At 64.8% G+C, this 54,997-nt stretch carries 57 protein-coding genes and 1 pseudogene (2 of these 58 running past the window's edge); 22 read left to right on the top strand and 36 right to left on the bottom strand.

Going from position 1 to position 54,997, the window contains the following annotated elements:
* The 3 genes from ACVIGB_RS36140 to ACVIGB_RS36130 form a co-directional block, all read left to right on the top strand.
* On the top strand, positions 1 to 255 hold the 3' portion of the coding sequence (locus ACVIGB_RS36140) for an MBL fold metallo-hydrolase (protein WP_456719089.1). It extends 810 nt beyond the left edge of the window; only the last 255 of its 1,065 coding nucleotides appear in the window; its start codon lies off the left edge, out of view; the stop codon is at positions 253 to 255.
* Between the two features lie 183 nt (positions 256 to 438).
* Positions 439 to 1,668: a 5-aminolevulinate synthase gene (gene hemA / locus ACVIGB_RS36135; protein ID WP_456719090.1), complete on the top strand. Its 1,230-nt coding sequence runs from the start codon at positions 439 to 441 to the stop codon at positions 1,666 to 1,668.
* Between the two features lie 114 nt (positions 1,669 to 1,782).
* Entirely contained in the window at positions 1,783 to 5,292 is a 3,510-nt protein-coding gene (locus tag ACVIGB_RS36130) for a PAS domain-containing hybrid sensor histidine kinase/response regulator (RefSeq protein ID WP_456719091.1), read from the top strand.
* Positions 5,293 to 5,362: 70 nt separating this feature from the next.
* Here the strand turns inward: ACVIGB_RS36130 and ACVIGB_RS36125 are convergent, their stop codons facing one another.
* Both ACVIGB_RS36125 and ACVIGB_RS36120 read right to left on the bottom strand, forming a co-directional pair.
* The gene (locus tag ACVIGB_RS36125) at positions 5,363 to 5,899 is read right to left on the bottom strand and encodes an REP-associated tyrosine transposase (RefSeq protein WP_456719092.1); all 537 of its coding nucleotides are present in this window, start codon (positions 5,897 to 5,899) and stop codon (positions 5,363 to 5,365) included.
* Positions 5,900 to 5,964: 65 nt separating this feature from the next.
* Positions 5,965 to 6,639: a response regulator gene (locus ACVIGB_RS36120; protein ID WP_456719093.1), complete on the bottom strand. Its 675-nt coding sequence runs from the start codon at positions 6,637 to 6,639 to the stop codon at positions 5,965 to 5,967.
* A gap of 314 nt (positions 6,640 to 6,953) precedes the next feature.
* Between ACVIGB_RS36120 and ACVIGB_RS36115 the strand changes: the two genes are divergently transcribed.
* Entirely contained in the window at positions 6,954 to 8,618 is a 1,665-nt protein-coding gene (locus ACVIGB_RS36115; RefSeq protein WP_456719094.1) for an MFS transporter, read from the top strand.
* A 94-nt stretch (positions 8,619 to 8,712) separates the two neighbouring features.
* On the opposite strand, the gene ACVIGB_RS36110 is transcribed toward ACVIGB_RS36115, so the two are convergent.
* The 3 genes from ACVIGB_RS36110 to ACVIGB_RS36100 all read right to left on the bottom strand — a co-directional run bounded on the left by ACVIGB_RS36110 (position 8,713) and on the right by ACVIGB_RS36100 (position 10,502).
* Positions 8,713 to 9,186, bottom strand: a complete 474-nt coding sequence (locus ACVIGB_RS36110) for a secondary thiamine-phosphate synthase enzyme YjbQ (RefSeq protein WP_456719095.1) — start codon at positions 9,184 to 9,186, stop codon at positions 8,713 to 8,715.
* A 151-nt stretch (positions 9,187 to 9,337) separates the two neighbouring features.
* Positions 9,338 to 9,847 carry a hypothetical protein gene (locus ACVIGB_RS36105; protein WP_456719096.1) on the bottom strand — a complete coding sequence of 170 codons (510 nt, stop codon included), beginning with the start codon at positions 9,845 to 9,847 and terminating at the stop codon, positions 9,338 to 9,340.
* A 31-nt stretch (positions 9,848 to 9,878) separates the two neighbouring features.
* Positions 9,879 to 10,502 (bottom strand): DsbA family protein, encoded by a 624-nt coding sequence (locus ACVIGB_RS36100; protein WP_456719097.1) that lies wholly within the window; start codon positions 10,500 to 10,502, stop codon positions 9,879 to 9,881.
* A gap of 276 nt (positions 10,503 to 10,778) precedes the next feature.
* Here ACVIGB_RS36100 and ACVIGB_RS36095 point away from each other — a divergent pair, with 276 nt between their 5' ends.
* The 5 genes from ACVIGB_RS36095 (at position 10,779) to ACVIGB_RS36075 (ending at position 13,422) form a co-directional block, all read left to right on the top strand.
* Positions 10,779 to 11,150, top strand: a complete 372-nt coding sequence (locus ACVIGB_RS36095) for an AtpZ/AtpI family protein (RefSeq protein ID WP_092123093.1) — start codon at positions 10,779 to 10,781, stop codon at positions 11,148 to 11,150.
* Positions 11,151 to 11,222: 72 nt separating this feature from the next.
* The gene (locus ACVIGB_RS36090; protein ID WP_342726139.1) at positions 11,223 to 11,972 is read left to right on the top strand and encodes a F0F1 ATP synthase subunit A; all 750 of its coding nucleotides are present in this window, start codon (positions 11,223 to 11,225) and stop codon (positions 11,970 to 11,972) included.
* A gap of 55 nt (positions 11,973 to 12,027) precedes the next feature.
* Positions 12,028 to 12,258 carry a F0F1 ATP synthase subunit C gene (locus ACVIGB_RS36085; protein WP_016847054.1) on the top strand — a complete coding sequence of 77 codons (231 nt, stop codon included), beginning with the start codon at positions 12,028 to 12,030 and terminating at the stop codon, positions 12,256 to 12,258.
* Between the two features lie 108 nt (positions 12,259 to 12,366).
* Positions 12,367 to 12,933, top strand: coding sequence for a F0F1 ATP synthase subunit B (locus tag ACVIGB_RS36080; protein WP_092123089.1), 567 nt, complete (start codon positions 12,367 to 12,369; stop codon positions 12,931 to 12,933).
* A gap of 3 nt (positions 12,934 to 12,936) precedes the next feature.
* Positions 12,937 to 13,422 (top strand): F0F1 ATP synthase subunit B family protein, encoded by a 486-nt coding sequence (locus ACVIGB_RS36075; RefSeq protein WP_456719098.1) that lies wholly within the window; start codon positions 12,937 to 12,939, stop codon positions 13,420 to 13,422.
* A 107-nt stretch (positions 13,423 to 13,529) separates the two neighbouring features.
* Here ACVIGB_RS36075 and ACVIGB_RS36070 read toward each other — a convergent pair whose 3' ends face one another.
* The 6 genes from ACVIGB_RS36070 to ACVIGB_RS36045 all read right to left on the bottom strand — a co-directional run bounded on the left by ACVIGB_RS36070 (position 13,530) and on the right by ACVIGB_RS36045 (position 19,867).
* Entirely contained in the window at positions 13,530 to 14,177 is a 648-nt protein-coding gene (locus ACVIGB_RS36070; protein WP_456719099.1) for a hypothetical protein, read from the bottom strand.
* A gap of 165 nt (positions 14,178 to 14,342) precedes the next feature.
* A complete protein-coding gene (locus ACVIGB_RS36065; RefSeq protein WP_092123083.1) occupies positions 14,343 to 14,930 on the bottom strand; it encodes a GNAT family N-acetyltransferase in 588 nt (195 codons plus the stop codon).
* A gap of 217 nt (positions 14,931 to 15,147) precedes the next feature.
* Entirely contained in the window at positions 15,148 to 16,437 is a 1,290-nt protein-coding gene (locus ACVIGB_RS36060; protein ID WP_176533914.1) for a M16 family metallopeptidase, read from the bottom strand.
* On the bottom strand, positions 16,437 to 17,852 hold the full coding sequence (thrC, locus tag ACVIGB_RS36055; protein ID WP_456719100.1) for a threonine synthase: 1,416 nt from the start codon (positions 17,850 to 17,852) through the stop codon (positions 16,437 to 16,439). The genes ACVIGB_RS36060 and thrC overlap by 1 nt, the downstream gene beginning before the upstream one ends.
* 398 nt (positions 17,853 to 18,250) lie before the next feature.
* Positions 18,251 to 18,877, bottom strand: coding sequence for a glutathione S-transferase family protein (locus ACVIGB_RS36050; protein ID WP_456724990.1), 627 nt, complete (start codon positions 18,875 to 18,877; stop codon positions 18,251 to 18,253).
* 396 nt (positions 18,878 to 19,273) lie between these two features.
* Positions 19,274 to 19,867, bottom strand: coding sequence for a GNAT family N-acetyltransferase (locus ACVIGB_RS36045; RefSeq protein ID WP_456719101.1), 594 nt, complete (start codon positions 19,865 to 19,867; stop codon positions 19,274 to 19,276).
* Positions 19,868 to 20,017: 150 nt separating this feature from the next.
* On the opposite strand from ACVIGB_RS36045, the gene ACVIGB_RS36040 reads away from it, so the two are divergent.
* Complete coding sequence (locus tag ACVIGB_RS36040; protein ID WP_456719102.1) at positions 20,018 to 20,299, top strand: hypothetical protein; 282 nt, start codon at positions 20,018 to 20,020, stop codon at positions 20,297 to 20,299.
* 185 nt (positions 20,300 to 20,484) lie between these two features.
* Here the strand turns inward: ACVIGB_RS36040 and ACVIGB_RS36035 are convergent, their stop codons facing one another.
* From ACVIGB_RS36035 to ACVIGB_RS36015, 5 genes and pseudogenes are all read right to left on the bottom strand, one after another.
* A complete protein-coding gene (locus ACVIGB_RS36035; RefSeq protein WP_456719103.1) occupies positions 20,485 to 22,929 on the bottom strand; it encodes a penicillin acylase family protein in 2,445 nt (814 codons plus the stop codon).
* 217 nt (positions 22,930 to 23,146) lie between these two features.
* Complete coding sequence (gene glpK, locus ACVIGB_RS36030) at positions 23,147 to 24,649, bottom strand: glycerol kinase GlpK (RefSeq protein WP_456719104.1); 1,503 nt, start codon at positions 24,647 to 24,649, stop codon at positions 23,147 to 23,149.
* Positions 24,650 to 24,907: 258 nt separating this feature from the next.
* Positions 24,908 to 25,921, bottom strand: coding sequence for an SGNH/GDSL hydrolase family protein (locus tag ACVIGB_RS36025; protein WP_456719105.1), 1,014 nt, complete (start codon positions 25,919 to 25,921; stop codon positions 24,908 to 24,910).
* 14 nt (positions 25,922 to 25,935) lie between these two features.
* Entirely contained in the window at positions 25,936 to 26,688 is a 753-nt protein-coding gene (locus ACVIGB_RS36020) for an SGNH/GDSL hydrolase family protein (protein WP_456749390.1), read from the bottom strand.
* Between the two features lie 14 nt (positions 26,689 to 26,702).
* Positions 26,703 to 27,963, bottom strand: a pseudogene (locus ACVIGB_RS36015) (OpgC domain-containing protein).
* Between the two features lie 272 nt (positions 27,964 to 28,235).
* Here ACVIGB_RS36015 and apaG point away from each other — a divergent pair.
* Together apaG and ACVIGB_RS36005 are read left to right on the top strand one after the other, a co-directional pair.
* Positions 28,236 to 28,634 (top strand): Co2+/Mg2+ efflux protein ApaG, encoded by a 399-nt coding sequence (apaG, locus tag ACVIGB_RS36010; RefSeq protein WP_092123063.1) that lies wholly within the window; start codon positions 28,236 to 28,238, stop codon positions 28,632 to 28,634.
* 268 nt (positions 28,635 to 28,902) lie between these two features.
* Positions 28,903 to 29,226, top strand: a complete 324-nt coding sequence (locus tag ACVIGB_RS36005) for a hypothetical protein (protein ID WP_092123061.1) — start codon at positions 28,903 to 28,905, stop codon at positions 29,224 to 29,226.
* 323 nt (positions 29,227 to 29,549) lie between these two features.
* On the opposite strand, the gene ACVIGB_RS36000 is transcribed toward ACVIGB_RS36005, so the two are convergent.
* Positions 29,550 to 29,810: a DUF1488 family protein gene (locus tag ACVIGB_RS36000; protein ID WP_092123059.1), complete on the bottom strand. Its 261-nt coding sequence runs from the start codon at positions 29,808 to 29,810 to the stop codon at positions 29,550 to 29,552.
* Between the two features lie 304 nt (positions 29,811 to 30,114).
* Here ACVIGB_RS36000 and ACVIGB_RS35995 point away from each other — a divergent pair, with 304 nt between their 5' ends.
* The 5 genes from ACVIGB_RS35995 (at position 30,115) to ACVIGB_RS35975 (ending at position 32,728) form a co-directional block, all read left to right on the top strand.
* The gene (locus tag ACVIGB_RS35995; RefSeq protein ID WP_456724991.1) at positions 30,115 to 30,894 is read left to right on the top strand and encodes a sensor histidine kinase; all 780 of its coding nucleotides are present in this window, start codon (positions 30,115 to 30,117) and stop codon (positions 30,892 to 30,894) included.
* 166 nt (positions 30,895 to 31,060) lie between these two features.
* A complete protein-coding gene (locus tag ACVIGB_RS35990; protein ID WP_210189257.1) occupies positions 31,061 to 31,261 on the top strand; it encodes a hypothetical protein in 201 nt (66 codons plus the stop codon).
* Positions 31,262 to 31,579: 318 nt separating this feature from the next.
* On the top strand, positions 31,580 to 32,074 hold the full coding sequence (locus ACVIGB_RS35985; RefSeq protein ID WP_092123056.1) for a hypothetical protein: 495 nt from the start codon (positions 31,580 to 31,582) through the stop codon (positions 32,072 to 32,074).
* A 27-nt stretch (positions 32,075 to 32,101) separates the two neighbouring features.
* Positions 32,102 to 32,473: a signal transduction histidine kinase gene (locus ACVIGB_RS35980; RefSeq protein ID WP_092123054.1), complete on the top strand. Its 372-nt coding sequence runs from the start codon at positions 32,102 to 32,104 to the stop codon at positions 32,471 to 32,473.
* 21 nt (positions 32,474 to 32,494) lie between these two features.
* Positions 32,495 to 32,728: a hypothetical protein gene (locus tag ACVIGB_RS35975; protein WP_092123053.1), complete on the top strand. Its 234-nt coding sequence runs from the start codon at positions 32,495 to 32,497 to the stop codon at positions 32,726 to 32,728.
* Positions 32,729 to 32,765: 37 nt separating this feature from the next.
* Here ACVIGB_RS35975 and ACVIGB_RS35970 read toward each other — a convergent pair whose 3' ends face one another.
* The 3 genes from ACVIGB_RS35970 to ACVIGB_RS35960 all read right to left on the bottom strand — a co-directional run bounded on the left by ACVIGB_RS35970 (position 32,766) and on the right by ACVIGB_RS35960 (position 36,113).
* Complete coding sequence (locus tag ACVIGB_RS35970; protein WP_456719107.1) at positions 32,766 to 33,767, bottom strand: Hsp33 family molecular chaperone; 1,002 nt, start codon at positions 33,765 to 33,767, stop codon at positions 32,766 to 32,768.
* A gap of 214 nt (positions 33,768 to 33,981) precedes the next feature.
* The gene (argF, locus tag ACVIGB_RS35965) at positions 33,982 to 34,908 is read right to left on the bottom strand and encodes an ornithine carbamoyltransferase (RefSeq protein ID WP_092123050.1); all 927 of its coding nucleotides are present in this window, start codon (positions 34,906 to 34,908) and stop codon (positions 33,982 to 33,984) included.
* The gene (locus ACVIGB_RS35960; protein WP_171947973.1) at positions 34,908 to 36,113 is read right to left on the bottom strand and encodes an aspartate aminotransferase family protein; all 1,206 of its coding nucleotides are present in this window, start codon (positions 36,111 to 36,113) and stop codon (positions 34,908 to 34,910) included. Before ACVIGB_RS35960 ends, argF begins: the two co-directional genes overlap by 1 nt.
* A gap of 496 nt (positions 36,114 to 36,609) precedes the next feature.
* Here ACVIGB_RS35960 and ACVIGB_RS35955 point away from each other — a divergent pair, with 496 nt between their 5' ends.
* The gene (locus ACVIGB_RS35955; RefSeq protein ID WP_092123046.1) at positions 36,610 to 37,122 is read left to right on the top strand and encodes a GcrA family cell cycle regulator; all 513 of its coding nucleotides are present in this window, start codon (positions 36,610 to 36,612) and stop codon (positions 37,120 to 37,122) included.
* Between the two features lie 302 nt (positions 37,123 to 37,424).
* On the opposite strand, the gene phoB is transcribed toward ACVIGB_RS35955, so the two are convergent.
* The 13 genes from phoB to ACVIGB_RS35890 all read right to left on the bottom strand — a co-directional run bounded on the left by phoB (position 37,425) and on the right by ACVIGB_RS35890 (position 49,467).
* A complete protein-coding gene (phoB, locus tag ACVIGB_RS35950) occupies positions 37,425 to 38,135 on the bottom strand; it encodes a phosphate regulon transcriptional regulator PhoB (RefSeq protein WP_016844067.1) in 711 nt (236 codons plus the stop codon).
* Positions 38,136 to 38,265: 130 nt separating this feature from the next.
* A complete protein-coding gene (phoU, locus tag ACVIGB_RS35945) occupies positions 38,266 to 38,982 on the bottom strand; it encodes a phosphate signaling complex protein PhoU (protein ID WP_050403109.1) in 717 nt (238 codons plus the stop codon).
* Between the two features lie 97 nt (positions 38,983 to 39,079).
* A complete protein-coding gene (gene pstB, locus ACVIGB_RS35940) occupies positions 39,080 to 39,898 on the bottom strand; it encodes a phosphate ABC transporter ATP-binding protein PstB (RefSeq protein WP_029079896.1) in 819 nt (272 codons plus the stop codon).
* Positions 39,895 to 40,740, bottom strand: a complete 846-nt coding sequence (gene pstA, locus ACVIGB_RS35935) for a phosphate ABC transporter permease PstA (RefSeq protein WP_092123044.1) — start codon at positions 40,738 to 40,740, stop codon at positions 39,895 to 39,897. The genes pstB and pstA overlap by 4 nt, the downstream gene beginning before the upstream one ends.
* A 4-nt stretch (positions 40,741 to 40,744) precedes the next feature.
* Complete coding sequence (gene pstC / locus ACVIGB_RS35930) at positions 40,745 to 41,734, bottom strand: phosphate ABC transporter permease subunit PstC (RefSeq protein ID WP_171947972.1); 990 nt, start codon at positions 41,732 to 41,734, stop codon at positions 40,745 to 40,747.
* A 228-nt stretch (positions 41,735 to 41,962) separates the two neighbouring features.
* Positions 41,963 to 42,973 (bottom strand): phosphate ABC transporter substrate-binding protein PstS, encoded by a 1,011-nt coding sequence (pstS, locus tag ACVIGB_RS35925; RefSeq protein ID WP_456719108.1) that lies wholly within the window; start codon positions 42,971 to 42,973, stop codon positions 41,963 to 41,965.
* A 136-nt stretch (positions 42,974 to 43,109) separates the two neighbouring features.
* A complete protein-coding gene (locus tag ACVIGB_RS35920) occupies positions 43,110 to 44,423 on the bottom strand; it encodes an ATP-binding protein (RefSeq protein WP_456719109.1) in 1,314 nt (437 codons plus the stop codon).
* Between the two features lie 84 nt (positions 44,424 to 44,507).
* Complete coding sequence (locus ACVIGB_RS35915) at positions 44,508 to 45,563, bottom strand: UPF0104 family protein (protein ID WP_456719110.1); 1,056 nt, start codon at positions 45,561 to 45,563, stop codon at positions 44,508 to 44,510.
* Between the two features lie 354 nt (positions 45,564 to 45,917).
* Positions 45,918 to 46,145 carry a SelT/SelW/SelH family protein gene (locus ACVIGB_RS35910; protein WP_456719111.1) on the bottom strand — a complete coding sequence of 76 codons (228 nt, stop codon included), beginning with the start codon at positions 46,143 to 46,145 and terminating at the stop codon, positions 45,918 to 45,920.
* A 19-nt stretch (positions 46,146 to 46,164) separates the two neighbouring features.
* Positions 46,165 to 47,073: a haloalkane dehalogenase gene (locus tag ACVIGB_RS35905; RefSeq protein ID WP_456719112.1), complete on the bottom strand. Its 909-nt coding sequence runs from the start codon at positions 47,071 to 47,073 to the stop codon at positions 46,165 to 46,167.
* The gene (locus ACVIGB_RS35900; RefSeq protein WP_456719113.1) at positions 47,070 to 47,660 is read right to left on the bottom strand and encodes a TetR family transcriptional regulator C-terminal domain-containing protein; all 591 of its coding nucleotides are present in this window, start codon (positions 47,658 to 47,660) and stop codon (positions 47,070 to 47,072) included. The genes ACVIGB_RS35905 and ACVIGB_RS35900 overlap by 4 nt, the downstream gene beginning before the upstream one ends.
* Positions 47,661 to 47,773: 113 nt before the next feature.
* Entirely contained in the window at positions 47,774 to 48,070 is a 297-nt protein-coding gene (locus ACVIGB_RS35895; protein ID WP_456719114.1) for a hypothetical protein, read from the bottom strand.
* Positions 48,071 to 48,072: 2 nt separating this feature from the next.
* Entirely contained in the window at positions 48,073 to 49,467 is a 1,395-nt protein-coding gene (locus ACVIGB_RS35890) for an OmpA family protein (RefSeq protein WP_456719115.1), read from the bottom strand.
* 169 nt (positions 49,468 to 49,636) lie between these two features.
* On the opposite strand from ACVIGB_RS35890, the gene ACVIGB_RS35885 reads away from it, so the two are divergent.
* Entirely contained in the window at positions 49,637 to 50,695 is a 1,059-nt protein-coding gene (locus tag ACVIGB_RS35885; RefSeq protein WP_456719116.1) for a polysaccharide deacetylase family protein, read from the top strand.
* Between the two features lie 166 nt (positions 50,696 to 50,861).
* Positions 50,862 to 51,662 carry an SDR family NAD(P)-dependent oxidoreductase gene (locus ACVIGB_RS35880; protein ID WP_456719117.1) on the top strand — a complete coding sequence of 267 codons (801 nt, stop codon included), beginning with the start codon at positions 50,862 to 50,864 and terminating at the stop codon, positions 51,660 to 51,662.
* Between the two features lie 169 nt (positions 51,663 to 51,831).
* Here ACVIGB_RS35880 and ACVIGB_RS35875 read toward each other — a convergent pair whose 3' ends face one another.
* Positions 51,832 to 52,242, bottom strand: coding sequence for a winged helix-turn-helix transcriptional regulator (locus tag ACVIGB_RS35875; RefSeq protein ID WP_456719118.1), 411 nt, complete (start codon positions 52,240 to 52,242; stop codon positions 51,832 to 51,834).
* A gap of 116 nt (positions 52,243 to 52,358) precedes the next feature.
* Here ACVIGB_RS35875 and ACVIGB_RS35870 point away from each other — a divergent pair, with 116 nt between their 5' ends.
* Complete coding sequence (locus tag ACVIGB_RS35870) at positions 52,359 to 53,231, top strand: NmrA family NAD(P)-binding protein (protein WP_456719119.1); 873 nt, start codon at positions 52,359 to 52,361, stop codon at positions 53,229 to 53,231.
* A gap of 122 nt (positions 53,232 to 53,353) precedes the next feature.
* Positions 53,354 to 53,713, top strand: a complete 360-nt coding sequence (locus tag ACVIGB_RS35865; RefSeq protein ID WP_456719120.1) for a DoxX family protein — start codon at positions 53,354 to 53,356, stop codon at positions 53,711 to 53,713.
* Positions 53,714 to 53,840: 127 nt separating this feature from the next.
* Here ACVIGB_RS35865 and ACVIGB_RS35860 read toward each other — a convergent pair whose 3' ends face one another.
* Together ACVIGB_RS35860 and boxB are read right to left on the bottom strand one after the other, a co-directional pair.
* Entirely contained in the window at positions 53,841 to 54,680 is an 840-nt protein-coding gene (locus ACVIGB_RS35860) for an alpha/beta fold hydrolase (protein ID WP_456719121.1), read from the bottom strand.
* Between the two features lie 232 nt (positions 54,681 to 54,912).
* Positions 54,913 to 54,997, bottom strand: partial view of a benzoyl-CoA 2,3-epoxidase subunit BoxB gene (gene boxB, locus ACVIGB_RS35855; protein WP_092126577.1) — the final stretch only. The gene runs 1,352 nt beyond the window's last position; the window shows 85 of its 1,437 coding nt (coding positions 1,353–1,437); its start codon lies beyond the right edge, outside the window; its stop codon occupies positions 54,913 to 54,915.

The raw sequence follows: 54,997 nt of genomic DNA, 5'->3' as shown, positions 1-54,997 counted from the left end.
GGGCTGAAGACCCGGATCAAGCAACTCGCCGATCACCATGAGGAGCGCTGCCGGCTGATCGCCGAGGCCTGCCGCGAGGTGCCGCAGACCTCCAAGGAACTGGTGCCGGTGGTGTTCCACAAGCACGTGCTGGACGAGCACCAGATGGGCTTCGCCGCCGGCGAGCTGGTCGCCCACGTCAACTACATGCTGGTCGAGGGCCGCCTGACCGCCGAGATGCACGACGACGGCATGCTGCGCTTCAAGACGACCTGAGCGCCGGGCGGGCAAGGCACCGCCCGCCGATTTGACCGAAATCAAGCCGAATAGTCCCCAGCTAGGGCAATTTGCCCAACTGCGGCGCATGCCCGGATGTGAGCCAATGCATGGACATTAGAGCTGGAAAAGCTCTAAGAAGAGGCAGGTTTTCCGGTCAGGTTCCGCTTTCTGGGTTCGCCGATGAATTACAGCCAGTTTTTCCAAACCGCCCTCAACCGCCTGCATGACGAGCGGCGCTACCGGGTGTTCGCCGACCTCGAACGGATCGCGGGACGCTTCCCGCACGCGACCTGGCACTCGCCGAAGGGCAGCCGCAACGTCGTGATCTGGTGCTCCAACGACTATCTCGGCATGGGCCAGCACCCCAAGGTGGTCGGCGCCATGGTCGAGACCGCGACCCGCGTCGGCACCGGCGCCGGCGGCACCCGCAACATCGCGGGCACCCATCATCCGCTGGTGCAGCTCGAGGCGGAGCTCGCCGACCTCCACGGCAAGGAAGCCTCGCTGCTGTTCACCTCGGGCTATGTCTCGAACCAGACCGGCATCTCGACGCTCGCCAAGCTGATTCCGAACTGCCTGATCCTGTCGGACGCGCTGAACCACAATTCGATGATCGAGGGCGTGCGCCAGGCCGGCTGCGAGCGCCAGATCTTCCGCCACAACGACGTCGCGCATCTCGAAGAGCTGCTGATCGCCGCCGGCCCCGACCGGCCGAAGCTGATCCTCTGCGAGAGCCTTTACTCGATGGACGGCGACGTCGCGCCGCTCGCCAGGATCTGCGATCTCGCCGAGAAGTACGGCGCCATGACCTATGTCGACGAGGTGCATGCGGTCGGCATGTACGGCCTTCGCGGCGGCGGCATTGCCGAGCGCGACGGCGTGATGCACAGGATCGACGTGCTCGAAGGCACGCTTGCGAAAGCGTTCGGCTGCCTCGGCGGCTATATCGCGGGCCGCGCCGAGATCATCGACGCGGTGCGCTCCTACGCGCCGGGCTTCATCTTCACCACCGCGCTGCCGCCGGCGATCTGCTCGGCCGCGACCGCTGCGATCCGCCATCTGAAGACCTCGAACTGGGAGCGCGAGCGCCACCAGGACCGTGCCGCCCGCACCAAGGCGATCCTGACCGCCGCCGGGCTGCCTGTGATGTCGAGTGACACCCATATCGTGCCGCTGTTCGTCGGCGACCCCGAGAAGTGCAAGCGCGCCTCCGACCTGCTGCTGGAGGACCACGGCATCTACATCCAGCCGATCAACTATCCGACGGTCGCCAAGGGCACCGAGCGGCTGCGCATCACGCCCTCGCCCTACCATGACGACGGCCTGATCGACGCGCTGGCTGAGGCCCTGCTGCAGGTCTGGGACCGGCTCGGCCTGCCGCTGCACCAGAAGTCGCTGGCCGCCGAGTAACCCTATCCGCGTCCACCCCCGAATTTGGGCCGGCCGTGCATCGCACCGCCGGCCCTTTGCGTTATAATCCTGACACCCGGCCCTCCCAGCGGCCGGGACAGGAGATGAGCAGCGATGCTGCACGACTGGGGCGTCATCGCCACGGCGTTCGCCTACATCGGACTGTTGTTCTTCATTGCCAGCCGCGGCGACCGCAGGTCGGCGGGTGCGCGCGGCCGTGCCAGCCAGTGGATCTATCCGCTGTCGCTCGCGATCTACTGCACCTCCTGGACCTTCTTCGGCTCGGTCGGCTTCGCCACCCGCACCAGCGTCGACTTCCTCGCGATCTATGTCGGCCCGATCGTGATGATCGGGCTGTGCACCCCGCTGCTGCGCCGCGTCATCGCGCTCGCCAAGTCGCAGAACATCACCTCGATCGCCGACTTCATCGCCGCGCGCTACGGCAAGAGCCAGGCGGTCGCGGCCACCGTGGCGCTGATCGCGATCATCGGCTCGGTGCCCTACATCGCGCTGCAGCTCAAGGCGATGGCCTCGTCGCTGGAAACCATCCTGAGCGAGGATCAGGCGTTCTCGAAGATCCCGATCATCGGCGACATCGCGCTGATGGTGACGCTGGCGATGGCGGTGTTCGCGGTGCTGTTCGGCACCCGCCACACCGACGCGACCGAGCATCAGCACGGGCTGATCCTGGCGATCGCCGCCGAGTCCATCGTCAAGCTGGTCGCCTTCATCGCCGCCGGCGCCTTCGTCACCTTCTGGATGTTCTCCCCGGTCGAGCTCTACGAGCGCGCCCTGAAGACGCCGGAGGCGGTACGCGCGATCGAATATGTGCCGTCGATCGGCAACTTCCTGATCATGACGCTGCTGTCGTTCTGTGCGGTGATGCTGCTGCCGCGCCAGTTCCATGTCAGCGTGGTCGAGAACTCGACCGGCGCCGAGGTCACCCGGGCGCGGTGGCTGTTCCCGCTCTACCTCGTCGTCATCAATATCTTCGTGATTCCGATCGCGATCGCGGGCCTCGTCATCTTCCCGTTCGGCGCTGTCGATGCCGACATGTTCGTGCTGGCGCTGCCGATCGAGGGCAATTCGCAACTGCTCAGCCTCGCGGTGTTCGTCGGCGGCCTGTCGGCGGCAACCGCGATGGTGATCGTCGAATGCGTCGCGCTGTCGATCATGGTCTCCAACGACATCGTGCTGCCGCTGGTGCTGCCGCGCAGCGATGACGCCCGCGCCGGTCAGAAGGACTTTGGCGACTTCCTCCTGAAGGCGCGCCGCTTCTCGATCTTCGCCATCATGGTGATGGCGTATTTCTACTATCGCGCGCTCGGCAACACCCAGCTGGTCGCGATCGGCCTGCTGTCCTTTGCCGCGATCACCCAGCTCGCGCCGGCGTTCTTCGGCGGGCTGTTCTGGCGCCGCGCGACCGCACGCGGCGCCATGGCGGGCATGCTGGTCGGCTTCGCGATGTGGCTCTACACGCTGTTCATCCCGAGCTTCCTGGAAAACTCGACCACCGGCCTGATGCTGCTGCAGCATGGGCCGTTCGGGATCGAGGCGCTGCGGCCGCAGGCGCTGTTCGGCGCCGACCTGCCGCCGCTGCTGCACGGCGTGCTGTGGAGCCTTGCGCTCAACATCCTCACTTACGTCGTGTTCTCGCTGGCGCGCGCGCCGTCCGCGATCGAGCTGTTGCAGGCCGACGTGTTCGTGCCCAATGCACTGGCCCCGATCGCGCCGAGCTTCCGGCGCTGGCGCACCACGGTGACGGTGCAGGACATCGAGAGCACGGTGACGCAATATCTCGGCCCCGACCGCACCCGCGAGGCGTTCGCCTCGTTCGCCGTCGACCGCAACGTCGTGCTGCTGGCCTCGGCACCGGCCGATTTCGAGTTGCTGCAGCACGCCGAGCGCCTGATCGCGTCCTCGATCGGGGCGGCGTCCTCGCGCCTCGTGATGTCGCTGCTGCTGCAGCGGCGGACGGTGTCGGCCAAGGCCGCGCTGAAGCTGCTCGACGACTCGCACGCCGCGCTGCATTTCAACCGCGAGATCCTGCAGACCGCGCTCAATCACGTGCGCCAGGGCATCGCGGTGTTCGACGCCGATTTGCAGCTGATCTGCTCCAATCGCCAGTTCTCCGAATTGCTCGCGCTGCCGCCGCATTTGGTGCAGCTCGGCATACCCTTGCCCGAGATCCTCGAATTCATGGGCGCGATCAGTCCGCCGCCGGCCGGTGACAGCGACAACCTGCTGCAACTGCGGCTGCGCGCCTACACCACCGAGGGCGAGCCCTATCTGGAACGCTTCACCGACCGCCATCTGGTGATCGAGGTCCGCGCCAACCGCATGCCGGGTGGCGGGCTCGTCATCACCTTCTCCGACGTCACGCCGAGCTTCGAGGCCGCGGAGGCGCTGGAGCGCGCCAATGCGACGCTGGAAAAGCGCGTCCGCGACCGCACCGAGGAGCTGACGCGGCTGAACTCGGAGCTCGCGCTCGCCAAGGGCATCGCGGAGGACGCCAACGCCTCCAAGACGCGTTTCCTGGCGGCGGCCAGCCACGACATCCTGCAACCGCTCAATGCGGCGCGCCTCTACGTCACGAGCCTCGTCGAGCGCCAGAACGGCGGCGAGGATTCGCGCCTGGTCGAGAACATCGACGACTCGCTCGAGGCGATCGAGGACATCCTGGGCGCGCTGCTCGACATATCGAGGCTCGATGCAGGCGCCATGACGCCGGCGATCACGAGCTTCCGGATGGCCGATTTGATGCGCTCGCTGGAGATCGAGTTCATGCCGATCGCCCGCGACAAGGGCCTCGATCTGCGCTTCGTGGCCTGCTCGCTGCCGGTCGAATCCGACCGCTCGCTGCTGCGCCGGCTGCTGCAGAACTTCATCTCCAACGCGATCAAATATACCCCGCGCGGCCGCGTGCTGATCGGCTGCCGCCGCCGCGGCGACACGCTCCAGATCAGCATCTTCGACACCGGCGTCGGCATCCCCGTGCAGAAGCGCGGCGAGATATTCAAGGAATTCCATCGCCTCGAACAGGGCGCCCGGATCGCCCGCGGCCTCGGCCTTGGCCTGTCGATCGTCGAGCGGCTGGCGCGCGTGCTCAACCACCGCATCGCGATTTCGGCCAACGTGAGCGGCGGCTCGGCGTTCTCGGTCACCGTGCCGGTCGCGACCGCCGTCAACCATACCGCGGCCGTCACCACCGCCACGCCACTGTCGAAGACGCCGATGAGCGGCTCACTGATCGTCTGCATCGAGAACGATCCCGCCATTCTCGACGGCATGAAGACGCTGCTGACGGCGTGGGACGCCGAGGTGATCGCGGTGCTCGATGCCGACGGCGCGATCAGCGCGATCGAGGCCGCCGGCGGCCGCGTCACCGGCGTGCTGGTCGACTATCATCTCGACCGCGGCAACGGCGTCGCCGCGATCCGCGAGATCCGCCGCCGCTTCGGCGACGGCATTCCGGCGATCCTGATCACCGCCGACCGCAGCCCCGCGGTGCGCTTGGCCGCGCGCGAGGAAAACATCGCGGTGCTGAACAAGCCGGTCAAACCGGCCTCGTTGCGCGCGCTGCTCGGACAATGGCGCACCCAGCAGATGGTGGCGGCGGAGTAGGGGGTGGCAATGAATACCGTAGACTGTAGGATGGGTGGAGCGCAGCGATACCCATCACTTCCCCGCTTGCTCAGCGCCTCTCGCCAAACTCCCCATTGAGGCTAGCAAGGTCCCCCGCCCAATCTTCCGGATAGACGCCGTGGCTCGCCATGCGGTGAAACGACGAATACAGCCAATCGCTTACGCGCGTGACGAGACCATGCTTCACGGGATTGATGTGAACGTAATCGACGTGGCGCGCAAAATCGTTCTCGTCGCGGATCGTATGCTCCCAGTAACGGCGCTGCCAGATACCGCGTTCTCCTTTGCTGGCGCGACTGGTCGAGATTGGTTCGCTGCCGACGAGTCGTCGGGAGAATGACGTCTTAATCAGTCGCCACCGGGTAGAGAAATCAGTCTCTCCATCCGGCAAGGTCCAGACAGTATGCAGATGGTCGGGCAGCACAACAATGGCATCGATTGAGAATGGATGGCGTTGCTGGGTCTCACGGATCGCCGCCCGCAATGCATCGATATTTTCGGTCAACAATCGACGTCGGCGATCCGCCAGATTGACTGTGAAAAAGAAGCAGCCGCCAGCGGCGATATTACGCCGGTAGCCGGTCATGCGTGCGCACTTGGCTGGCGAATTGATGGGTATCGCTGCGCTCCACCCATCCTACGAGTTCCCTGTCAGCTCGACGGCGTACCCTGGCGCCACTGGCCGCCGGCGATCTTGGCGGCGGCGATCACGGCCTGGGTGCGGCTTTCGACGCCGAGCTTCTGCAGGATGGCCGAGACATGGGCCTTGATGGTCGCCTCGGAGACGCCGAGCTCGTAGGCGATCTGCTTGTTGAGCAGCCCCTCGGACAGCATCATCAGCACCCGCACCTGCTGCGGGGTCAGCGTCACCAGACGGTCGCGCAGCCGCGTCATGTCGGGATCGCCGGCCGCCGACAGATCGGTGTCCGGCGGAACCCAGACGTCGCCCTCCATCACCTTCATGATGGCGTCACGCAACGTCTCGACGCCGAAGCGCTTAGGGATGAAACCGGAGGCGCCGAAATCGAGCGAACGGCGGATGGTTCCGGCATCGTCACTGGCAGAGACGATGACCACCGGAATCGCCGGATACTGCGCCCGCAGATAGATCAGGCCGGAAAAGCCGCTGATCCCCGGCATGCTCAGGTCGAGCAGGATCAGGTCGACCTCGGAGTCCCGTTCCAACAGCGCGGTCAGGTCCTCGAACGATCCGGCCTCGCTGATCGTGGCCGAACTCACGACGCCGGACACCGCCTGACGTAACGCATCGCGGAACAGCGGATGGTCGTCGGCGATGACAAGATGAGTATTGGCAGCAGCAGTCATCTCAGTCCCACAAGCGGGCTTTGGCAAGCCCGCGCCGTTCGGTTGTCGCCCGCGTGGCAGTATCACGCAAGCCCTTGATAATACCAGATGCCAACGCAGTTAACCCGCCGAGCTTGTGCGCCGCAACAGACGCACACGGGGACGTTCCATTCCATTCTTTGCCCTCGAAGATAAGTTCAAGCGTGCAAAAGCCAAAAGTCTTATTGGGACGGGTTTCACTGCGATGTTACCCTCGAATGAAGCCCAGGCTCATTCGAGCCTAGTCAGCCAGGCGGGGCTCGCATGGCAGCAATAATTCGGGGGGAGCAATCCAGATGTCCACAATGACTGCAACTTCGGCGCGGCCCGCCGGCATGACGAAGGATGAGCGTTTCGTCATCCTGGCGTCGTCGCTCGGCACCGTGTTCGAGTGGTACGACTTCTATCTCTACGGTTCACTGGCCGGCATCATCGGTGCGCAGTTCTTCTCCGACTATCCGCCGGCGACACGCGACATCTTCGCGTTGCTGGCCTTTGCCGCGGGCTTCCTGGTGCGTCCGTTCGGCGCCATCGTGTTCGGCCGGGTCGGCGACATCGTCGGCCGCAAATACACCTTCCTCGTCACCATCCTGATCATGGGCCTGTCGACCTTCATCGTCGGCCTGTTGCCCAGCGCCAAGACCATCGGCATCGCGGCGCCGATCATCCTGATCTCGCTGCGCCTGTTGCAGGGCCTCGCGCTCGGCGGTGAGTATGGCGGTGCGGCGACCTACGTCGCCGAGCATGCGCCACAGGGCAAGCGCGGCTACTACACCTCGTTCATCCAGACCACGGCAACGCTCGGACTGTTCCTGTCGCTGCTGGTGATCCTGTTCACACGCAGCATCATCGGCGAAAAGGACTTCGCGGATTGGGGCTGGCGTGTTCCGTTCCTGGTGTCGGTGCTGCTGCTCGGCATCTCGGTCTGGATCCGCCTGCGGTTGAATGAATCGCCGGTGTTCCAGCGCATGAAGGACGAGGGCAAGGCTTCCAAGGCACCGCTGACCGAAGCCTTCGCGACCTGGAGCAACGCCAAGATCGTGATCCTCGCCTTGTTCGGCCTGACCATGGGCCAGGCGGTGATCTGGTACACGGGCCAGTTCTACGCGCTGTTCTTCCTGCAATCGATCCTCAAGGTCGACGGCTACACCGCCAACCTGCTGATCGCCTGGTCGCTGTTGCTCGGCACCGGCTTCTTCTTGGTGTTCGGCGCGCTGTCGGACAAGATCGGCCGCAAGCCGATTATTCTGGCAGGCTGCCTGATCGGCGCACTCACCCTGTTCCCGATCTTCCGCATGATCACGACCAACGCCAACCCGGCGCTGGAAAAGGCCTATGAGACGGTCAAGGTGCAGGTCGTGGCGGACCCCGCCGGCTGCGGCGATCTGTTCAACCCGGTCGGCACCCGCGTCTTCTCGGCGCCTTGCGACACGGCCCGCGCCTTCCTTGCCCAGTCGTCGGTGAAGTACTCCACCGTGCCCGGCCCGGCCGGCTCGCCGGTGAAGATCACGGTCAACGACAAGGACGTGCCGTACACGGACGCCAAGACGTCGAACCCCGCGATCACCGCGGCGGTGCAGGCGGCGGGCTATCCGAAACCGGGTGACGCCGGCATCGTGAAGATGTCGAACCCGTTCGACATCTTCCGCCCGCAGGTGGCCGCGATCATCGGATTGCTGTTCATCCTGGTGCTCTACGTCACCATGGTTTACGGCCCGATCGCCGCCATGCTGGTCGAACTGTTCCCGACCCGCATCCGCTACACCTCGATGTCGCTGCCCTATCACATCGGCAACGGCTGGTTCGGCGGCCTGCTCCCGGCGACCGCGTTCGCGATCACCGCCTCGACCGGCGATATCTACTCCGGTCTCTGGTATCCGATCATCTTCGCGGCAATCACCGTCGTGGTCGGCGCGCTGTTCATTCCGGAAACCAAGGACGTCGACATCACCAAGACCTGACCAGTCGACATCGCAATCAAAATGCATCGGCCGCGGAGCGATCCGCGGCCGATGTCGTTTTGGAAGCCAGAGCTTGGAAGCGAGGTGCAACCCGTCAGCGCGTGGCGCCGATGAATTGCAGCACGACCTCGCGCCGGTGAGCCTGGGCGCGATGCTCGATCAGACAGATGCCCTGCCAGGTGCCGAGCGCCATCTCGCCATCGAGCACCGGGACCTGCAGCGAGGTCGCCGTCAGCATGGTCTTGATGTGCGCCGGCATGTCATCGGGGCCTTCAGCGTCGTGACGCCAGCCGCCGTCTTCGGGCGCCGCGCGATCGAGCGCCGTCATCAGATCGACCAGCACCGTCGGATCGGCATTCTCCTGGATCGTCAGCGAGGCCGAGGTGTGACGAATGAACAGCGTCACCGCACCCTCGCCGGCACGCACCTCGCGCAGGAATTTTGCGACCTCGCGCGTGATGTCGGTGAAGCCGGCGCCGGACGTTTCGACCATCAAGCGCGACGAGGCGATGTTGGTCGCTGCGACCGAGGACGGCGCCGAGCACGACATTTGCTTCGATGAACTCATCTATCCTCTAGGGCGTCGTCCCGGCGAAGGCCGGGACCCATAACCACCGATGTTCATTGGTTACGCGAGACATCAACTCCGAGTCGTCGAAATCGAGAGGCCGCGGCGTATGGGTCCCGGCTTGCGCCGGGACGACATTGTGCAAGCAACCTCAAATCTTGCCGCCGTTGACGTCGCGCTGCACGCGGTTGGCCATCTCGATCAGCCGCCGCCAGGCCCGTTCCACGAACGACATCACGCGATCCATGTCGCGGTCGCTCGGCAGCGGGATCTCGATCTTGCGTTCGCCCTCGGCGACCTTCGGCTCAGCCTTCTTCAACGAATCCGATTTCGGCAACGCCTCGTCGGTCTTGGCCGACGGCGCGCGCGCAGCCAGTTCGCCCTTCAGCTTGTCATTGTCGGCTTGCAGGCGCCCGATCTCGGCATCCAGCGCCGCCCGCTCGTCGGGCACCATGTAACAGGCCCAGCCGGCGCTGGAATTGGTGCAGGTCGACACCGCGCCGGTGCGGGTATCGAGCCGCAGGAAGCCATCGCCGGCCGGCGACAGCGCGTAGCGGCCGTTCTCTGTGTCGGGCGCGGTTTGCGCGAGCGCGGCGCCGCTTGAGATCAGGATGGCAACGATTGCGATGGACAATTTCGAAGACGACATCGCGATGGGCATGGCTTGCTCCGCCTCAACCTGATTCCTGCCCCTAGACCACAGAGCTATAGGGCTTGCGGCCTGACTTCAACGCGTCCTCGAGCAATTCGATCCGGTCCTGCCCCCAGAACACCTCGCCATCGAGCACATAGCCGGGCGAGCCGAATACGCCGGCGTCCAATGCATTCTGGCGATTCTGCTCATAGACCGCACTGATCGCATCGGAGCCCGAGCGCTCCACCAGCTGCCGGCCGGGCAATCCTGCATCGTCGGCGAGCTTCACCAGCGTCGCAGCATCGGCAAGGTTGAGCTCAAGCTCCCACACCGCGGGATAGGCGCGTTGCAAGAACGGCTCGGGGTCGAGGCCGGCCTCGAGCAGCGCGATCACGACACCATCGGCAAGCCGCCCATTGAACGGCCAGTTGGCCGGCTGCAGGTGGAAATTCAGCCCGCGCTTGTCGCGCCAGCGCTGCAACTCGATCATCCGGTAGCGCTGCCGCACCGGATGGCGCTGGGCGAGCGGCAGCCCGCCGGTCTCCGAGAACAAATCGACCAGCAGCACGGGCCGGTAATTTACCTTGAGATCGTAAGTGCTTACGAGCCGCACGAAGGGCTTGTGACCGATATAGGCCCAGGGCGATTGCAGCGAGAAGTAGTAATCGATCTGGCGTGACATGCGGAACCTTGACTGCATGAGAGGATAAGGACTTTCGGCGATCCCAGCAGAGCCGGAAATGCCAGGCAACATCGCTTCAAAGCATACAAGCTGTTGCACTGCGAACACTGCGTCACTCTGACCTTGAATATCTTCAAATAAATCCAGCAGAATCAAAGCAATAACTGGTTACGACGCAATCTTGACTTGATTAGACGCGGTAAGTATGGTCCGCGCGGCTTTTGACGGGGACGGGCGCAATTTCCATCATCCGCGGCTTCGGTTAGTGTTTGCAGCATGGCTGAGAACACCAACGACGGCGCAGGTGGAAGTCGCGATCAATCGCCTCCTGACGAAGCTGCGCTTTCCGCAAGGCTCGGAAGTCTCGATCATCGGTTGTCAGAAATTCGCGACAGCCGCAGGAGCAAGACTGATCAATCCGGTACTGAAAGCGGGGACAGTGCCGCCAGAGCTTCGGCGATGGCGCTCGGTTTTCGTCTTTCCTCGGAGCTGATCGCGGGCGTTGCCGTCGGAGCGGCGATTGGCTGGGGATTCGACCGTTTGCTGTCGACGTCGCCATTCGGCTTCATCGTGTTAACGCTGCTCGGCTTCGTCGCCGGCGTGTTCAACGTGGTGAGGTCCGCGGGCGTGGCCTCGGGCAAGCGCTGAGCGCTGGCGGGAAGTCACGACATTTGAAATTCGATTACCGGCACGATGGCCGGTGGACCAAGAGCCGCGCGGATGAAAATCGACCCGATCCACCAGTTCAATATCGAGCCCCTCTTCACGCTCGGCCACATCGGCAATCACACGATCGCCTTCACCAATTCGTCGCTCTACATGTTCATCGCGGTGCTGCTGATTGCACTGCTGATGCTGGCGAGCAGCCGGGACCTGGTTCCGGGACGGCTGCAGTCGGTCGCCGAGATCTCCTACGAGTTCGTCGCCAGCACGGTTCGCGGCAACGCCGGTGCGGAAGGCATGAAGTTCTTCCCGCTGATCTTCTCGCTCTTCATGTTCATCTGCGTCTCGAACCTCGTGGGCATCATCCCCTACACCTTCACGATCTCGAGCCACCTGATCGTCACCGCAGCCCTTGCACTCCTGGTGTTCTTCACCGTCCTGTTCTACGGCCTCTACAAGAACGGTCTGAAATTCTTCAAGATCTTCGTCCCCTCCGGCGTTCCGCTGTACATCCTGCCGCTGGTCATGTTCATCGAGGTCCTGTCGTTCTTCCTGCGGCCGGTCTCGCACAGCGTGCGTCTGTTCGCCAACATGCTGGCCGGCCACATCGCGCTGAAGGTGTTCGCGGGCTTCGTCGCGATGCTCGGCTTCTCGCTGGGCGCGCTCGGCTGGTTCGGCGGCGTGCTGCCGCTGGCGCTCACGGTCGCGCTGTACGCGCTCGAACTGCTGGTCGCATTCCTGCAGGCCTACGTGTTCGCGATCCTGACCTGCATCTACCTCAACGACGCCATTCATCCGGGACACTAAGCGGTCCGGGGAATCTCCACCCACCAATCTGTCTATCTTTCTCAAGGAGCTACAAATGGAACCGGCAGCAGCAAAACTTATCGGCGCGGGCATCGCGTGCATCGGCATGGGCGGTGCGGGCGTCGGCGTGGGCATCATCTTCGGCAACTACCTCGCCGCTGCGGTGCGTAACCCCTCGGCCGCTCAGGGCCAGTTCGGCAACCTGATCTTCGGCTTCGCCGTGACCGAAGCGCTCGGCATCTTCTCGCTGCTGATCGCGCTGCTTCTGCTGTTCGTTCCGCTCTGAGCGGCACCCCGGTTCCGCTTTAGCGGCAACCCGGTTCCGCTCTCGCGGTAACCCGTCGCGCCGCCCAAAGGTCAAGGGCGGCGTGCATGACAGCAACAGGAGAACACCGTGGCTGAGAGTCATGGCGAGGCAAAAGGCCAGAATGCCGGCGCCCACACCGAGGCCGATGGCGGACATCACGGCGGAACCTTTCCGCCGTTCGATTCCTCCAATTACGCCTCGCAGCTGGTGTCGCTGGCGATTGCATTTGTCGCGCTCTATCTGATCGTGTCGCGTATCGCCCTGCCGCGCGTCGGCGGGACGATCGATGCACGCCAGAACAAGATCGAGGGCGATCTGGCCGAGGCGCAGAAGCTGAAGGACGAGTCCGACGCGGCGCTGAAGGCCTATGAAACCGAGCTGGCGAATGCGCGCTCCAACGCGCAGGCGATCGGCAACGAGACCCGCGAGAAGCTGAACGCGGCCTCGGAAGTCGAGCGCAAGGCGCTGGAAGAGAAGCTGGCGGCAAAGCTCGCCGACGCCGAGAAGCAGATCGCAACGACCCGGACCAACGCCATGAGCAACGTCCGCGGCATCGCGGCGGATGCGGCCGGCGCCATCGTCCAGCAACTCGCCGGCGTCACGCCGGACGCGAATGCGGTCAACAGCGCCGTCGACGCGTCGCTGAAGGGATAGACGATGTTTTACGAACCGGAAACCTGGGTTGCGATCGCCTTCGTCATTCTGCTGGTCGTGTTCGGCTACCTCGGCGTCCATCGCACCCTGCTGACGGCGCTCGATCATCGTGCCGAGCGCATCAAGGCCGAGCTCGACGACGCCCGCCGTCTGAAGGACGAGGCCAACAAGCTGCTCGGCGAATACAAGGCACGCCGCGCCAGCGCGGAGCGCGAAGCCGCCGACATCATCTCCAACGCCAAGGCCGAAGCCGAACGGATCGCGGCTGAAGCCAAGGCCAAGATGGAAGATTTTGTCGCCCGGCGGACCAAGACCGCCGAGGGCAAGATCGCCCAGGCCGAGGCCCAGGCCGTGGCCGATGTGCGCGCCGCTGCGGCCAACGCCGCCGTGACCGCCGCCTCGACCATCCTGTCGCAGTCGGTCAGGGGCTCGGTTGCCGACGACCTCGTCGGCAAGGGCATCGCCGAAGTCCGCTCCAAGCTGAACTGACGCGATCACACTTCCTTCCGGAAAAAGCCGGCGCGAGCTGATCGCGCCGGCTTTTTTCTTTGTTCCTGCTGCTTCTTATTCCACCAGCCCCGTCACGGCCGCCGCCGCTACTTCTTCTTGTGCGGCGCGCGGGGCTTGGGCTCCGGCTTCAGCGCCTGCGGGTCGAAGCCGATATAGAAGACGTAATCGTCGTTATCCGCGGACGACGGCGCCGGATAGACGACATCCTCGGCGACCAGGCTGAATGGCACGCTGCCGGTGTCGTCCATCTGCACCGTGGTGGTGTAGGCCTTGGTCGCGATGGTCCTCTCGCCGACACCGCCCTTCACCACGGCGACGCGCAGCGGCACCTGAATGGTCGGCGGCGCGCCCGAGGGGCCGACAATGACCCGTCCCTGGATACCGATCTTGGCCGTGATCTGGCCGCTGTTCAGATTGCATTGCCGCGCCGTGCGCGTGATCGAGGCCAGGAACTTGACGTCGTTGCCGACGGCTTCCTTGCCGTCCACGGCCACCGAATAGGTCGAGGCCCCGGAGCGGATCTGCACCGGCGGGCAGGTCAGTTCGGCGTCGGCGTCGTTGAGCGGCTGCGGCGCTGCTGGCGTCGCCGGCTTCGAATCGGACGAACCGCCGCCGAACAGGCTCTTGAAGCGGTCGCTCAGCGACTGCGCCGAGCTGGCCTCCGGCAGCAGGGTGGCACCGAGACCGATCGATACCGCCGCCGCGAGCGCGAACCTGATCACCCTGTCACCCATGCGATATCCCTAAAGCCCCCAAACCAGAGTTCCCCGTTTCGCGGGCGTTATAGCAAGCCAATGGCGGCGAACCCAAGGCATGTTGAAACGGCATGTTGCAAAGGCATGTTGAAAGCATCCTGAAACGGCTCGGATGCGACCCGCCATCAGCCATTGACCTAAGATTCAGCCGCGGAAATCCTCGTGCAGCAGACCGAACAGCAGATGGTCCTGCCAGATCCCGTTGATGCAGAGATAGCGCCGCGCCAGGCCCTCGCGGGTGAAGCCGCACTTCTCCAGCACGCGGATCGACGACGCATTGGAGGGAATGCAGGCCGCCTCGATGCGATGCAGGTTGAGCTCGCCGAACAGCGAGGGCAGCAGCACCCGCAGCGCCGTCGTCATGTAGCCGCGATGGGCGTGCGGCAGGCCAACCCAATAGCCGATCGTGCCGGCCTGCACGATGCCACGGCGGACATTGGCGAGCGTGATACCGCCGATCATCACCCCGTCCGATTCGCGGAAGATGATGAACGGATAGGAGCGGTCGGCGGCGATATCCTCGCTGTAGCGGCGCAAACGGCGGCGGAAGCCGGCGCGGGTCAGGTCGTCGGACGGCCAGATCGGCTCCCATGGCGTGAGATAGGCGCGGCTGGACTCGCGCAACTGCGCCCATTGCGGGAAATCCGACATTTGCGGCGCACGCAGCAAAAGCCCGTGCCCCCGTGGCATCAGTGCAGCCGGTCCACCGGACGGCAAACGAAACAGGGCCATGGCCCAACACTCCCCCGCCAAGCTGCTCCCCCTCGCCCTGCTCTTGCGGGGAGAGGGTCGGGGTGAGGGGCCGTTTCCGCAAACTCGGCCTGCGGATAGCCCCCTCACCCGAAGCCTTCGGCCATAGCCGAGGCTCCGCCTCGGCGAATGTCCGTCAACGGCCGCCGGTAGGCGGCCTCTGCTCTCCCCCGCAAGCGGGGCGAGGTAAGCAGAATTCTTAGTGCAGCAGCGTCTTTGCCTTCGACTTCGTCAATCCTTCCGCAAAAGACACCGCCGTGTCCAGACCCCTGCCGCTGCCGAGTGCAACGACGGCGGGCCGGCTGCGCGACAGCAGCGCGCGGGCGGCGTTGCGGCTCGATTCGACCGAGACCGCGTCGATCCGCGCCACCAGCTCTTCCACCGTCTGCGGCCGGCCATAGGCTAACACATGGCGTGCCAGCTGCTCCGCCCGGGATGAACAGCTTTCCAGCGCCATCAGCAGGCCGGCCTTCATCTGCGCCTTGGCGCGGGCGACCTCGGCCTCGGTCAGGGTTTCCACCGCGTCATTGATGACGTCGACGATGACTTCCATCATTTCCGGCGCGTCGGCGGGATCGGTCCCGGTATAGAGGCCGAAAAAGCCGGTGTCGGTGTAGGGGGCGTGGAAGGTGTAGATCGAGTAGCACAGCCCGCGCTTCTCGCGCACCTCCTGGAACAGCCGCGACGACATCCCGCCGCCGAGCGTGTTGGTGAAGACCTGCAGCGAGAACAGCGACAGGTCGGTCTGCGGCACGCCTTCGAGCGCCAGCGTCAGATGCGCCTGCTCGAGATCGCGATGCACCACCCGAGAGCCGCCCTTGCCGAACATCGCGGCCTGCGGCTTCGGCGCCGGCGTGGCGTCGAAGCTCGCGAATTTCTCGGCGACGTCCTCGACGACGCGCTTGTGATCGACGGCGCCGGCGGCGGCGACCACCATGTCCGGGGCGCGGTAATGCGTCGACAGATAGCCGCGCAGCGTGTCGCGGTTGAAGGCCTTCAGCGTCTTGGCGGTGCCGAGCAGCGAGCGCCCCATCGGCTGGTCCGGATAGCAGAGCTCGTTGAGATGCTCGAACACGACGTCGTCGGGCGTATCCTGCGCCGCGCCGATCTCCTGCACGATGACGCTCTTCTCGCGCTCCAGCTCGTCCGGCACGAAGGAGGGATTGGCGAGGATGTCGGAGAGCACGTCGAGCGCCAGCGGCACGTCGGCCTTCATCACCCGTGCATAATAGGCCGTGGTCTCGGTCGAGGTCCCGGCGTTGAGGTCGCCGCCGACCGCCTCGATCTCCTCGACGATCTCGCGCGAGGAGCGCCGCGCGGTGCCCTTGAACGCCATGTGTTCCAAGAGATGCGAGATGCCGTGCTCGTTCGGCTTCTCGTCGCGTCCGCCGACGCCGGCCCAGACCCCCAGCGCCGCGGTCTCCAGATGCGGCATGGTGTCGGTGACGACGGTCAGGCCGCTCGGCAACTTGGTGATTTCAACGCTCATCAGGCAACTCCCTGCTTGGCGGCACGGCTGACCGACAGCACGAAGCGCTCGACCTCGGCAGAATCATTCTTCATCACAGTCATATGTTCGGACTTGGTCATCAGGCCTCCGAGCCAGGCCGGCAGCTGCGGACGCACTCCGCAGGCCGCCTCGACCGCATCGGGGAATTTCGCCGCATGCGCGGTCGACAGCACGATGTTCGGGATCTTGGAGTCCGAGGTGTCGCGGTCGGCGACCGCAAGCGCCACCGCGGTGTGCGGATCGACGAGATCGCCGGCCTCGCGCCAGGCGGCGCGGATCGCGGCCGCCGTCTCGGTCTCGTCGGCGCGGCCGGCGTCGAAATCACGGCGCACCGCGGCCAGCGTCGCATCCGGCAGCACGAAGCGGCCCGACTGCTTCAGCGAGGCCATCAGGCGGCGAACCTGATCGGCGTCGCGGCCGCTGGCCTCGAACAATAGCCGCTCGAAATTCGAGGACACCTGGATGTCCATCGACGGCGACGCCGTCGCGTGCACCTCGCGCACCTCGTAGTTGCCGGTCTTCAGCGTGCGCGGCAGGATGTCGTTGACGTTGGCGGCAATCCGCAACCAGCGGATCGGCAGCCCGATGCGCTTCGCGACATAGCCGGCGAAGATGTCGCCGAAATTGCCGGTCGGCACCGTGAAATCCACTGTCCGCGCCGGCGAGCCGAGCGCGACTGCCGAGGTGAAGTAATAGACCACCTGCGCCACGATGCGCGCCCAGTTGATCGAGTTGACGCCCGACAGCGCCACCTGGTCGCGGAAGCGATGGTTGTTGAACATCTCCTTCACCAGCGCCTGGCAATCGTCGAACGTGCCCTCGATCGCCAGCGCATGGACATTGGCGGCGCCCGTCGTCGTCATCATGCGGCGCTGCACTTCGGAGATGCGCCCGTTCGGGAACAGCACCACGAGGTCGACATTGTCGAGATTGGCAAACGCTTCGACCGCGGCGCCGCCGGTATCGCCCGAGGTCGCGACCACGATGGTGGTGCGCTGCGCGCGCTTGGCCAGCACGTGATCCATCAGCCGCGAGATCAGCTGCATCGCGACGTCCTTGAACGCCAGCGTCGGCCCGTGGAACAGCTCGAGCAGGAACTGGTTCGGGCCGATCTGGTCGAGCGGCACCACGGCGGGATGGCGGAACGTGGCATAGGCCTCGTTCGCCATGCGGCCGAGTTCGGCGTCGGAAATCTCGCCGGCGGCAAACGGCCGGATGATCTCGACCGCGACCTCCCAATAGGGACGGCCGAAGAAGGCGGCGATGGTCTCGGGTGACAATTGCGGCCACGTCTCGGGCACGTAAAGCCCGCCGTCCCGGGCAAGCCCGGTCAGCATCACATCGCAGAAGCCAAGCGCCGGAGCCTCACCCCGGGTCGAAATATACCGCGTCAAACCGCCCTCCAAAGGCTTCGATCAGAGCCTTAAGCCTTTGATATCATGGATTTATCGAGTTCGCCGCATGCGACCCGATGTGGTTCACCATAGAAGATCGGACCGGCAATGGGTAGCCCGAAGCACGCGCCTCGGGGGCGCACGGAGTGGTAAGAGGCGTTGCCCGCGACCCACCGCCAGCGCCGCATTCACAACCGTCGTCCTGGCGAAAGCCTGAGGCACGCTGCGCGTCTCAAGTTCGGCCGTCGTCCCGGCGCAGGCCGGGACCCATACGCAGCAGGCGTCGTTAACGGGACTCGCCGTTCCAGCGATGCGTAACAATCGGCATTCGTGGTTATGGGTCCCGGCCTGCGCCGGGACGACGATAAGGACGGCGGAGAGAGATGACGATACGCGCCCTAAACGCTCGGCGGCGCCAGCGGCTGTACGATCTCCTGGAACGGCGGCAGCGCTTCGCAGCGCGCGGCGTGGGCCTTGAGCGCCGGATAGCGCGCGTCGAACAGATGCGGATGCGCCTCGCCGGTGAAGCGCAGCGCGCAGGCCACCGCGATGTCGGCATGACCGATGCGATTCTCCAGCCAGTACGGCGCTTGCACCGCCGCGCGCTCCTGCTCCAGCACCGCGAGCACGCCCGAAATCTGCGCCTCGCAACGCTCGACCCAGAGTTTTAGCTGCTCCTTGCGCAGCACGCGCTCGTAGATCAGGCTCACCGCCTTGTCGGCGAGCCCGGTCGCCAGCGCCGTGATGCGCAGATGCCTGCGCCGCGCGGGCCCCGAGCGCGCGATCATCGCCCGTTCCGGCCCGACCAGCTCGTCGAGATAATCCAGGATCGCACTGCTCTCGATCAGCGCCTCGCCATCATCAAGCACCAGCGTCGGCACCCGCCGCACCGGATTGTAGGCCGCAACCTTCTCCGCATCGCCAAAGGTCGACCACGGCTTATGCTCGAACGGCAGTCCATAGAGCCGCAACGCGATCGCGGTGCGGCGGACAAAGGGCGAGTCGTACTGGCCGATCAGGAACATGCTTGCATACTCGTCATTGCCGGGCTTGACCCGGCAATCCATCGCTCCAAGAACTTCTTCGAAGCAAGATGGATGCCCGGGGTCAAGCCCGGGCATGACGACGGAACAAGCGGGTTGCGCTTTGCACCATCCTAGATGGGCTGTGCCGGGTTGCAACACGCCGAGTCATTCCGACGAAGCATTGCCCGCCGCTAATTCTGCTGAGGCAGCCGTTGCTCCTCAGTCACACATTCGGTGTCGTCCCTGCCTAGTGCGCAATTGCGCACGGGAGCAGGGACCCATAACCACCGCTGTTCGCTGTTGCGATCGCTGTGGCCCCAGCACCGCAAAGCAATTGGCGTTCGTGGTTATGGGTCTCGCGTCGCGCTTACGCTTGCCCGGGACGACAGCACGCGACTACCCAATCACCGGCACATGCCTTGCCGCATCGCGCGGCAATCTGCCGTCGAGCCTGGGATCATCGGCCACCTCGATCTGCCGCTTGAACGCACGGAAGCCGGAGCGCTGGTAGAACGCGATCGCGGAGGGATGATCGAAGGTGCAGGTGTGCACCCAGACGCGGGCAACGCCGCGCGACCAGGCGATCTCGAGCGCGCGGTTCATCAGGAAGCGCGCGGCGCCGGTGCCGATGAATTTTGCGGTGACACCGAAATAGAGCAGCTGGCATTCGCCGGGCTCGCTGAAATCGAGTTCGAGCAGGCCTTCATCATGGCCGTCAACGACCAGCCCGTAGAGCTCGACGCCGGGCGCGTGAATCCGCCCGGCGAGATCGGCGTCATCGATTCCCGTGCGGGTGAACCACAGCCACTCCTCGCCGACGCGGCGGTAGAGATCGCGGTACCAGTCGAGCGCAGGCGGCTCGACCTTGCGCAGGCGCCATGCGCCGGGCGGATCGTCGCCGAGTTGCGGGCGCTCGGTCATTTCCAGATGCGTGACGACGGCGGCGACCTTGCCGTGGGGGATGTCGGAGTAGCCGTCGGGCAGCAGCATCGCGTGACCTTCGTTTCCAGATTGTCGGCGGGAGATATCCGCATGTCGCGGCAGATGCAATGCAACGCTGCGTAACAAAGTTACCGATTTGTCCGTGGGGATTTGCGCGAATCAAGCGCTCGATGTGGAGAGGCCACGGGAGCAACGACCGTGTCGCGCCATCACACGCTGCCGCCGACTATCACTACGCCACCACCACCGAAGCCGAAGCCCGTGCGGCGCCGGCGCGGCATCGGTTATGCCTATGGTGCGAGCGCCGCTGATGAAGTCGCGGACGTCGAGGACGGTGCACCACCACGCAGCGCGCAGGTCGCTCCGCCGCATGCGCGACCGGTCGAGACGGCTGAGCGGCGAACGCCGTCGCCGAACGGCAAGCTCAGCGACGATACGTTGCGTGCGATGCTTGAGGTGCAGGAGAAGCAGACGGGGTGAGCGCGCGGCGGCTACCACATATTCGCTGTCGTCCCTGCGAAAGCAGGGACCCATAACCACAGGGTTGAGTTGTTGAAGGGAGCTGTGGCCACAGCATCGCACGACAACGCGACCCTGTGGTTATGGGTCCCGGGTCGCGCTTCGCTTGCCCGGGGCGACAGTGGAGTTTGTGGCGCGCCTCCCCCTCACTTCGGCGTCAGCGTGATCGCCTCCGCGGTCGCAGCTTCGACGGCCGGGCGGCTGTAGAGCAGCGGCACATACTGACCGGTGGCCCAGAGCGGTGCGAGGTCGCGGTAGTGGCCGCTGAAGGGATCGCCGGATTGGCCGGGCGTGTTGACGGTGCGGCTCGCATCCCAATTGCCGACATCGAGCACCATGCGGAACGAGGCGCCCGCGGTGAGATGATAATCCGAGCGGCGATAGGTGGCGGCGCGCGGCACGTTGGCGGCACCGCCATAGGCGAGCGGGCCGACCGACATCTGCGCCGCGGTCGCCTTGTCGGCGAGCGGCATCAACGCGTGATCGAACTTGGCGACATGCAGGCGGCCCCAGCGCCAGGTCGACGCATCGCCACCGAGCTTGTCGGCGACGTCGGCAACGGCCGCGCCGAGACTGTCGCGGAGCACGCGGTCACGTCCGCCGGCGGGATCGCTGCCGAGCGCCGCGTCCGGCTTTTCGAGATAGTCGACGATGGCGGAGATGCTGGAGGCCTCCGGCGCGATCAGTTCGGCCGCCTTCGGCGCCGTGGTCTTGAGCAGTACCGGGCCGAGATGGTTCGCGATCCAGACCTCGTAGACCGCGGCGGCTGCGCTATCAGCCGCGTCGCGCGCGTCCCACGCCTTCAACAGATCGAGGCCCTTCTTCACATTGGCATCGTCGGATGACAGCGGCTTCAGCAACGCGACGAGACGCCGCGCCAGCATGCCGGTGTCGTCGTTCTGCAACGCCATCGCATCCGCCAGCGTCACCTTGCTGTTGGCCTGCAGCACCTCGACGATGCGTTGCCAACGCGCGCTGTCGGACCATTCGAAGCCGACCCGGCGCTCATTGACCGGATAATCGGCCGGCAGGTTCATCTGGTTGGCGGTGGCGATGAAGCCCTGCTTCGGCTGATAGAGCTTCGGCAGCTCGTCGAGCGACAGGAAACCCTGCCACTCGTAGCGGCCATCGCCGGGCACCGGCATCAGGCCATCGAAGCTGGTCCGGCGCGGCGTCTTGCCGGCAGCGACCCAGCCGATATTGCCTGACGTGTCGGCATAGACCTGGTTCTCCGACGGCGCGCCCCAGCGCCGCATCGCGCCGAGGAAGCCGCCCCACGTCTTCGCGGTCATGTAGTCGGAGGAGCCGAAATAGGCCGAGGTGCCCGGCTCGAACCAGATCGAGCGCACGGCGAAGGCATGCTTCTTGTCGGCGTCGACAAAGATCACGGGTCCATGGCGGGTGAACTTCAGCTCGAGGTCGCGGTCGGCCTCGCCCTTCACCGCCTCCTTCTCGTGCACGATGCGCATGTCCTCCCAACCCGTGCCGTAGCGGTACTGGTTCGGATTGTCCGGGTTGAGCTCGTAGACGTAGAGGTCTTCCTGGTCGACGTTGAAGATGGTGAGGCCGAACGCGATGGTGTCGTTGTGGCCGATCGAGATGCCCGGCAGCGCCGGCTCGCCGGCGCCGATCACGGAGATGCCGGGCGCGTTGAGGCCGACGATGTAGCGCAGCGACGGCACCGAGTGCTCGCGATGCGGATCGTTGGCGAGGATGGGCCGTCCCGTCGCGGTGCGCGATGCGGCGATCACCCAGTTGTTGGAGCCGATGGTGTCGCGCTGCTGATCGGCCTCGGCCAAGAATCTGTCGGGATCGTGCGCCAGCGCGGCCTTCTGGTCCTTCGGCGCGGCGAACTTCACCGGGCGCGTGGCGAGGTCGTAGGCCGCGAGCACGCCCTTCGGCACGCTGCAGGGGTCGAGCCCATCGGGCACCTTGGTGGTCCAGGTGGGCTCCAGCTTGACGCGGAAACGATCGGCATCGAGGCCGGCGGCGCAGGCGACCAGCGCGCGCTTCACCTCGGAGGCGACGTTGCGGGTCAGGCCGTGGCTGCGGATGCGCACGACATCGTCTGCAGACCACAGGTCCGGCATCGTGCCCGCGATCCTGAACTCGATCGGCAGCGCCCGCTTGCCCGCTTTGAGGTCGGCGACATAGGCGTTGACGCCGGCGACGAAGGCCTCCGCATAGGTTTTCGCCTTCGGGCCATAGGCGGCCCATTCCGCACTCATGTCGCCGCGATAGAGGAACTGACGCAGCGCCTTGTCCTGCTCGGCATAGGCGGGGCCGAAATCCTTCGCCAGCAGGCCGAGCCCGCGCTTGCGCCAGAGATCGATCTGCCAGAGCCGGTCGCGCGCGGCGTTGAAGCCCTGCAGGAAGAACAGGTCGTGCTCGTTGCCGGCATAGATGTGCGGGATGCCCCAGACGTCGACCAGGATCTGGCCCGGCGCCTTCAGCCCGGCAACGTCGGTCTTGGCTTCGCGCGCCGCCACAAGCGGGCTCGCCTTCTCGCGCGCCGCGGTGGGAGCGGCGAGCATCGTGGTGCAGAGCGCGGCGGTGAGTAATTTCGCGACGCGGTTGAGATCCGTGTTCATGTTGTTCTCCGATGGTTGTTATTTTTGATGCGTTGCCGGTCACCGCGAAGAAAGTGCGCCCCCTCTCCCGCTTGCGGGGGAGGGTTGGGGTGGGGGTATCGCCGCGATGGGACTAGTCATTGTGCGGAGAGAGCCCCCACCCGCATTGCATCTGCGATGCAATGCGACCTCCCCCCGCAAGCGGGAGAGGTGCAGCGAGGCTACCGCGCGAGTTCAACTACTCCCCCTCGTCGCTCGCCAGCACGCCCTTCACCGCGCGGCCCCAGCCGGCGAGCTTGCGGTCGCGGGTGGCCTCGCTCATCGCCGGCCTGAAGCGGTGTTCGAGCCGCCAATTGTCGGCGAATTTCGCGGGCTCCGGATAGACGCCGGCCTCGAGGCCGGCGAGATAGGCCGCCCCTAATGCCGTGGTCTCCTGGATCATCGGGCGATCGACCGGCGCGTTGAGCAGATCGGCGAGCCGCTGCATGGTCCAGTCCGACGCGGTCATGCCGCCGTCGACGCGCAGCACGGTGTTGGCAGCGTTGGCCTCCGGCCAGTCGGTGCGCATCGCGGCCCACAGATCGAAGGTCTGGTAGCAGACGCTCTCCAGGGTCGCATGCGCGAGCTCGGCCGGGCCGGTGTTGCGGGTCAGCCCGAACAGCGCGCCGCGCACCCGCGGATTCCAGTAGGGCGCGCCCATGCCGACGAAGGCCGGCACCAGGTAGACGCTCTGCATCGAGTCGGATTTATCGGCAAGCGGCCCGGTCTCAGCGGCGTGCTTGATGATGCCGAGCCCGTCGCGCAGCCATTGCACCGCGCTGCCGGCGACGAAGATCGAGCCCTCAAGCGCGTAGGTGCGCTGGCCATTGAGCTGGTAGGCGATGGTGGTCAGCAGCTTGTTCTTCGACGCCACCGGCGTGGTGCCGGTGTTGAGCAGCGCGAAGCAGCCGGTACCGTAGGTCGACTTCATCATGCCGGGCTCGAAGCAGGCCTGGCCGATGGTCGCGGCCTGCTGGTCGCCGGCGATGCCGGAGATCGCGATCGGGCCACCGAACAGATCCGCGGTACTCTCGCCGAACCGGGCGGAGGAATCCCTCACCTCTGGCAGCATCGAGCGCGGCACGCGCAAGAGATTGACGAGGTCGTCGTCCCACGCACCGGTGTGGATGTTGAACAGCAGCGTGCGCGAGGCGTTGGTGGCGTCGGTGGCGTGCACCCGGCCGCCGGTGAGCCGCCACAACAGATAGCAGTCGACGGTGCCGAACAGGAGCTCGCCGCGCTCGGCGCGCTCGCGCGCCCCCGGCACGTGATCGAGGATCCAGGCAACTTTCGTCCCCGAGAAATAGGGGTCGATGATCAACCCGGTCTTGGCCGAGATCGCCGGCTCATGGCCTTCGCTCTTCAGTTTGGCGCAGATATCGGCGGTGCGGCGGTCCTGCCAGACGATGGCGCGATGCACGGCTTGGCCAGTGGCGCGGTCCCACACCACGGTGGTCTCGCGCTGGTTGGTGATGCCGATCGCGGCGATGTCCTTCGCCTTCAGCCCGGCCTTCTCCAGCGCCTCGCGGCACACCATCACGGTCGAGGTCCAGATGTCCTCCGGCTCGTGCTCGACCCAGCCGGAGGCCGGGAAATGCTGCGGAAACTCCTGCTGCGCGACCGCGGCGATAGAAATGTCGCTGCGAAACACCATGGCGCGCGACGATGTGGTGCCCTGATCGATGGCCAGCACGAAAGACATGAGCGTTTCCCTTAAGGCTTCGTAACAGGCGCCAAGGGAGCGGATTACCGCGGCGAGGTCAAGATTGCTGGTGCGTGTGGCGGGATGGTCGAAGCAAGCCCCGCCACGGTATCAATCCCGTCATCCTGAGGAGCGCGAAGCGCGTCTCGAAGGATGCACGGCCTCAGTCGGGCCGTCGACCCTTCGAGACGGCCGCTACGCGGCCTCCTCAGGGTGACGGTGACAGACTCGATGCTGGGAGAGAAGCAGCGGCGCCGATCACATCGGCCGGTAGGTCCTGACGTCGCCGGGGACGTTGACGCCGATCTTGATCGCGCCGACCGAGCGGATGATGTCGTCGCCGAGCAGCTGGGCGAAGCAGGCATAGCCCCAGTCGTTCATGTGCAGGCCGTCGGCGGTGACGAAATCGTCGATCGGGATCGCCTGCCTCTCGTGCCAGTCGCGCATCACCTCGAAGCGCGGGAAGATGCCGACATGGCGCAGCGCGGCGATGCGGCCGAGCAGCTTCACCATGCCCCGCGCGCTCTCGGGGCGCTCGGTGACGCGCGGCGAATATTGCGGATCGACCAGCACGACATCGGCGCCGTCGGCCTGGATGCGTGCGACACCGTCCTCGACCTGCTTGGCGGTCTCCGACGGATCGAGGTTGCGCAGCACCGCGTTGGTGCCGACCTGCCAGATCACCATGTCGGGATGCATGTCGATCACTTCGGTCTGCAGCCGCCTCATCATCTCGGGTGCATCCTCGCCGCCCTTGCCGCGATTGAGCACGCTGATGTCGGCCGACGGATACTGCCGGCGCAGCTGCGCGGCGAGCCGGCTCGGATAGGTGAATTCGGGCGCCGACGAACCGTAGCCCTGGGTCGAGGACGAGCCGAACGCGATGATAACGACCGGCTTGCCGGCGGCGAGCTTGGCTGCGACATGCGGCAACGAGCCGGTGCTGTTCGGCACGCCGATGGGCTGATGGCAGGGCACGCGGTGGAAGATGTCGCTGGCGGATTTCGCGACCTGCTTCACCTTGTCGAGCGCCTTCGCGGCGACGCCCGGCTGCGGCTGCGGATTGGCCGCATCGGTTTCGATCGCGGCGGGCTTCGCCGTATCGGCCCTAGTTGCTTCAGTCTTTGCTCCTGATGACAGCGCCGCATGCTGGTCGGCTTGGCCGGTCTGCGCGCACAACGGCACGGCCGAGAGCGGCGCGAGCAACACGAGCGCGGCAACGGCGCGCAGGCTCCGCCCTGCGGCGAAACGAAAAGGGAAGGCAAAACGCATCAACTCGACTTCCTCTAATTCTGCTGCACCGGGCCCAGATGGGCCGCATCGATCACGAATTTCGCCAGTGCGCGGCCGAGACAGGCATGAACCTTCTTGGCCAGATCGACACCATGCGAGGTGCTGAACAGGTCAAAATATCCGGCGTCGCTCCACTGCTTCATAATCGCGAACCGGTCGAACAGCGGAACGTCGTGCTGCTGCGCAACCACCTTCATATTGTCGAGATATGGCGGCGCAGAGATCATCGTTTCCGTACGCGGGCTGTATTGCAGATTGACCAGCACCACGTCGGTCCCGGCGCCCCGCAACGCAACAACGCCATCGTTGATGGCGGTGCGGAAATCGTCAGGATCGACTGCTCGCATAGCATCGACCGTTCCGGTCTGCCAGATAACCAAAGTAGGCTTTTTTGCTTCAACAAGCTCAACAAGGGTTCCCGCGGTCTCCTCGGCGGTGCTCTTTCCCTGTAATTCTACGGATAGATCGATGGTTGCGGCCGGAAACGCCTCCTTCAGCGCCGCCTGCAGCGTGGCCGGATAGGCGCTCGCCTCGTTGCCCGGGATGGTCGAGGAGCGGCTGCCCACCACCAGCACGCTGAGCGGCTTGTTGGCCTTCACCGCATCGGTGACCTTCGGCAGCGAGCTCTCGCTTGCCAGGAGATAGGCCGGCACGTCGCAGGGCGGAGCCGGTGCCGGCTCGACGGTATCGCCGGCGCGCGCGGGCGCAGCCGCCAAACAGGCGGCCAGCAGCGTCAGGCTCAGCATCGTCCACGCGGACTTCATGCTCCCCCTCCCGCCAGATCGGCGTTGCCGCCCGGCGCCTTTTTTGGAGGCGCCTTTGTCGGCGGAGTGCTTGTACCACGAAATAATCCACGCCATGCCGCACATGATGAGGATGCCGCAAACGCTGATCAAGGCGTGCAGTGCGGCACCGCCAGATACTTCGGCAAGCACGAAGTGACCGGCAAAGGCGAGGAAGACCCCGAGGCAGAATATCTCAAGCGAATGCTGGCCACACAGGATCAATGGTCGCAGCCAGGGCGATTTCAAGCCCGGCCAGTCCCTCGGCAGGAAGCGCACGGTGAGTGCGGCGAGCGCCAGGAAATGCGCGAACCGCAACACGTCCAGGTCGGTCTTGTTGATCGGATACATCCATTGCTCGATCACCTTCGGCATGATGTGGCCGAGCTGCGGCACGTACCAGGTCAGCGTCACGAAGAACGCCGCGACGAGGTAGACGATGCAGATCCACATCGTGATGTTCGACGACAGGATGCGCGACATCCGCCGCGCGCCGCCGAGCGCGCACCAGGCGCCGAACACGAACAGCAATTGCCAGGCGAACGGGTTGAACGCCCAGAAGCCGTTCGGATAGGCCGAGAGATAGAGATCGAATTGCCAGGTCAGCGCGTAGAGCAGGACCGACAGGCCGAGCGTGACATCGGGCTTCCACTTCATCAGCCACAGGATCAGCGGCAGGAACAGCATCAGCACGATGTAGAGCGGCAGCACGTCCATGTTGACCGGGCGGAAGCGCAGCAGCAGCGCCTGCACGATGGTGACGTCGGGCTGCTTCAGGAAGTCCATGATCCCCATCTCTTCGGTGTAGAGCGGGTTCTCGAACGAGGTCGCGACATAGGAGATCTCGGCGAGGAAGATCGTGAACAGGAAGACATGCGCGACATAGATCTGCCAGACCCGGCGCAGGATGCGCGCGGTCGCGATCACGAAGCCGCCCTCGAGCATCGCGCGGCCATAGACGAAGGCGGCAGTGTAGCCGGATATGAAGATGAAGATCTCGGTCGCGTCGGAGAAGCCGTAGTTGCGGATCGTCAGCCAGGTCAGAAGATTGGTCGGCAGGTGATCGATGAAGATCAGCCACAGCGCGAGCCCGCGGAACAAATCGAGCCGGAGCTCGCGCTCGCCGGTCGCCGGCAGCGAGATCGCGGGCGCCGCCGCCACGGCTTTTGCCTTGACCTCTGCATCGGCTTTGGCGTCAGCCACCGGCGAACCGGCTATGGGATCGGCAATCGAGCTCATCAAACACCGTGTCGGCTGCGGGCGCCCGCAGATCGTGCTGAAAAGATAATATCGGTCCACAACTTGCCGACAAAGCACAGAGTGCGGCGACATGCGGCCGCGCTTTAGAGCGGAACTATGTTGAAACCACGATGGACAGCCGGCCCCGGGACCGGCTTTTCACGGCCTGCCCGGCGATTGGTTCCGGCTGACCAATTGGCTATGATGGGCGCCTGTTTGCGCATGATCCGGCCGAAAGCGGATTTTGCGCCGAGATCATCGGATTGAGCCGTATGTACCGCGCCGTTACCCGCCAGATCGAAGTCACCGTCGAGCCGAACTTCATGCCGGAGCGCTCGTCGATCGACCGGCGCGAATATTTCTGGTCGTACAAGATCGTGATCGTCAATTCGGGCCCGGAAACGGTGCAGCTGCGGACGCGGCACTGGATCATCACCGACGCCACCGGCCGCCGCCAGGAGGTGCGTGGCGAGGGCGTGGTCGGCGAGCAGCCGGTGCTCGCGCCCGGCGAGCGCTTCGAATACACCTCCGGCGTGCCGCTGCCGACCGCCTCCGGCTTCATGACCGGCAGCTACCAGATGGTCACCGAAGCCGGCGAGCGCTTCGACATCGACGTGCCGACCTTCTCGCTGGACAGCCCGAGCCCGGACGGGAAAAGGGTGCTGAATTAGCCGCGCTGTCAGTCTCGCCGCGCCCCAAGCAGTCACCGGGGATGCGGCCCGTCAAATTTCTGAATAATGGAAATAATTGCGGGTTTTCTGATCTGCCCGACGAGCGGACGCGCACGGCCGGCCTCAGTTCCTCATCATTTCAACGTGCCATTGCGCATTGGGGCGGCACGGCCGCCACGCGATCACTGCAATCGACCGGCCGGCGCCAGGAACCAATGGCTCGCAAGACTCTTGGCTCCCTGACACAAGCACTTTTTGGAGAAATCATATGAAGAATCTCGCGATCTATTTGGCAGCCGGCGCAAGTGCCCTTGTCATGACTGCCACAAGCACGGCTTTCGCCGCACCGCTTTCACTCGGCGCGTCGGTGGGGCCGGAGAGCAACATCCAGAACGTTCGCATGGTTTGCGATGAAGCCGGCCGTTGCTGGCGCGCACGAGGCGAACGCCGCGTCATCGTCCGTGAGCCCGATGATTCATACGGATACGCACCTCGTGAGCGCTACATCGAGCGCCGTGGCTATGAGGAGCGTGGCGGCATCGGGTTCCGCGCTCCGGGCGTGAGTGTCGGAATCGGGACCGACCGCTACTGAGGAAACGCATCGGCGTCAGAACGGCCGCGGAGCAATCCGCGGCCTTTCTTTTGGAGACGCGGCATCTCGAACGCGCGGACCTGGGTCTACCGGCCGCCTGCCCCACCTTCACAAGTGAGGGGCACCGGCGCCTCGCATGCGCTCCAGGAGCCAGAAAGCCCCGATCGCAACGAACGAGAGCACGAAGATTGCTCCGCACGCCAGGAAAGTCTGCAGGAAGCTCGTATCCATGACATCCTCCTTTTGATCGCTTGCAAGGGTGGTGTGCGACTAACGCGCTTAATCTGCCAAAATGTCGCGCGTGACCATCGAAGCCGCCGGTTTCAGAAATTCGCGGCGACCAGATCGTAAGACCCCCTGCTTCCGCGAACATAGACCCTGGCCGCAGCGGCACATATCCGATCGCGGTTGGCATCGAAGGCGTGCAGAAGGCCCGGCTCGTCGAGGTAGGCATCCGATTGAAGTCGCTTCAATGCGCCTTCGGTGACGAAGAACGATGCCTCAATAGCACTGTCATATCCCCAAAACCGCACGGCGCGCCGCGTTTGGTCGTATGAACGACTATGATTTGGAAATTCAATCATGGGTAAGGCCTATCAGGTTTGTTGCCACAGCTTGTCGCGACCCGTAACGCGCGCATTGAAGCGACGTGACGTCTGGTCGATCGGTTACAAGATTTGGCAGCTAAGGCGTCGCGCTTCCGCAAGGGGGATGCTGTAACAATACAGTTGCGCTGCTGATTAGCTGGCTACTCCGCTGTCGAATGACAAGCCCACTCGGCACGTATCGGGGCAATCGCTCGCGTTTTTCGTGCCGGATACGTCCAGATTCGCCCGATTGCGCAGAAAACATTCGCCGAAAGGCCAGCTTATGATGATACGGTCGGCGATGTCTCCAGCCGACCTCCGCACAGACCCGGGTGCTGCAAGCAGCTTGGCACCGCAGCAGGACCTTGTGGCGGAAGAGAATGTCAGCCTTCGACTTCTGCTCGCGCAGGCCGCGATCGATGCCCAGAGTTTGCTGACCGCAGCCGGCATTGACGCCAAGGAGCGCGAAGCGGCCGACAAGCTGCAGAGGATGATCCTCGAGGAGCTGCACCACCGCATCAAGAACACGATCGCAACCGTCGGTGCCATTGTCTCCCAGAGCCTGCGCAACCTGGCAGGGGTCGAACATGCGCAGCACGCCATCGAGGGCCGGTTGCTGGCGCTCGGGCGGGCGCACGATGTCCTGCTGCAGGCAAGATGGAGCAGCGCGGATCTCGGCACCGTCGTCCGCGGCGCCACCGAAGCCTTCAACAACCCGGATGAGCCGAAATTCTCGATTTCGGGACCCAGTATTCGCATGACGTCAGGCGCCGTCATCGCCATCGCAATGACGCTCAACGAGCTCTGCACGAACACCACGAAGTTCGGCGCCCTGTCCGCCCCGCAGGGGCGGATCGACATCAGTTGGACGCTGGATCAACCAACACAGCGCTTGCATCTGACATGGACCGAGAAGAACGGTCCGGCAGTCCACCCTCCGGAACGGCGCAGTTTCGGGACACGGTTGATCGAAACGCTCGGCAGGCAGCTGCGCGGCGACGTGCAGCTAAGCTATGAGCCGACCGGTTTCGTGTACACATTCGACGCACCATTGGCTTCTCTTACTTCGCCAACCGCATAGCCGACGTCCCGAACGCACGCCGAAGTCTGGATATGCTCCCCCCGATTGCGAATTGAGTCGACTACCGGGCGTAAGGGGTATCTACTGCGGTCATCACTGCTCCGCCGCCGGCCGATACCGGCGACTGAGAGTGCTGCAAGCTCCCGCCCGTAACCAGGAGAGCTTTATGCCGATTGCTCAACACAGCCAGCCTGAACCGCCGCCTCATGATCTGCCGGCGCTGGAAGCCGTGAGGATAGGAGATGCTGCGAAGCCATTCCTGCCCGGCCTTCAGCGCGACGCGATGCTTCGCAAGGCCCGGCTGGTCGAAACCGCCTCGCACATCAATGATTGGCTGACATCGCCCGGCCTGCGAACGCCGAGCTGACTGCCGATCTTGCGGAGGAAGCCCCGGTACGGGGCCGGCTGAGGCCGCCATTCTTCCGATGCCACCGGGGCCTGGCCTCCGGTCGCCTCTCACCAAGCGACGGCTTCGACATTGCTTCCAACTGTGCTTCAGGAACTGGCGACCGCGGTGAACGTTGTCGCGGTGCAGATATTCACGCGCGCCATCCGATTGGCTTGTGCCCGGTGATTTGTGGCCTCGGTGCTCGTTATTCGACCCTTTGCCTCCCATATACAAGTCAGTCCTCCAGCCATCGAGATTGGTCGGAATGCGCGGAGACCTCCAAGGAAAGGGCCCGCCATGTTCAAATCTCAACAGTACCGCGCCAAGGCAGCCGCATACGGCGAACTGATCAAGCGTTCGGGCAGTCAGGGCGAAAGCCGCAAGCTTCAAGAGCGGCAAGACCGCCTCGCTTCGCTCGCGGATAACGAGCAGGGATTGGCGGACAATTTCGACAACGCAATAAACGTTGCGGAGCACGACCGCTCTCGTGGCGTCGCCCTTGCCGCCGAAGAGGAGTACGTCCTGCGGTGTCTCGGCGCGGCCATCATCATGCAATGGAACGTCCTGCCGAAGGCGCTGCAGCGGGAAATCTTCGACACCGCCGGATCGGTCGGAAAACTGTTGGAGACGTCCGCGCTCCGCGGGCAGATCGCGCGCTTCCTGCACAAGCACAAGGATGATGCCGGTCGCGACAAGGTTCTGGAGGCGCGTCAGGACGCGAGATCGGGCGCTGCGGCTTTGTCGCGATGGGACAATGAAGGAGGTGCAGTCCCCGATGGACTGCCGATGTGAGCCAACTACGACAACAGGAGATTCACCATGTCACTTACCCAATTTGACGTCGATGACGGACAGCACAGCATGGACGGGCTGCGACTTGTCGCCCGTGATGGAAATGAACGGATCGAGGCATTCATCGGCCGCAAGGTGATGGACGTCTGGGCCGAGTCTGTCGAGCACCGCGGCGGACATCAAAGCCTGTTCCGCGATCAATACAACGCACTCGGCAGGCTGAACCTGGCGGCGATCGAGCGGATCGTCAGTGCGAAATACCAACGCGGTGCTGCGTTCAACCGCCAGCATCCCTATGTCGAGGTACTGTTCTCGGATATCACCGACAGCGGGGAGACCTTGAATCTGAGCGGGCTCGTGCGCGAGACCCTGCCGCCCGCGTTTCACCGGCTGAGTTGAGATCGATCCAGGAGGATTCCCATGACGACGAAGAAATCCCTACTCTCCATTGACGAACCAGAGCTGAAGAAGCCGCTGCGCGCCGACCGGCCTCCTACCGAAGGCTTCGTGATCATTGTCGACAAACACTTCAAGTCGGAGTTCGACACCGCCGAGGCTGCTGAAACGTCTGGCCGACAACTGAAGGCGGCTTATCCGATGCTTCAGATCGAAATCTACGACGCCGCCGGCAAGACCCGCACCTTGCTGAGCTGACAGGCCTGATTACCGAGCCCCGTGGGCAGTTTTCCGCCTACTCGACGCCGGCTTCCTGCGGCGTGAATTCGTAGACCGACGAGCAGAACTCGCAAGTCACGACCACCTTGCCGTCCTTGACCATCTCGGCGCGATCGTTCGGCGCAAAGCTCTTCAGCATCGACGACACCGCATCGCGCGAGCAGGAGCACTGCGCGCACAGCGTTTGCGGGTTGAAGACGCGCACGCCGCGTTCGTGGAACAGGCGGTACAACAGCCGCTCGCCGGAGAGATCGGGATCGATCAGTTCGACATCCTCGACGGTAGAGATCAGCGACTGCCCCTCGACCCAGGCGTCGTCATCCGGCACGCTGTGCGTGGCCGTGCCCTCCGGCGCATCGCCGGGATGCAGATCGGCCTGCTTGGCGCGTTCGGGGGCCTTGGGCAGGAATTGCAGCAGGATGCCGCCGGCGCGCCAGTGCAGCTTGCCGCCTTCGCCGCCGCGCATCTCCTCGCCGACTGCGAGCCGCACCCGCGTCGGAATCTGCTCCGAGCGCAGGAAATATTCATGGGCCGCCTCTTCCAGGCCGCCGCCGTCGAGCGCGACCAGGCCCTGGTAGCGGCTGGTGTTCGCGCCCTGATCGATGGTCATCGCAAGGTGGCCCTTGCCGAGCAGCTCACCCGAGCTCTGCCCGTCCTTGAGGCGCGCCACATCGTAGCGCGCATAGGCACGCAGCCGGTCGGGCGCCTGGAAATCGACGATCAGGAGCGAGACCGGACCGTCGGTCCGGGTCTGCAGGATGAAGCGGCCCTCGAACTTGACGGAGGAGCCGAGCAGCGTGGTGAGCACGATGGCCTCACCGAGCAGCTTGCCGACCGCGGGCGGATAATCGTGCTTGTGCAGGATCTCGTCGAGCGCGGGGCCGAGCCGGGTCAGCCGGCCGCGCAAGTCCAGCGCGCCGACCTCGAAGGCCAGCACGGCATCGTCGACAGGAACCGCCGAGGGCGCGCGAATGGGCGTCTCGGCCTGGATTTTGATGTCGGGGGATTGTGAAACCATGGCGCTCTATCTGGGGTCTCGGACCATGAAATAAAGGGGTTCAGCATACCGGGAATCGACGTCGTCCCTGCGAAAGCAGGGACCCATAACCACAGGATTTTGTCGCGGCACAAGGCGTCTGCCCATGTGCCTTTTTCTCAGGCCGCGGCGTCTGGGTCCTTGCTCCAGTGCGCAATTGCGCACAAGGCAGGGACGACGGCATTGATGTCGTCGACTACGCGACCGTGTCGAAACACCAGGCCAGGATGCCCTTCTGCGCGTGCAGGCGGTTTTCCGCCTCGTCGAACACCACGGATTGCGGGCCGTCGATCACCTCGTCGGTGACCTCCTCGCCGCGATGCGCGGGCAGGCAGTGCATGAACAGCGCGTCCGGCTTGGCGAGCGACATCAGCTTGGCATTGACCTGATAGGGCTTCAGCACGTTGTGGCGGTGCTCGCCCTCCTTGTCGCCCATCGACACCCAGGTGTCGGTGACGACGCAGTCGGCGCCGCGCACGGCGGCTTCCGGATCGGTGCCGAGCATGATCGGCGCACCGGTGGCCTTGATCCAGTCCCGCATCGGCTTCTTCGGCGAGAGCTCGGGCGGCGTGGCGATGTTGAGATTGAACTTGAAGCGCTCGGCGGCGTGCGCCCAGGAGGCCAGCACGTTGTTGTCGTCGCCGGTCCAGGCCACCGTCTTGCCCTCGATCGAGCCGCGGTTTTCCTCATAGGTCATGAGGTCGGCCATCACCTGGCAGGGATGCGAACGCCGGGTCAGGCCGTTGATGACGGGCACGGTGGCGTGAGCGGCGAGCTCGAGCAGCGCGTCATGGTTGAGGATGCGGATCATGATCGCGTCGACATAGCGTGACAGCACGCGCGCGGTGTCGGCGATGGTCTCGCCGCGGCCGAGCTGCATCTCGGCGCCGGTCAGCATGATGGATTCACCGCCGAGCTGGCGCATGCCGACGTCGAACGACACCCTTGTGCGGGTCGACGGGCGTTCGAAGATCATCGCCAGCGTCTTGCCTTCGAGCGGCTTCCTGCCCTTCTCATGCGCCTTCAGCTTCGCCTTCATGGCGGCTCCGGCTTCGAGCATGTTGCGCAACTCGGCGAGCGGCAGCTCGTTGATATCGAGGAAGTGACGGACCGGCTTGCTCATTATCCAGCCGCCTTCTTCGGCTGCGGCGCCGATAGCACAGAGCAGGCGCGCTCGAGCGCAGTGATCGACTGGTCGATCTCGGCCTCGGTCACGATCAGGGGCGCCAGGAACCGCACCACATTGTCGCCGGCGCCGACGGTGAGCAGCTTCTCGTTGCGCAGCGCGGCGATCAGATCGCCCGACGGCACCACCGCCTTGACGCCGATCAACAGGCCCTCGCCGCGCACTTCCGACAGCACGCCGGGATAGCGGTCGACCACGGAAGCGAGCTTCTGCTTGAGCAGCAGCGACATCTTCTGCACGTGCTCGAAGAAGCCGGGCTTGAGCATGACGTCGAGCACGGCATTGGCGGCGGCGACCGCGAGCGGATTGCCGCCGAAGGTCGAGCCGTGCGAGCCCGGCGCCATGCCGGCCGCAGCCTGCGCGGTCGCCAGCACCGCGCCGATCGGGAATCCGCCGCCGAGCGCTTTCGCCAGCGACATCACGTCCGGCGTGACGCCGGTGCGCCTGTAGGCGAACAGCTCGCCGGTGCGGCCCATGCCGGTCTGCACCTCGTCGAAGGCGAGCAGCAGGCCATGCTCGTCACACAGCGCGCGCAGCGCCTTGAAGAACGCCTGCGGCGCCGAACGCACGCCGCCCTCGCCCTGCACCGGCTCGATCAGGATGCCGGCGGTGTGCGGGCCGATCGCCTTCTTCACCGCCTCGATGTCGCCGTGCGGCACCTGGTCGAAGCCGTCCATCGGCGGGCCGAAGCCCTCGAGGTATTTCGCCGAGCCGGTCGCAGCCAGCGTGCCCAGCGTGCGGCCATGGAAGGCGCCTTCGAAGGTGATGATCCGGTAGCGTTCGGGATGGCCCTTGGAGAAGTGGTGGTGGCGGACCAGCTTGATCACGCCCTCCATCGCTTCCGCGCCGGAATTGCAGAAGAACACGAAGTCGGCAAAGCTCTGCTCGCACAGCCGCGCGGCAAGCACCTCGCCGTCCGGGCTCTTGAACAGGTTCGACATGTGCCAGAGCTTGGTCGCCTGCTCCTGCAGCGCCTTGACCAGATGCGGGTGCGCATGCCCGAGCGCGTTCACCGCGACGCCCGAGGTGAAATCGAGATAGCGGTCGCCATTGGTTGCGATCAGCCAGGCGCCCTCGCCGCGCTCGAAGCCGAGATCGACCCGGGCGAAGACGGGGAGCAGATGCGACGAGGCGTTGGTCATGGCGTTCACTGCCGGTTTGAAGCCGTCAATCGCCGCGCGCCTTGACGCCTACGCAGCAACCGCCAGCTTCGGAAAACAAAACGGCCGCCTTTGCGGGCGGCACGTGCGGGTCATTCTATGCGGCGGCCGGTAAGTGTCAATCGCCAGGAGCCGGCCTTTGCCGGCCTTCCTGCAATGCGAAACCGGCGCAATCCGGAGCATTCCCGTGCGGTGGAAAAGCCTCATAGCAATGCTTAACTTTGTGGGAACATGTGGACGCACGGCCGCGGACTCTTGCGCCAGAGTCACGCCATATTGTAGCGTTTGGCCTGTCGGGTACGACATCTCGTGCGGCAGTACTGGACCCTCTAAGTAGCCTTCGTGTCTCGTGTAAACGTTCGGGCGCAACACCGTGCCCGGCGAGGGCTAAGGGATTCTGGCCGCAGGGATATTTGTCCAGATTGGCTCGCAGCGCCGCTCCGATGACTGGCCGGCGCCATGCGAAAGGAAGAATGCGATGACTGTATTGACCTGGTCCGACGATCGCGTCGAGCAGCTGAAGAAGCTCTGGGAATCCGGCCTCTCGGCCAGCCAGATCGCGGCGGAACTTGGCAATGTGACGCGAAACGCCGTGATCGGCAAAGTGCATCGGCTCGGCCTCTCCGGCCGCGCCAAGGCCCCCTCAACGGCCGCGCCGCGGCAGCGCAAGGCCCGCCCAGCCCAGCACATGATGCGGGTGGCGCGCCCGGTCTCGCGCGGCAACACCGCGCTTGCGCACGCCTTCGAGGTCGAGATGGAGCCCGATCCGATCTCCTTCGACAACGTGGTGCCGATGAGCCAGCGGCTGTCGCTGCTCGAACTCAACGAGGCCACCTGCCACTGGCCGGTCGGAGATCCCTCGAGCCCGGAATTCTTCTTCTGCGGCGGCAAGGCGCTCGCCGGCCTGCCCTATTGCGCGCATCACTCACGCGTCGCCTACCAGCCCGCCAACGATCGCCGCCGGCCGTCGGCGAAGCCACAGATCAAGTAGCACTCGGGAAACCAGCCTGGACTGCAAAAACAAATCCCCGCGAAAGCGGGGATTTTTTTGTGTGATCGTAGCCCGGATGGAGCGAAGCGAAATCCGGGGCGGTGCTTGAAGCGGAGAACGCACTACAAACCGGCGTCGTCCCGGCGAAACCCGGGACCCATAACCACGAATGGGTGTTGTTAGAAAGTCGTCTGGCCGCTTGCCCATTGCGACGGCCGCGGCGTATGGGTCCCGGCTCCCGTGCGCAATTGCGCACTAGGCCGGGACGACGGCGTGTTGCGGCCTATGACTACTGCACGGCCTTACGGCTGTGGCTCGGCCTTCGCGAAGCGGTCGTCGAGCGCATAGCCGGCGCCGCGCACGGTGCGGATCGGATCCTGCTCGCGGCCCGGATTGAGCAGCTTGCGCAGGCGGCCGATATGCACGTCGACGGTCCGCTCATCGATATAGATGTCGCGGCCCCAGACGCTGTCGAGCAGTTGCTCGCGGCTGAACACGCGGCCGGGATGCTCGAGGAAGAATTCGAGCAGCCGATACTCGGTCGGACCGAGATCGATCGGACGTCCCGAGCGCGCCACGCGGCGCTTCTCGCGGTCGAGCTCGATGTCGCCATAGGTCAGCACGGTCGCAAGCCGCTCCGGGCTCGCGCGGCGCAGCAGGCCCTTCACCCGTGCCAGCAATTCGGGCACCGAGAACGGCTTGACGATGTAGTCGTCGGCGCCGGTGGCAAGCCCGCGCACGCGCTCGCTCTCCTCGCCGCGCGCGGTCAGCATGATGATCGGAAGCTGCTTGGTCTCGGGCCGCGCCCGCAGGCGCCGGCACAGCTCGATGCCGGACAGGCCCGGCAGCATCCAGTCCAGTACCACGAGGTCGGGAACGCGCTCCTTCAGGCGGGTGTCGGCATCGTCGCCGCGCCCGACCGTTTCGACATCGTAGCCTTCCGCATCGAGGTTGTAGCGCAACAGTGTCGTCAGCGCTTCCTCGTCTTCGACTACCAGAATGCGTGCGCTCATCGGTTTAAGTTCTCTCTCTGTGATGATCCGTTGCCCAGACGCAAACCGAAACGCTTACTTTCCTGAGCATAATCCCCGCGGAAGCGACTTGTCGTGAAGACAATCCGGCTCCGCGCCTGCGGATCATGTCCTAGGTACCCGGCACCGTGGTGGCAAAGTTGGTCATGTCGCCCTTCGGGCGCTTGTCGGTGATCTGCTGGCCCTCGATCATATAGAACACGGTCTCGGCGATATTGGTGGCATGATCGCCGATCCGCTCGATGTTCTTGGCGCAGAACATCAGATGGATGCAGAACGAGATGTTGCGCGGATCCTCCATCATGTAGGTCAGCAGCTCGCGGAACAGCGAGGTGCAGATCGCATCGACCTCCTCGTCGCCCTTCCAGACGTTCATCGCCGCCGGCAGATCGTGCGCGGCATAGGCGTCGAGCACCGACTTGACCTGCGACAGCACGAGGTCGGTCATGTGCTCAAGGCCGCGGATCAGCTTTAGCGGCTGGAAATCGCTTTCCAGCGCCGCGACGCGCTTGCCCATGTTCTTGGCGAGGTCGCCGATCCGCTCGAGGTCGGTGGCCACGCGCATCGCGCTGACGATTTCGCGCAGGTCAATCGCCATCGGCTGGCGGCGGGCGATCGTCAGCACCGCGCGCTCTTCGATGACGCGCTGCAGATTGTCGATCTCGATGTCGGCGGCGACCACGCGCTTGCCGAGCGCGACGTCGCGACGGATCAGCGCGTCGACCGACTCGGTGATCATCCGCTCGACGAGGCCGCCCATCTCGGCGACCAGGCGGGTCAACTCCTGCAGGTCGCTGTCGAATGCCTTGGCGGTATGTTCAGAAGCCATCGCTTGTCTCCCTCATGATCCCGGGGATCATGATTTGGTGTCCTCAGTTTCGCACGATCCGATCGAAAAACCGGTGCCCACTTTTGCGGATCATGCGCTAGCCGAACCGGCCGGTGATGTAGTCCTGGGTGCGTCGATCGCTCGGCGAGGTGAATATCTTGTTGGTGTCGTCGAACTCGATCAGCTCACCGAGATACATGAAGGCGGTCTTGTCGGAGACGCGCGCCGCCTGCTGCATGTTGTGGGTGACGATCGCGATCGTATAGTCCTCGGAGAGTTCCTGGATCAGCTCCTCGACCTTGGCGGTCGAGATCGGATCGAGCGCCGAGCACGGCTCGTCGAACAGGATCACCTCGGGCCGCACCGCCACGGTGCGCGCGATGCACAGGCGCTGCTGCTGGCCGCCGGAGAGCGACAGGCCGGAGGCGTTCAGCTTATCCTTGACCTCGTTCCACAGCGCGCCGCCGCGCAGCGCCTTCTCGACCCGGTCGTCCATCTCGGACTTCGAGATCTTCTCGTAGAGGCGGATGCCGAAGGCGATGTTCTCGTAGATCGTCATCGGGAACGGCGTCGGCTTCTGGAACACCATGCCGACCCGCGCGCGGAGCAGATTGAGGTCGAGCTTGGGATCGAGAATGTTGGTCTGGTCCAGCATCAGCTGGCCGACCGCGCGCTGGCCCGGATAGAGATCATACATCCGGTTGAAGATGCGCAGCAGGGTCGACTTGCCGCAGCCCGACGGGCCGATGAACGCCGTGACGCGGTTGGTGCCGAGCGTCAGGTTGATGTTCTTCAGCGCGTGGTGCTCGCCGTAATAGAAGTTGAGGTTGCGCACCGTGACTTTCGGCGGCGCTTCCGGCAGCGGCACCTGGGGAACGTGGCTCGCGACGGTCGTGGAGACGGAAAGCTCGGTCATTTTGCGGCCCTTTCGGCACCAAGGATGCGCGCGCCGATATTCAGCGCGAGCACAGTGAAGGTGATGAGCAGCGCACCGCTCCACGCCAGCTCTTTCCAGTAGGCGTAGGGGCTCTGCACGAAGTTGTTGATGGTCACCGGCAGGTTGGCCATCGTCTTGGTCAGGTCCAGGCTGAAGAACTGGTTCGACAGCGCGGTGAACAGCAGCGGCGCGGTCTCGCCGGCGACACGGGCGGTCGCCAGCAGCACGCCGGTGATCAGACCCGACCGCGCAGCACGATAAGCGATCCGCTTGATCACCAGCGAACGCGGCAGGCCGAGCGCGGAGGCCGCCTCGCGCAGCGGATTGGGCACCAGCAGCAGCATGTCCTCGGTGGTGCGCAGCACGACCGGGATCACGATCACGGCGAGCGCGAGACTGCCTGCGATCGCCGAGAAGCCGCGCATCGGCACCACCACCGCGCCATAGATGAACAGGCCGATGATGATCGAAGGTGCGCTGAGCAGGATGTCGTTGATGAAGCGGATCACCGAGGTGAGCTTGTCGTGCTTGCCGTACTCGGCGAGGTAGGTGCCGGCGAACAGGCCGAGCGGCGCGCCGATGCCGACGCCGATCACCGTCATGATGACCGAGCCGACGATGGCGTTGAGCAGGCCGCCTTCGGTCGAGCCCGGTGGCGGCGTGTTCTGGGTGAACAGCTGCACGCTGAGGCCTGCAAGGCCGTTATAGACCAGCGTGAACAGGATCAGCGCCAGCCAGGTGACGCCGAACAGCGCCGCGCCGACACAGAGTGCGCGAATGACGATGTCGCTGCGGCGGCGGGATTTGTAGATCGGGTTCATGGCCCTATTTCCCCGCTTTCGTTTCAAGCCGCATCAGCATCAGCCGCGCGCCGGCGAGCACGAAGAAGGTCAGCACGAACAGCAGGAGGCCGAGCAGGATCAGGCCGGACTGGTGCAGGCCGTCGCTCTCGGCGAATTCGGAGGCGATCGCCGCCGAGATCGTGGTGCCCGGCGCGAAGATCGACGACGAGATGCGGAACGAGTTGCCGATGATGAAGGTCACCGCCATGGTCTCGCCGAGCGCGCGGCCGAGCGCCAGCATGATGCCGCCGATCACGCCGACCCGGGTGTAGGGGATCACGACGCTGCGGACGACTTCCCAGGTGGTGCAGCCCATGCCGTAGGCGGCCTCTTTCAGCACCGGCGGCACGGTCTTGAACACGTCGACCGAGATCGCGGTGATGAAGGGCAGCACCATGATGGCGAGGATCAGCGCGGCGTTGAACAGGCTGAGATAGGACGGCGGACCTGCAAACACCGCACCCAGCACCGGGACGCCCTCGAATATCCTGATCATGAAGGGCTGGAACGTGTTGGCCAGGAACGGGCCCAGCACGAAGAAGCCCCACATGCCGTAGATGATCGAGGGGATGCCGGCGAGCAGCTCGATGGCGATGCCGATCGGGCGGCGCAGCATTTGCGGGCAGAGTTCGGTGAGGAAGATGGCGATGCCGATGCCGACCGGAATGGCGATCGTCATCGCGATGACCGAGGTGATCAGGGTGCCGTAGATCGGGCCGAGCGCGCCGAGCACCGGCGGATCGGCCGAGGGCGCCCAGCGCTGCGTCCAGAGGAAGGCGAAGCCGTATTCCTTCATCGCCGGCCAAGCGCCGGCGATCAGCGACAGGATGATGCCGCCGAGGATCAACAGGACCGAGATCGCCGAGATGCGGGTAATCCAATAGAAGGTGAGATCACCGAGCTTGAAGGCGCTGAGGGCCTTGGCGCGATCGTAAGGTCCCGCGGCTTCCATCACATCGCTCTGAACAGCCATGTCTGCCACGCCAATCCCCTCATTACTATGTGAAAGCTACGCAAACCGCTACGCCCCGAAGCGATCTTCACTGACGCATTTGGCCGGGCGTCGTTCCGGTTCCGCCTCCCGAGGCGCGAACCCGAGCCCCGCCCCGCGTTTCTTGCCGCGGTGATGGAGCCCGGATCTTGGTCGCTTGACCTGTGCCGCCCTTGGGAGGCGGCACAGGCTGTGTTCGAAGCGTCGGACTTAGCTCTTGATGTCCGAGGACCAGGTCTTCTCGATCAGCTTGACGACCGATTCCGGCATCGGGATGTAGTCGAGCTCTTCGGCCGCCTTGCCACCCTTCTCGAAGGCGTACTTGAAGAACTTGAGCGCTTCCTGCGAGGCCGCCTTGTCGGTCGAATCCTTGTGCATCAGGATGAAGGTCGCCGCGGTGATCGGCCAGGAGGCTTCGCCCGGTTGGTCGGTCAGGATCACATAGTAGCCGGGAGCCTTGGACCAGTCGGCGTTCGACGCAGCGGCCTGGAAGGCGGCGACGGTCGGCTGCACGGTCTTGCCGGCCTTGTTGACCAGCGCGGTGTAGGTCAGCTTGTTCTGCTTGGCATATGCGTATTCGACATAGCCGATAGCGTTCTTGGTCTGGCCGATGTTGCCGGCGACGCCTTCGTTGCCCTTGGCGCCGACGCCGACCGGCCATTCGACCGCGGTGCCGGAACCGACCTTGGACTTCCAGTCGGCGTTCGACTTGGAGAGGTAGTCGGTGAAGTTGAAGGTGGTGCCTGAACCGTCCGAACGGCGCACGACGGTGATCGCGTCCGCCGGCAGGGTCAGCTTCGGATTGAGCTTCGCGATCGCCGCGTCATTCCACTTGGTGATCTTGCCGAGATAGATGTCGCCGAGCACTTCGCCGGAGAGCACGAGATCGCCCGGCTTGATGCCTTCGACGTTCACGACCGGAACGATCGCGCCCATCACCATCGGCCACTGGACGAGGCCGTCCTTCTCGAGCTGCTCGGCCTTGAGCGGCGCGTCGGTGGCGCCGAAGGTCACGGTCTTGGCCTGGATTTGCTTGATGCCGGCGCCGGAACCGATCGACTGATAGTTCAGGCCATTGCCGGTGTCCTTCTTGTAGGCGTCAGCCCACTTCGAATAGATCGGGAACGGAAACGTCGCGCCCGCGCCGGTAATATCGGCAGCGAAGGCCGACGTCGAAGCGGCGACCATGCCGGCAGCGACGATTGCTTTGATGAAATTCATGGGGTGGTCTCCATCTTGTGAGCGAAGCGCCAATTGCGCCCGATCGCGCTCACACCGGTCCATCTAGGAGCGGTCGGTGCCGCTTTTACGAAGGTTGGATGACAGTTGGATGACAGTACTAAGCGACTGAAAACGCTTAGCTTTGGGTCGGTAACGGGGTCTTCGGCCGGGGAAAACAGGCGGTAAAAGTCGCGCCATTCTTCGGCACGCTCTCGATCAGAAGACGCCCGCGATGACGGTTAAGAATATGTTTCACCAGCGATAATCCGAGGCCGGTTCCGCCCTGGTTACGACTGTCGCCGACGTCCACGCGATAGAAGCGCTCGGTCAGCCGCGGCAGGTGCTCCGGGGCGATGCCGGGGCCGAAATCCCGTACCATGACACGGATTTCGGGGCTCCCCTCGCCCGATGCGCCCGAAACGGTCTGATTGAGCGACACTATGACGCGGCCGCCCGAGGCGCCGTATTTGAGGGCGTTCTCGATCAGGTTCTCGAACAGGCGGAGCAGTTCCTCGCGGTCGCCGGCGATCGTGACCGGGGTCGGTGGCAGGTCGACGTCGATCTCGACCTGGCGCTCGCTGGCCAGCGCCTCAAGCCCGTCGGCCACCTGGCGGATGATCGGCACGATATCGATCGAGGCCTCGGGCCGCACATGGGCCGACAGCTCGACCCGCGACAGCGACAGCAGGTCGTCGATCAGCCGCGCCATGCGGGTGGCCTGGGTGTGCATGATGCCGAGGAAGCGCTCGCGCGCCCGCGCGTCCTCGCGCGCCGGCCCCTGCAGCGTGTCGATGAAGCCGGACAGCGCCGCGAGCGGCGTGCGCAGCTCATGGCTCGCATTGGCGACGAAATCGGCGCGCATCTCCTCGACCCGGCGCAGCGGCGTCAGATCGTGGAACGTCATCAGCATGCATTTCTCGGTGCCGCCGAACTGGGTCGGCACCGGCACCGGCGTGATCACCAGCTCCATCCAGCGATCGACCGGAACGTGATCGGAGTAGGTGGCGCGGCGCGGCTCGGTGGTCGCGATCGCCTCGCGCAACGCAGTGATAATCTCCGGCGAACGCAGGGCAAATTGCGCCAGCTCGTTCTTGCGCAGCGCCGGCGCAAGCTGGGCCGCGGCGGTGTTGAGATGGATGACGCGGCCGGCGCGATCGAGTAGCACGGCCGGGTCCGGCATGCCGGCGACGACGGCGCTGACGGCTGCGGCCTCGACCGGATTGCCGTGGCGGACATCCTCGCGCGAGGTGCCGGCATCATGCAGCCGCCATGGCACCAGCGCCGCAGCCGCGATGCAGACGAACACCACGCAGGCGCGCACCAGCGACAACTCGCCGAGCGCGACCACGACGCTCAGCGCCAGTGCAGCGGCAAGCAGGATGAGCGCGGAATGGCGCAAGCGGTCGGGCCAAGGCGAGAAAATCGAATGCGGCGTATCGTCAATGGCCATCGCGGCGGCTTTCTTCCCGTCGGTTCATGTCTCGCCCAGGCGCGGTCAAATCGACCTTCCCTCGGGAGGCATCGGGCCGCGTCATCAGACCCCGGAATCACCACGCTTGCGGACCAGAACCGCCTCATGGTGCGGCTCAGCGCGGGGACCCGAATCAGTCTGCGGCAGCCGCTTGAGTCGGGCGCCGACGATAACCTCCCGAAACGTCAGCAAGATTACAGATATGACGAACGGCGCAATATAGTAGAGCAGCCGGAACAACAGCATACCGCCGAGCAGGTCCTCGCGGTCCATCTGCCAGAGGCCGACCAGCATGGCGGCGTCGAACACCCCGAGCCCGCCGGGGGAGTGGCTGGCGAAGCCGAGCAGAGTCGCCGACACGAAGATGACGGCGACCACGACGAAGCCGAGATTGGGCTCGTCCGGCACCAGCACGTACATCGCCAACGCGCAGAAGCCGAGGTCGACGATGCCGATCGCGATCTGCAGCAGCGTTAGCGGGCCGCCCGGCAGGGTCACCGTCCAGGGACCGCGGCCGACCACCCGCGGCTGGGTCCAGACCCAGACCACATAGGCGACCAGCGCCATGATGATGCCGAACGCCAGCGCGCGATTGAGCCAGGGCGGCAGCTGGTCGATGTTGGCTGCGGCTTCCGGATGGTAGGCGATGCCGAGCCCGAGCACGGCGGCATTGCCGAGCCAGAAGGTCAGGCCGGCGAGAAAGCAGATCTTGGCGACGTCGATCGCGTTCAATCCCCAGGCCGAATAGATCCGGTAGCGTACCGCGCCACCAGTGAAGACGCTGGCGCCGACATTGTGGCCGATCGAATAGGAGGTGAATGCCGCGAGGGCATTGACGCGATAGGGCACGTGGGCGTGGCCGATCGCGCGCACCGCGAACAGATCGTAGAAGGTCAGCGTGAAGTAGCCGGCTGCGACGAACAGCCCCGCCAGCGCGATTTGTCGCGGCTCGGTGCTCTTGATGGCCTCGAGCACCTCATTGGTGTCGATGCCGCGCAGCATATGATACAGGACGTAGCAGGCGATGCCGATGACGGCGATGCTGATGACAACACCCAGCCGATGCAGGATTTGCTTCTGGCGCAGAAACGCCATCGCCCTGCGTATTGCTTCCAGCATCTAGACCTCGAATTGCGATCCCGCGACGGCGGCTCCCGGGCGAACCCCGCCGACGCTTCGCTGTGCCCCGACCCCTGTAGCGCGTTTTAAGCCGGAGTGGAATTCGTCAAACGACAATAAAACGCGCATCTTCAAGATATTAGGGATGATTCATGACAGCGGGTGCACAAATATGCGCGTTTCTCGCCATCTTCGACAAGACCTGACATCGACGTGCGGCAGTTAGCCCGGCGAACGGTGCGCAAGGCCATCCGGGAAACTACGGGAAGCGAGGGAGACGCCGCGGCGCCCGCGCAGCGAAAATCGCCGCCGCAATGGTCATGCAACGGCGATGAGGCAAGCCTGCGTCAATTTTTATGCCTGTGCCGCAGCCACTGCGGTGACGATTTCGGCAGCATCGGGGAAATGCCCCTTGACGCGGCGGGCGATCACTTTGCCGTCAAGCTTGACCTCGAAGACGCCACCCTTGCCCGGCACCAGCTCCGCATCGAGTTTGAGGCGTTCGCGCAGCAGCGCGGCGGCCTCCCTGGCGCGCTTCTCGTAGCCGCACGGACGGCAATAAATGATCGAGAGGTCGGTCATGGCGTGCTCTCCCATCCACTCATGCTGCGAGATGTTGCGCGTTCACGGCTTCGATGCCGGCGATCCACCCTGCAACCGAGCGGCCGATCGCCTCCGGATGATCTTCCTGCAGATAATGCGCGCCCGCGCCGAGCTGAATGACCGCGCAATGCTGCAGCCTCGCCGCGAAATCCGCGGCGAAGGCCGACGACACCAACGCCCCGGGAGACCCCGCAAACAGCAGCTTCGGATAGGTCGATGCCGCGAGCGCCGCGTGCGCCGTGGTGAGCGCCTGATCGACATCATCAGGCTCGCCCGCGATCGGCAGCTCGCGCGGCAGCATCAAGGTCGGCTTGCGGCTCTCGCGCGTCGCAAACGGCGCACGGTAAGCTTCCATCTCCTCCTCGCTGAGCGTGCGCAGGATCGAGCCGGGCAGCACGCGTTCGACGAACGCATTGTTGTCGAGGACCATCGCCTCGCCCACTCCCGGCGTGCGGAATTTCCGGAACGTCTCCCGGGCGGCCTCGTGCTGGTGGAAGTCGGACCAATCCCGCATCGGGCGGATGAACTCCATGAAGGCCAGCCCACGCACGAGTTGCGGGCGGCGCGCCGCGAGATGGAACGCGAGCGCCGTGCCCCAATCCTGGGCGACCAGATACGCCGAGCTGATGCCAAGCTCGTCGATCAGCGCATCGAGATAGTCCGCATGGTCGAAGAAGCGGTAGGCGATCTCGGGTTTGCCGGACTGGCCGTAGCCGATCAGGTCGGGTGCGATGCAGTGCCCGACCGGCGCCACCAGCGGCATGATGTTGCGCCAGATATAGGATGACGTCGGATTACCGTGCAGGAACAGCACGTGCGGTGCGTCGCTGCGCCCAAGCTCGCGATAGGCCATCGTGGTCCCGAACACCGGGCGATGATGCAGACTGATATCGGCAGACATGGTCATGGCAACTCCTTGAACACGGTTTGGAAGGCGATCGTCTTGAAACGCTCGAGCGCGGCCGCGCTGCGCTCGACCTTCATGCGCAACATCGCGCCCTGCCAGGATGCGAGCAGGAAATCGGCAAGCGCATCGGGATCGAAGTCGGACGCGATCTCGCGCCTGGTCTGGGCTTCGGCGATGCAGGCCGCAAACGGCGCGCGCCATTCCCGGAAGATCTCGTCGAGCTGCTCGCGCAGCATCTCGCTCGAGCCCGACGCCTCGAGGCTGAAATCGCCGATCAGGCAGCCGCGGGTGAAGCCGTCATGCGCCAGCTTGCCGGTGATGAGATCGAGATAGCGCCGGAGCCTGTCGCGCGGCGGCAGCGTCGTGTCGCCGAGCGCTTCCGCGATGAGGCCGCGCACATAGAGGAAGTAGCGATCGAGCACTTCCGACGCGAACAGCTCCTTCGACCGGAAATGGTTGGTGAACGAACCCTGCGGCGCGCCGGCGGCCGTGGTGACGTCGCGCACGCTGGTGCCGTGATAGCCGGTCCGGAACATTTCCTTCAGGCCGGCGTCGAGGATGGCATCGCGGAGAGAGGGTTTTGGCATGGGCGTGATTTAATACGTACGTACGTATTAGTGTCAAGCGGCAAAATGCATGCATGCGGCTCGCCCTGCGCTCGGCGGCGCCGCTCAATCCTGTTGGGTCAAGGGTTTGGGGGTCAGTTCGCGGGCCTGCTGCGCGAAACCACCCAGTCGCGCAGCCAGGAGCCGATCGCGCAGCCGACGAGATAGAGTGCGAACATGACCAGGAAGAGATCCAGCCAGTAGCCGAAACGGCCGGGCACGACCCGCGTAAACGACGCCGCCACCAGCGCGGCGGCGAGCAGCGCGAGCCAGCGCATCCACATCTTCGAGACGCCCTGCGCCCGATGCACCACCGCGATCCAGCCCATGCCGAAGCCGAGCAGCGCGGCGCCGAGCAGCCAACCCCAGAAGAATGTAGCAAGCACGGTCATCGCTACTTCACCACGAATTCGATGCGGCGGTTCTGCGCCTTGCCATCTTCACTCTCGTTGCCCGCGAGCGGCTGCGTGCTGCCGTAGCCGATCGGCGTGAAACGGTTGGCAGGCAGTCCGGCACGCACGAGGTAATCGACCACGGCCTGCGCGCGGCGCTCCGACAAGGCCTGATTGGCCGCCTCCTCACCGTCGCTGTCGGTATGGCCGGCGACTTCGATCGTCGCATTGGGACAGCGCATCGCGGTCTCGATCAGGCGGTCGAGCAGACCGGCGGAGTCAGGGACGATGTCGGCCTTGCCGGACTCGAAGCGGATCCTGCCCTTGGAGAGGATCTCGGAAAACAGCTGCTGGCACACGGTGGGATCGACCGGCGCCGCCGCCGGCTTGACCGTGACCTCGGCCTTGTACTGCCAGCCCTGCGGGAAATCCTTGCCGAGCCCGTCGCGGATCTGGCCGGCCGCGGCATCGTAGAGCGCATCGCCCGACAGCTTCACCTCACGGTCCGACACCACGAGCGTACCGGTCGACAGCCGCGACAGCGCGCCGAGCGCGGGCACCACCGCCGCCGCAAAGCCTGAGGGCGCGCCGATGCTGGCCTTGAGATTGTCGACGACCTTTTCGCTGAAGAACTTGCGGCCGGCGGCGGCGACCAGCGCGGCATGCACGTTGTTGTCGGGCACGTAGCCGGTCAGCGTCAGCGTCACCGCGACCGGATCCTTGTAGGCCTGAAACACGTAAGGCGGCGCCTTGATGTCGTTGGCGGCGATCGAATAGCCTTCCGGCAGATTCTTCAGCGCCGCCGCGACCGCTTCGCGTCCGCCGAGCTCGCGCGCCATGCCGGCAAGAGCAACCTTGGTGTCGGTCAGCGTGATCTTGCCTTCCTTCAATTTGCCGATCTGGTCGAGCAGCAACAGCGCCGCAGGGTCGAACCGCGACGGCGCGCCACGGGCGAGCGCCATCTGATCCACCACCTCGACACCGCCGAGACTGGCCTTCGCGGCCTCGGTCAGCTTGCTCTTGCTCGACGGCAGCGGCGCATTGCCGCCAAGCGTGACCCGCACCACGTCGCGTTCGGCGGACCACACAAAGGGCTTGGCTTCGGGAACGAGGCGGGTCTCGTCGTTGACCAGCCGCACGCCAGGCATGGCCTCGACCGACGCCACTGCGCTGAGCCGGCCGTCCTCGGAGAAGGCATTGGCCGCAAAGGTCACGTCGCGGCCGTCGACGCTGATGCGGCGCTTGTCGAGCACGGTGTCCTTGAGTGCGGCATTGGAGCGTGCAGCAAGGTCGGCTTCGACCGTTCCCGTTGAGGTCCAGGCCGCGATGCCCCACAGGACGACCAGTGGAATCACCCCCGGCCACCACTTGCTACTCCACTTGAAAAGTCCGTGCATTCAGCGTCCTGCGGGTCTGGAACCAGAGAGAAAACAAACCCTTGGCTGACTGTCAAACCCCAAATCAAAGGCCATGGCGGGGGCGCCATATTGGATCGGGATAACAGTTTCTTCAGTGCTCTTTCGCTAAGTTTGCGGCGGAATGCAAATCGGCCAGCCCGTGCCCCTCATGAAACAACTCCGTAACACCGTGATCCGTGCCGGGATGGAGGCGTTGTATTTCTCGGGTGCGCATATCCTGCTGCGGCCGATCTTTGCCGGCGTCGGCGCCATCTTCATGCTGCACCACGTCCGCCCGCGGCGCGCCGACGCGTTCCAGCCGAACCATCATCTCGAGGTCACGCCGGACTTCCTGCGCGCGATGCTGACGCATCTGCGCCTGCTCGACGTCGATGTCGTCAGCATGGACGAGGCGCATCGCCGCCTCACCGAACGGAATTTCGCGCGGCGCTTCGCCTGCTTCACCTGCGACGACGGCTACCGCGACAACCGCGATTTCGCGCTGCCCGTGATGCGCGAGTTCGGCGCGCCGTTCACGGTCTTTGTCGCGAGCGATTTCGCCGAGGGCTGCGGCAAATTGTGGTGGATCGCGCTGGAGCGGATCATCGCGGCGGCGTCGGCGATCGAGGTGCCGATCGCCGGCGTGATGACGCGGATCGACACCGCGACGCCGCAGGCCAAGCGCACAGCGTTCGGCCGCATGCACGACTGGCTGCGTTCACTGCCGGGCGAGCGGGAGATGCAGGCCGAGATATCGGCGCTGTGCATCCGTCACGGCGTCGACGAGACCGGCATCGCGCGCGAGCTCTGCATGTCCTGGGACGAGCTGCGCGGCTTTGCCGACGATCCGTTGGTCACGATCGGCGCCCACACCATCACCCATTGCAATCTCGCCAAGCAGAGTGAGACCGTCGCATCGTTCGAGCTCGCCACCAGCCGGGCGCAAATCGAGGAAGCGCTGCAGCGGCAGGTCGCGCATCTCGCCTATCCCTATGGCGACCGGATCGCCGCCGGGCCGCGCGAGTTCGCGCTCGCCAGATCGATCGGCTTTCGGACCGCGGTGACGACGCGGCCGGGCATGCTGTTTGCCGAAAGCGCCGACCATCTGACCGCGTTGCAGCGGGTCTCGCTGAACGGCAACTACCAGGACGCGCGGCTCTTGCCGGTGCTGACATCAGGCGCCGCCACCGCGGTATGGAACGGCTTTCGCCGCATCGACGCGGCGTAGTCCACTCCTCCTAGCCCGGATGGAAGCGCAATCCGGGGCAGTCGCATCCACGGATAGCACTTTCCCGGATTTCGCTTCGCTCCATCCGGGCTACCGATCCCTTCCCTCTTCTTGACTCGATCCCCGGCCGCGCCCAGAACCACTGGCAACGCAATGGAGGGAGCGCATGTTCAAGGATCTGTTCTCACTGAAGGGCCGCGTCGCACTGGTGACCGGGGGATCGCGCGGCATCGGCAAGATGATCGCGGCCGGTTTCCTCGCGCAAGGTGCCGCGAAGGTCTACATCACCGCGCGCAAGGCAGGTCCCTGCGAGGCCACCGCCCAGGAGCTCACCGCCGCCTATGACGGCGAATGCATCGCGCTGCCGATCGACATCTCGACGGTCGAGGGCTGCGAGAAGCTCGCCGGTGAAATCATCAAGCGCGAGCCGAAGCTCGACATCCTGGTCAACAATGCCGGCGCGGCATGGGGCGCGGACTTCGACGAATTCCCGGAGAGCGGCTGGGACAAGGTGATGAACCTCAACGTCAAGTCGATCTTCTTCCTGACCAAGGCGCTGGCCAGGCCGCTGCGCGCGGCGGCGACGCATGACAAACCGGGCAAGGTGATCAACATCGCCTCGATCGACGGCATCTTCGTCAACCCGATGGAGACCTATTCCTATGCCGCGAGCAAGGCCGCGGTGATCCACCTGACGCGCCGGATGGCGACGCGCCTGATCAAGGACAACATCAACGTCACCGCGATCGCGCCCGGCGCCTTCAAGTCGGACATGAACCGCGCCGCGCGCGACCACGCCGACGAGGTCGCCAAGCGCGTTCCGTCGCGGCGGGTGGGCAGCGACGAGGATATGGCGGGCACCGCAATCTATCTCGCCTCGCGCGCCGGCGACTATGTCGTGGGCAACACCATCGCGGTCGACGGCGGCGTGGTCTACGCGACGGCAGGGCTGGAGATCGCGGGGTAAGCGACCGCGCCTCTTACGCCCATCAGAGCATCACTGGTAATACAAAGGGCGCCTCGCCCGCAGCGGGGCGCCCTTTCCGACGCCTCTGGCTAGCTCCATCTGAAGCACGCCGCCAGACCTCACACACGCGACGATGTGAACTTCTGTTTCACATCACTCACGCGGGACATCACAGGGGGGCTCCGTCAAAGCGGACGCGCGCGGCATGGATATCGGAATAGCGACGGTCGGCCCAATCGATGAGGCTCGCCATCGGCTCCAGCAGGGATTGGCCCAGCGGGGAAAGGCAATATTCAACGCTCGGCGGCTTGGTCGGAAAGACATGGCGGGTGATAAGTCCGTCGCGCTCCAAGTCGCGCAGCGTCTGGGTGAGCATGCGTTTGGAGATGTCGCGGATGGCGCGATGAAGCTCGCTGAAGCGCTGCGGTCGCGTCGCGAGGGTCATGATCATGAGTATGCTCCATTTGTCGCCGATACAGTCGAGCACATCGCGCACCGGGCAATGGACGGGTTTTACTGACCGGGCGTCGTCCGATTGATATCGGCTGAATCGCTCGATCGCGCTCAATGCCTCGCTCATGCCGGTCCCCTTTTTCTCTCCTGGTTACAAAAAACTGCCTCCTTACGGGGCAGGCCGAAGGTCTCTATGTGAGACCTACCCTAGAATATAGGCCACCTGGTACCCGGAGAATACGCATGTTTCTAGTCACTGGAATTACAGGAAAAGTCGGCGGCGCAACGGCCGGGCATCTGTTGGCGCAAGGCAAGAAAGTACGGGCGCTGGTTCGCGACCGCGCGAAGGCGGCAAGCTGGACGGACCAGGGAGTGGAACTGGTGGACGGCGACTGGAACGACACGGCCGCGATCGAACGGGCGCTCAAGGGCGTCGACGGCGCGTTTGTCATGTTGCCAGCCGTCTGGGCCCCCTCGCCGGACTTCAAGGAAGCCAAGAGCGTCATCGCGAACTATGTCGAGGCGCTGACCAAGGCCGCGCCTCCGCGGGTCGTCGGGCTCTCGTCGATGGGGGCGAACAGGACCGGCGAGCTAGGGATGATCACAGCCCTGTCGTTGCTGGAGCAGGGCTTTCGCAAACTGACATCGCCGACCGCCTTCGTGCGCGCCGGCGGGTTCTTCGAAAACTTCCTTTACGGCCTGCACGTCGCCCAGGGCGGCACGCTCCCCGTGTACTACAACCCGACCAACCGGAAATCGACCATGGTCGCGACGAACGACATCGGCGCCGAGGTGGCGACGCTGCTGACCGGGCCGGCGTGGTCGGGGCAGCGCGTCATCGAACTTGGTTCGATGGTCAGCGCGGATGAAGTCGCCACGCAACTGGGCGATGTCATGCAGCGCGAAGTCACGGCCTTCGCTGTCCCGCGTGCCGAGTGGCCGGCAGCATTCGAGCAACTCGGCATCCCGAAGGGCCAAACCGGACCGGCTGAAGCGATGTTCGACGCCGTCAACGCTGGCTGGATGGACCTTGGCGTACCGGGCACGGAGCGCGTCGCCGGCACAACGCTTCCCCGCGATGTCTTCGCGGCGGCCCAGAAGGCGGCCACGGCGTAGGTCCGCGGATCAGCGATGAGATGCGACTTCGGACCTGTTCCGGAAATTCGCATCTTCTTCGGAGCGAATGCGTCGCGGCCGGCCGTCTCTCCGCGACGCCCTCATCAGAAAAGGATGGACAAATGTCAACGATTTCCTGGCGCCGAGTCTCGGCCTTGGCGCTTGCAGCCTTCTTCGTCGTGGGATCGCTCAGCAACATCTTCGCCCCTGGGTCTATCTACGAAGAATATCTGCGGTGGGGATACCCGTATTGGTTCCATTTCGTAACCGGATCGCTGGAACTCACGACCGCCGTTCTGCTGGCGCGGGCACGGACGCGGCTGTGGGGCTCGGCGCTCGGCTGCACCGTGATGTTGGCAGCGCTCGCGACCGTCACATTCCACGGCGAATACGGGCACGGCCTGGCGCCGCTTGTCGTGGCAACACTATCGATAGTCGTCGGCTGGATTGCCTGGCCGAAGCGGATCCCCAGCTCGGCATGACTGTCGCCACTGGAGGCCGAGGGAATCTCCGCGTGCTCGCGTTCACGGGTGAAAATCTCAACATCGTTGCGCGGCTCCGTGCACGTCCGGACTGGCGAACGGCGAGTGGCCGCCCCCTGTTCGTCGTTCAAAGGCTCGACGCAAACGCATCGACAAGTCGGTCGAAGGCTTCGGCTCTTTCCCACTGCGTGGCGTGGCCGGCACCGTCGATCACCTGAACCTGGCCGCGCCATAATGTCGGCGCGGGCAGCCGTTGCAGATAGCCGAGATCGACCATCTGCTCCTCGCTGCCATGCACGATGGCCAGCGGAATCCCGAGGCCGCGCACGATCTCGACTTCGTCCGCAAAGCGGCCGGCCTGCACGCTGGCACCGAGATAGCCGCGCGCATTGCCGTCGGTGCGGCGGAAATCGGTGTCGACGAACGCAGGCAACGGCGCATAGTCCGGCGCGAAGACCGTTTTCAGCCAGGCCGCGATCTCGACATCGCTGGGTGCCGGCGTGAACGTGGTGGCCGACAGCCCCTTGAACCCGGAGAACCCGTCCGGCGTCTTGGCGATCGGCGGCGTCCCGAAAATCATCAGCCCGGCCGCCATCGGCAAAGACCGGGCTGCGTTGAGCACGGCGTGTCCGCCGAGGCTCCAGCCCACCACCACCGCGTCCTTCAGCCCGAGTTCTTTTGCGGCCGCGGCGATGCAGCCGGCATAGCCTGCACCCGAATAGCCATGCTCCGGATCGGGCGCTGGCGACGAGCCGCCATGGCCGGGAAGATCGATCGCGACCAGCCGGTATTTGGCGCCAAGCGGCCCCTGGAGTTGCTTCTGCCAAATCTGCGACGACGACGAATTGCCGTGGACGAGCAGGATGTCGCGGCCGGTACCCGCGCTCTCGAAGCCCGCGATCGTCTGCTCCCCGAGCTGGAGCTTGAGCGGACGCAGGGTCGGCCCCGGGAAAATCTCTTCGCTCATGATGGCCCCGCCGTAATCCCGATCCGCGACAACCGGCTCAAGCCGTCATTGCGGTTCATGTGTTGAAGCTTGTGATCTCCGGGCGAAGGCATCGCGCTTGTCAAGCCGGGAAGCCCCAGCGTTTTATCGCGCGCGAGCGAACGCACGTCTCAGGAGAAAAGGGGCAAGCCAGGACCTTCTCGGCTTACCCCTTTTCGGCCACTCCGGGAGGAGAGGAACTGCTAGCTGAAACTCAGCTCTCGATCCTCACATACTCGAAGTCGCCGGGCTTGTTGTCGATGCCGACCTTGGGCGGCGAGATCCAGGAGGCGAACTCG

This window comes from Bradyrhizobium sp. USDA 4341 (assembly GCF_054063755.1).
The sequence above is the reverse complement of the archived record's forward strand: the minus strand, read 5'-3'. Positions and strand labels throughout refer to the sequence as shown.

Coding starts and splice junctions, on each gene's coding strand:
- hemA (WP_456719090.1), top strand. CDS start 439: ATGAATTACAGCCAGTTTTTCCAAACCGCCCTCAACCGCCTGCATGAC.
- ACVIGB_RS36130 (WP_456719091.1), top strand. CDS start 1,783: ATGCTGCACGACTGGGGCGTCATCGCCACGGCGTTCGCCTACATCGGA.
- ACVIGB_RS36125 (WP_456719092.1), bottom strand. CDS start 5,899: ATGACCGGCTACCGGCGTAATATCGCCGCTGGCGGCTGCTTCTTTTTC.
- ACVIGB_RS36120 (WP_456719093.1), bottom strand. CDS start 6,639: ATGACTGCTGCTGCCAATACTCATCTTGTCATCGCCGACGACCATCCG.
- ACVIGB_RS36115 (WP_456719094.1), top strand. CDS start 6,954: ATGTCCACAATGACTGCAACTTCGGCGCGGCCCGCCGGCATGACGAAG.
- ACVIGB_RS36110 (WP_456719095.1), bottom strand. CDS start 9,186: ATGAGTTCATCGAAGCAAATGTCGTGCTCGGCGCCGTCCTCGGTCGCA.
- ACVIGB_RS36105 (WP_456719096.1), bottom strand. CDS start 9,847: ATGCCCATCGCGATGTCGTCTTCGAAATTGTCCATCGCAATCGTTGCC.
- ACVIGB_RS36100 (WP_456719097.1), bottom strand. CDS start 10,502: ATGTCACGCCAGATCGATTACTACTTCTCGCTGCAATCGCCCTGGGCC.
- ACVIGB_RS36095 (WP_092123093.1), top strand. CDS start 10,779: ATGGCTGAGAACACCAACGACGGCGCAGGTGGAAGTCGCGATCAATCG.
- ACVIGB_RS36090 (WP_342726139.1), top strand. CDS start 11,223: ATGAAAATCGACCCGATCCACCAGTTCAATATCGAGCCCCTCTTCACG.
- ACVIGB_RS36085 (WP_016847054.1), top strand. CDS start 12,028: ATGGAACCGGCAGCAGCAAAACTTATCGGCGCGGGCATCGCGTGCATC.
- ACVIGB_RS36075 (WP_456719098.1), top strand. CDS start 12,937: ATGTTTTACGAACCGGAAACCTGGGTTGCGATCGCCTTCGTCATTCTG.
- ACVIGB_RS36070 (WP_456719099.1), bottom strand. CDS start 14,177: ATGGGTGACAGGGTGATCAGGTTCGCGCTCGCGGCGGCGGTATCGATC.
- ACVIGB_RS36065 (WP_092123083.1), bottom strand. CDS start 14,930: ATGGCCCTGTTTCGTTTGCCGTCCGGTGGACCGGCTGCACTGATGCCA.
- ACVIGB_RS36060 (WP_176533914.1), bottom strand. CDS start 16,437: ATGAGCGTTGAAATCACCAAGTTGCCGAGCGGCCTGACCGTCGTCACC.
- ACVIGB_RS36050 (WP_456724990.1), bottom strand. CDS start 18,877: ATGTTCCTGATCGGCCAGTACGACTCGCCCTTTGTCCGCCGCACCGCG.
- ACVIGB_RS36045 (WP_456719101.1), bottom strand. CDS start 19,867: ATGCTGCTGCCCGACGGCTACTCCGACATCCCCCACGGCAAGGTCGCC.
- ACVIGB_RS36035 (WP_456719103.1), bottom strand. CDS start 22,929: ATGAACACGGATCTCAACCGCGTCGCGAAATTACTCACCGCCGCGCTC.
- glpK (WP_456719104.1), bottom strand. CDS start 24,649: ATGTCTTTCGTGCTGGCCATCGATCAGGGCACCACATCGTCGCGCGCC.
- ACVIGB_RS36025 (WP_456719105.1), bottom strand. CDS start 25,921: ATGCGTTTTGCCTTCCCTTTTCGTTTCGCCGCAGGGCGGAGCCTGCGC.
- ACVIGB_RS36020 (WP_456749390.1), bottom strand. CDS start 26,688: ATGCTGAGCCTGACGCTGCTGGCCGCCTGTTTGGCGGCTGCGCCCGCG.
- apaG (WP_092123063.1), top strand. CDS start 28,236: ATGTACCGCGCCGTTACCCGCCAGATCGAAGTCACCGTCGAGCCGAAC.
- ACVIGB_RS36005 (WP_092123061.1), top strand. CDS start 28,903: ATGAAGAATCTCGCGATCTATTTGGCAGCCGGCGCAAGTGCCCTTGTC.
- ACVIGB_RS36000 (WP_092123059.1), bottom strand. CDS start 29,810: ATGATTGAATTTCCAAATCATAGTCGTTCATACGACCAAACGCGGCGC.
- ACVIGB_RS35995 (WP_456724991.1), top strand. CDS start 30,115: ATGTCTCCAGCCGACCTCCGCACAGACCCGGGTGCTGCAAGCAGCTTG.
- ACVIGB_RS35990 (WP_210189257.1), top strand. CDS start 31,061: ATGCCGATTGCTCAACACAGCCAGCCTGAACCGCCGCCTCATGATCTG.
- ACVIGB_RS35985 (WP_092123056.1), top strand. CDS start 31,580: ATGTTCAAATCTCAACAGTACCGCGCCAAGGCAGCCGCATACGGCGAA.
- ACVIGB_RS35980 (WP_092123054.1), top strand. CDS start 32,102: ATGTCACTTACCCAATTTGACGTCGATGACGGACAGCACAGCATGGAC.
- ACVIGB_RS35975 (WP_092123053.1), top strand. CDS start 32,495: ATGACGACGAAGAAATCCCTACTCTCCATTGACGAACCAGAGCTGAAG.
- ACVIGB_RS35970 (WP_456719107.1), bottom strand. CDS start 33,767: ATGGTTTCACAATCCCCCGACATCAAAATCCAGGCCGAGACGCCCATT.
- argF (WP_092123050.1), bottom strand. CDS start 34,908: ATGAGCAAGCCGGTCCGTCACTTCCTCGATATCAACGAGCTGCCGCTC.
- ACVIGB_RS35960 (WP_171947973.1), bottom strand. CDS start 36,113: ATGACCAACGCCTCGTCGCATCTGCTCCCCGTCTTCGCCCGGGTCGAT.
- ACVIGB_RS35955 (WP_092123046.1), top strand. CDS start 36,610: ATGACTGTATTGACCTGGTCCGACGATCGCGTCGAGCAGCTGAAGAAG.
- phoB (WP_016844067.1), bottom strand. CDS start 38,135: ATGAGCGCACGCATTCTGGTAGTCGAAGACGAGGAAGCGCTGACGACA.
- phoU (WP_050403109.1), bottom strand. CDS start 38,982: ATGGCTTCTGAACATACCGCCAAGGCATTCGACAGCGACCTGCAGGAG.
- pstB (WP_029079896.1), bottom strand. CDS start 39,898: ATGACCGAGCTTTCCGTCTCCACGACCGTCGCGAGCCACGTTCCCCAG.
- pstA (WP_092123044.1), bottom strand. CDS start 40,740: ATGAACCCGATCTACAAATCCCGCCGCCGCAGCGACATCGTCATTCGC.
- pstC (WP_171947972.1), bottom strand. CDS start 41,734: ATGGCTGTTCAGAGCGATGTGATGGAAGCCGCGGGACCTTACGATCGC.
- pstS (WP_456719108.1), bottom strand. CDS start 42,973: ATGAATTTCATCAAAGCAATCGTCGCTGCCGGCATGGTCGCCGCTTCG.
- ACVIGB_RS35920 (WP_456719109.1), bottom strand. CDS start 44,423: ATGGCCATTGACGATACGCCGCATTCGATTTTCTCGCCTTGGCCCGAC.
- ACVIGB_RS35915 (WP_456719110.1), bottom strand. CDS start 45,563: ATGCTGGAAGCAATACGCAGGGCGATGGCGTTTCTGCGCCAGAAGCAA.
- ACVIGB_RS35910 (WP_456719111.1), bottom strand. CDS start 46,145: ATGACCGACCTCTCGATCATTTATTGCCGTCCGTGCGGCTACGAGAAG.
- ACVIGB_RS35905 (WP_456719112.1), bottom strand. CDS start 47,073: ATGACCATGTCTGCCGATATCAGTCTGCATCATCGCCCGGTGTTCGGG.
- ACVIGB_RS35900 (WP_456719113.1), bottom strand. CDS start 47,660: ATGCCAAAACCCTCTCTCCGCGATGCCATCCTCGACGCCGGCCTGAAG.
- ACVIGB_RS35895 (WP_456719114.1), bottom strand. CDS start 48,070: ATGACCGTGCTTGCTACATTCTTCTGGGGTTGGCTGCTCGGCGCCGCG.
- ACVIGB_RS35890 (WP_456719115.1), bottom strand. CDS start 49,467: ATGCACGGACTTTTCAAGTGGAGTAGCAAGTGGTGGCCGGGGGTGATT.
- ACVIGB_RS35885 (WP_456719116.1), top strand. CDS start 49,637: ATGAAACAACTCCGTAACACCGTGATCCGTGCCGGGATGGAGGCGTTG.
- ACVIGB_RS35880 (WP_456719117.1), top strand. CDS start 50,862: ATGTTCAAGGATCTGTTCTCACTGAAGGGCCGCGTCGCACTGGTGACC.
- ACVIGB_RS35875 (WP_456719118.1), bottom strand. CDS start 52,242: ATGAGCGAGGCATTGAGCGCGATCGAGCGATTCAGCCGATATCAATCG.
- ACVIGB_RS35870 (WP_456719119.1), top strand. CDS start 52,359: ATGTTTCTAGTCACTGGAATTACAGGAAAAGTCGGCGGCGCAACGGCC.
- ACVIGB_RS35865 (WP_456719120.1), top strand. CDS start 53,354: ATGTCAACGATTTCCTGGCGCCGAGTCTCGGCCTTGGCGCTTGCAGCC.
- ACVIGB_RS35860 (WP_456719121.1), bottom strand. CDS start 54,680: ATGAGCGAAGAGATTTTCCCGGGGCCGACCCTGCGTCCGCTCAAGCTC.